Annotated in this window: 50 protein-coding genes and 1 tRNA gene (1 of these 51 cut by a window edge); 31 read left to right on the forward strand and 20 right to left on the reverse strand. The window is 40.3% G+C overall.

Features of this window, described 5'->3' with window-relative positions:
- The 4 genes from ABJN95_RS17035 to mce form a co-directional block, all read right to left on the reverse strand.
- Positions 1-203, reverse strand: partial view of a DNA-binding protein gene (locus ABJN95_RS17035; RefSeq protein WP_348372166.1) — the 5' portion only. 91 nt of this gene lie to the left of the window's left edge; only the first 203 of its 294 coding nucleotides appear in the window; the start codon lies at positions 201-203; the stop codon falls past the left edge of the window.
- A 106-nt stretch (positions 204-309) separates the two neighbouring features.
- The gene (locus ABJN95_RS17040; RefSeq protein WP_348372168.1) at positions 310-1041 is read right to left on the reverse strand and encodes a hypothetical protein; all 732 of its coding nucleotides are present in this window, start codon (positions 1039-1041) and stop codon (positions 310-312) included.
- 126 nt (positions 1042-1167) lie between these two features.
- Positions 1168-1241: transfer RNA gene (locus tag ABJN95_RS17045), tRNA-Ile, on the reverse strand.
- A gap of 104 nt (positions 1242-1345) precedes the next feature.
- A complete protein-coding gene (gene mce, locus ABJN95_RS17050; RefSeq protein ID WP_348372169.1) occupies positions 1346-1750 on the reverse strand; it encodes a methylmalonyl-CoA epimerase in 405 nt (134 codons plus the stop codon).
- An 87-nt stretch (positions 1751-1837) separates the two neighbouring features.
- Here mce and rbfA point away from each other — a divergent pair, with 87 nt between their 5' ends.
- Both rbfA and ABJN95_RS17060 read left to right on the forward strand, forming a co-directional pair.
- Positions 1838-2230, forward strand: coding sequence for a 30S ribosome-binding factor RbfA (gene rbfA / locus ABJN95_RS17055; RefSeq protein WP_348372171.1), 393 nt, complete (start codon positions 1838-1840; stop codon positions 2228-2230).
- Position 2231: 1 nt separating this feature from the next.
- The gene (locus ABJN95_RS17060) at positions 2232-3443 is read left to right on the forward strand and encodes an FtsX-like permease family protein (protein WP_348372173.1); all 1212 of its coding nucleotides are present in this window, start codon (positions 2232-2234) and stop codon (positions 3441-3443) included.
- Here the strand turns inward: ABJN95_RS17060 and dusB are convergent.
- From dusB to ABJN95_RS17075, 3 genes are all read right to left on the reverse strand, one after another.
- On the reverse strand, positions 3440-4435 hold the full coding sequence (gene dusB / locus ABJN95_RS17065; RefSeq protein WP_348372174.1) for a tRNA dihydrouridine synthase DusB: 996 nt from the start codon (positions 4433-4435) through the stop codon (positions 3440-3442). The two genes, ABJN95_RS17060 and dusB, sit on opposite strands and share 4 nt — an antisense overlap.
- Positions 4436-4483: 48 nt before the next feature.
- On the reverse strand, positions 4484-6907 hold the full coding sequence (locus tag ABJN95_RS17070; RefSeq protein ID WP_348372176.1) for a TonB-dependent receptor family protein: 2424 nt from the start codon (positions 6905-6907) through the stop codon (positions 4484-4486).
- A 103-nt stretch (positions 6908-7010) separates the two neighbouring features.
- Entirely contained in the window at positions 7011-8231 is a 1221-nt protein-coding gene (locus tag ABJN95_RS17075) for a M28 family peptidase (RefSeq protein ID WP_348372258.1), read from the reverse strand.
- A gap of 117 nt (positions 8232-8348) precedes the next feature.
- On the opposite strand from ABJN95_RS17075, the gene ABJN95_RS17080 reads away from it, so the two are divergent.
- From ABJN95_RS17080 to ABJN95_RS17100, 5 genes are read left to right on the forward strand one after another with little or no spacing between them, the layout of a single operon-like run.
- On the forward strand, positions 8349-9485 hold the full coding sequence (locus tag ABJN95_RS17080; RefSeq protein ID WP_348372179.1) for a hypothetical protein: 1137 nt from the start codon (positions 8349-8351) through the stop codon (positions 9483-9485).
- 1 nt (position 9486) lies between these two features.
- Positions 9487-10257, forward strand: coding sequence for a prolipoprotein diacylglyceryl transferase family protein (locus ABJN95_RS17085; RefSeq protein WP_348372181.1), 771 nt, complete (start codon positions 9487-9489; stop codon positions 10255-10257).
- Positions 10229-11623: a radical SAM protein gene (locus ABJN95_RS17090; RefSeq protein ID WP_348372183.1), complete on the forward strand. Its 1395-nt coding sequence runs from the start codon at positions 10229-10231 to the stop codon at positions 11621-11623. The genes ABJN95_RS17085 and ABJN95_RS17090 overlap by 29 nt, the downstream gene beginning before the upstream one ends.
- Positions 11620-11823, forward strand: a complete 204-nt coding sequence (locus ABJN95_RS17095) for a hypothetical protein (RefSeq protein ID WP_348372184.1) — start codon at positions 11620-11622, stop codon at positions 11821-11823. The genes ABJN95_RS17090 and ABJN95_RS17095 overlap by 4 nt, the downstream gene beginning before the upstream one ends.
- Before the next feature lie 16 nt (positions 11824-11839).
- Positions 11840-12061, forward strand: coding sequence for a hypothetical protein (locus tag ABJN95_RS17100; RefSeq protein ID WP_348372186.1), 222 nt, complete (start codon positions 11840-11842; stop codon positions 12059-12061).
- A gap of 12 nt (positions 12062-12073) precedes the next feature.
- Here ABJN95_RS17100 and ABJN95_RS17105 read toward each other — a convergent pair whose 3' ends face one another.
- On the reverse strand, positions 12074-14431 hold the full coding sequence (locus ABJN95_RS17105; protein WP_348372188.1) for an outer membrane beta-barrel protein: 2358 nt from the start codon (positions 14429-14431) through the stop codon (positions 12074-12076).
- Between the two features lie 244 nt (positions 14432-14675).
- On the opposite strand from ABJN95_RS17105, the gene lepA reads away from it, so the two are divergent.
- The 4 genes from lepA (at position 14676) to ABJN95_RS17125 (ending at position 21539) form a co-directional block, all read left to right on the forward strand.
- The gene (lepA, locus tag ABJN95_RS17110; RefSeq protein WP_348372189.1) at positions 14676-16472 is read left to right on the forward strand and encodes a translation elongation factor 4; all 1797 of its coding nucleotides are present in this window, start codon (positions 14676-14678) and stop codon (positions 16470-16472) included.
- 124 nt (positions 16473-16596) lie between these two features.
- Positions 16597-20637, forward strand: a complete 4041-nt coding sequence (locus ABJN95_RS17115) for a two-component regulator propeller domain-containing protein (RefSeq protein ID WP_348372191.1) — start codon at positions 16597-16599, stop codon at positions 20635-20637.
- Between the two features lie 123 nt (positions 20638-20760).
- The gene (locus ABJN95_RS17120) at positions 20761-21186 is read left to right on the forward strand and encodes a hypothetical protein (protein ID WP_348372193.1); all 426 of its coding nucleotides are present in this window, start codon (positions 20761-20763) and stop codon (positions 21184-21186) included.
- 119 nt (positions 21187-21305) lie between these two features.
- Complete coding sequence (locus ABJN95_RS17125; protein WP_348372194.1) at positions 21306-21539, forward strand: GTP-binding protein LepA; 234 nt, start codon at positions 21306-21308, stop codon at positions 21537-21539.
- Between the two features lie 82 nt (positions 21540-21621).
- Here ABJN95_RS17125 and ABJN95_RS17130 read toward each other — a convergent pair whose 3' ends face one another.
- The gene (locus ABJN95_RS17130; RefSeq protein ID WP_348372196.1) at positions 21622-21900 is read right to left on the reverse strand and encodes a hypothetical protein; all 279 of its coding nucleotides are present in this window, start codon (positions 21898-21900) and stop codon (positions 21622-21624) included.
- 209 nt (positions 21901-22109) lie between these two features.
- Positions 22110-23975, reverse strand: coding sequence for a sodium:proton antiporter (locus ABJN95_RS17135; RefSeq protein ID WP_348372198.1), 1866 nt, complete (start codon positions 23973-23975; stop codon positions 22110-22112).
- A 102-nt stretch (positions 23976-24077) separates the two neighbouring features.
- Here ABJN95_RS17135 and ABJN95_RS17140 point away from each other — a divergent pair, with 102 nt between their 5' ends.
- From ABJN95_RS17140 to ABJN95_RS17165, 6 genes are all read left to right on the forward strand, one after another.
- Positions 24078-24239 carry a hypothetical protein gene (locus ABJN95_RS17140; protein ID WP_348372199.1) on the forward strand — a complete coding sequence of 54 codons (162 nt, stop codon included), beginning with the start codon at positions 24078-24080 and terminating at the stop codon, positions 24237-24239.
- Between the two features lie 338 nt (positions 24240-24577).
- Positions 24578-26806 (forward strand): SulP family inorganic anion transporter, encoded by a 2229-nt coding sequence (locus tag ABJN95_RS17145; protein ID WP_348372201.1) that lies wholly within the window; start codon positions 24578-24580, stop codon positions 26804-26806.
- A gap of 127 nt (positions 26807-26933) precedes the next feature.
- Positions 26934-27794, forward strand: a complete 861-nt coding sequence (locus ABJN95_RS17150; protein WP_348372202.1) for an MBL fold metallo-hydrolase — start codon at positions 26934-26936, stop codon at positions 27792-27794.
- Entirely contained in the window at positions 27778-28683 is a 906-nt protein-coding gene (locus ABJN95_RS17155; protein WP_348372204.1) for an SMP-30/gluconolactonase/LRE family protein, read from the forward strand. Before ABJN95_RS17150 ends, ABJN95_RS17155 begins: the two co-directional genes overlap by 17 nt.
- Before the next feature lie 16 nt (positions 28684-28699).
- Positions 28700-30331: a S8 family peptidase gene (locus ABJN95_RS17160; RefSeq protein ID WP_348372206.1), complete on the forward strand. Its 1632-nt coding sequence runs from the start codon at positions 28700-28702 to the stop codon at positions 30329-30331.
- Positions 30332-30337: 6 nt separating this feature from the next.
- The gene (locus ABJN95_RS17165) at positions 30338-32221 is read left to right on the forward strand and encodes a M1 family metallopeptidase (RefSeq protein WP_348372208.1); all 1884 of its coding nucleotides are present in this window, start codon (positions 30338-30340) and stop codon (positions 32219-32221) included.
- On the opposite strand, the gene ABJN95_RS17170 is transcribed toward ABJN95_RS17165, so the two are convergent.
- Complete coding sequence (locus ABJN95_RS17170; protein ID WP_348372210.1) at positions 32218-33417, reverse strand: succinylglutamate desuccinylase/aspartoacylase family protein; 1200 nt, start codon at positions 33415-33417, stop codon at positions 32218-32220. The two genes, ABJN95_RS17165 and ABJN95_RS17170, sit on opposite strands and share 4 nt — an antisense overlap.
- A 3-nt stretch (positions 33418-33420) precedes the next feature.
- Positions 33421-35268 (reverse strand): CBS domain-containing protein, encoded by a 1848-nt coding sequence (locus ABJN95_RS17175; RefSeq protein WP_348372211.1) that lies wholly within the window; start codon positions 35266-35268, stop codon positions 33421-33423.
- A gap of 54 nt (positions 35269-35322) precedes the next feature.
- On the opposite strand from ABJN95_RS17175, the gene rnpA reads away from it, so the two are divergent.
- From rnpA to ABJN95_RS17190, 3 genes are read left to right on the forward strand one after another with little or no spacing between them, the layout of a single operon-like run.
- Positions 35323-35775: a ribonuclease P protein component gene (rnpA, locus tag ABJN95_RS17180; RefSeq protein ID WP_348372212.1), complete on the forward strand. Its 453-nt coding sequence runs from the start codon at positions 35323-35325 to the stop codon at positions 35773-35775.
- Positions 35768-37396 carry a S41 family peptidase gene (locus tag ABJN95_RS17185; RefSeq protein WP_348372214.1) on the forward strand — a complete coding sequence of 543 codons (1629 nt, stop codon included), beginning with the start codon at positions 35768-35770 and terminating at the stop codon, positions 37394-37396. Before rnpA ends, ABJN95_RS17185 begins: the two co-directional genes overlap by 8 nt.
- A gap of 30 nt (positions 37397-37426) precedes the next feature.
- Positions 37427-37948, forward strand: a complete 522-nt coding sequence (locus ABJN95_RS17190; RefSeq protein ID WP_348372215.1) for an STM3941 family protein — start codon at positions 37427-37429, stop codon at positions 37946-37948.
- Between the two features lie 30 nt (positions 37949-37978).
- On the opposite strand, the gene ABJN95_RS17195 is transcribed toward ABJN95_RS17190, so the two are convergent.
- Complete coding sequence (locus ABJN95_RS17195) at positions 37979-38515, reverse strand: DinB family protein (protein WP_348372217.1); 537 nt, start codon at positions 38513-38515, stop codon at positions 37979-37981.
- A 35-nt stretch (positions 38516-38550) separates the two neighbouring features.
- Between ABJN95_RS17195 and ABJN95_RS17200 the strand changes: the two genes are divergently transcribed.
- Positions 38551-39441, forward strand: coding sequence for an SMP-30/gluconolactonase/LRE family protein (locus tag ABJN95_RS17200; RefSeq protein ID WP_348372218.1), 891 nt, complete (start codon positions 38551-38553; stop codon positions 39439-39441).
- Positions 39441-40223, forward strand: coding sequence for an SDR family oxidoreductase (locus ABJN95_RS17205; RefSeq protein ID WP_348372219.1), 783 nt, complete (start codon positions 39441-39443; stop codon positions 40221-40223). Before ABJN95_RS17200 ends, ABJN95_RS17205 begins: the two co-directional genes overlap by 1 nt.
- Positions 40224-40225: 2 nt before the next feature.
- Here ABJN95_RS17205 and ABJN95_RS17210 read toward each other — a convergent pair whose 3' ends face one another.
- Entirely contained in the window at positions 40226-41086 is an 861-nt protein-coding gene (locus ABJN95_RS17210) for a DUF1080 domain-containing protein (protein WP_348372220.1), read from the reverse strand.
- A 98-nt stretch (positions 41087-41184) separates the two neighbouring features.
- Complete coding sequence (locus ABJN95_RS17215) at positions 41185-42291, reverse strand: DUF5009 domain-containing protein (RefSeq protein WP_348372222.1); 1107 nt, start codon at positions 42289-42291, stop codon at positions 41185-41187.
- 129 nt (positions 42292-42420) lie between these two features.
- Here ABJN95_RS17215 and ABJN95_RS17220 point away from each other — a divergent pair, with 129 nt between their 5' ends.
- The 7 genes from ABJN95_RS17220 to ABJN95_RS17250 are packed head-to-tail and all read left to right on the forward strand — an operon-like array spanning position 42421 to position 50057.
- A complete protein-coding gene (locus tag ABJN95_RS17220) occupies positions 42421-43146 on the forward strand; it encodes a phytanoyl-CoA dioxygenase family protein (RefSeq protein ID WP_348372223.1) in 726 nt (241 codons plus the stop codon).
- A gap of 10 nt (positions 43147-43156) precedes the next feature.
- Positions 43157-44266, forward strand: a complete 1110-nt coding sequence (locus ABJN95_RS17225) for an SGNH/GDSL hydrolase family protein (protein WP_348372225.1) — start codon at positions 43157-43159, stop codon at positions 44264-44266.
- Positions 44267-44271: 5 nt separating this feature from the next.
- Positions 44272-45294, forward strand: coding sequence for an MBL fold metallo-hydrolase (locus tag ABJN95_RS17230; protein ID WP_348372226.1), 1023 nt, complete (start codon positions 44272-44274; stop codon positions 45292-45294).
- A 5-nt stretch (positions 45295-45299) separates the two neighbouring features.
- The gene (locus tag ABJN95_RS17235; protein WP_348372228.1) at positions 45300-46166 is read left to right on the forward strand and encodes a fructosamine kinase family protein; all 867 of its coding nucleotides are present in this window, start codon (positions 45300-45302) and stop codon (positions 46164-46166) included.
- Between the two features lie 9 nt (positions 46167-46175).
- On the forward strand, positions 46176-46697 hold the full coding sequence (locus ABJN95_RS17240) for a hypothetical protein (protein WP_348372229.1): 522 nt from the start codon (positions 46176-46178) through the stop codon (positions 46695-46697).
- Positions 46698-46723: 26 nt separating this feature from the next.
- Positions 46724-48850 (forward strand): PQQ-binding-like beta-propeller repeat protein, encoded by a 2127-nt coding sequence (locus ABJN95_RS17245; RefSeq protein WP_348372231.1) that lies wholly within the window; start codon positions 46724-46726, stop codon positions 48848-48850.
- Between the two features lie 4 nt (positions 48851-48854).
- Positions 48855-50057 (forward strand): hypothetical protein, encoded by a 1203-nt coding sequence (locus tag ABJN95_RS17250; RefSeq protein ID WP_348372232.1) that lies wholly within the window; start codon positions 48855-48857, stop codon positions 50055-50057.
- 98 nt (positions 50058-50155) lie between these two features.
- Here the strand turns inward: ABJN95_RS17250 and ABJN95_RS17255 are convergent, their stop codons facing one another.
- A complete protein-coding gene (locus ABJN95_RS17255) occupies positions 50156-51679 on the reverse strand; it encodes a sulfatase (RefSeq protein WP_348372235.1) in 1524 nt (507 codons plus the stop codon).
- A gap of 54 nt (positions 51680-51733) precedes the next feature.
- Here ABJN95_RS17255 and ABJN95_RS17260 point away from each other — a divergent pair, with 54 nt between their 5' ends.
- Positions 51734-52795, forward strand: a complete 1062-nt coding sequence (locus tag ABJN95_RS17260) for a Gfo/Idh/MocA family oxidoreductase (protein WP_348372236.1) — start codon at positions 51734-51736, stop codon at positions 52793-52795.
- Between the two features lie 111 nt (positions 52796-52906).
- Here the strand turns inward: ABJN95_RS17260 and ABJN95_RS17265 are convergent, their stop codons facing one another.
- Positions 52907-54091 (reverse strand): NlpC/P60 family protein, encoded by a 1185-nt coding sequence (locus tag ABJN95_RS17265; RefSeq protein WP_348372238.1) that lies wholly within the window; start codon positions 54089-54091, stop codon positions 52907-52909.
- Positions 54092-54760: 669 nt separating this feature from the next.
- Here ABJN95_RS17265 and ABJN95_RS17270 point away from each other — a divergent pair.
- Positions 54761-55372, forward strand: a complete 612-nt coding sequence (locus ABJN95_RS17270; RefSeq protein ID WP_348372240.1) for a short chain dehydrogenase — start codon at positions 54761-54763, stop codon at positions 55370-55372.
- A gap of 104 nt (positions 55373-55476) precedes the next feature.
- Here ABJN95_RS17270 and ABJN95_RS17275 read toward each other — a convergent pair whose 3' ends face one another.
- The 3 genes from ABJN95_RS17275 to rpiB form a co-directional block, all read right to left on the reverse strand.
- On the reverse strand, positions 55477-55920 hold the full coding sequence (locus tag ABJN95_RS17275; protein WP_348372242.1) for a GNAT family N-acetyltransferase: 444 nt from the start codon (positions 55918-55920) through the stop codon (positions 55477-55479).
- A gap of 101 nt (positions 55921-56021) precedes the next feature.
- Positions 56022-56942, reverse strand: a complete 921-nt coding sequence (locus tag ABJN95_RS17280) for a cation diffusion facilitator family transporter (protein ID WP_348372243.1) — start codon at positions 56940-56942, stop codon at positions 56022-56024.
- Between the two features lie 129 nt (positions 56943-57071).
- A complete protein-coding gene (gene rpiB / locus ABJN95_RS17285; RefSeq protein ID WP_348372245.1) occupies positions 57072-57503 on the reverse strand; it encodes a ribose 5-phosphate isomerase B in 432 nt (143 codons plus the stop codon).
- Between the last annotated feature and the right edge of the window lie 168 nt (positions 57504-57671).

Below are 57671 nucleotides of genomic sequence, written 5' to 3' on the forward strand. Positions count from 1 at the left end.
ATTTTTAGCCTATCAAAGAAAAGTGATCCTCGTGTAGGCTTAGTGAATGGAATAAGGTTTAAGGAGGTCAAGCGATAAATATTTTTATCACTCCATCCTGTATAGGTCATAAGATCCTTCAGATTGAAAACTCTTTTCTGAGCTAACAAAGAATCTTTAAAAATTAACTTCAGCTCTTCAGCTGTAATAGATAGTTTACTCATTCTAAAATATTTAGATTATTAACTAGAGTAAACGACGTCGTTTATGTTTTGAATTCGTTTCTAATTTATTCTAATTGTTTTCAGCATTTTTAAAAAATGATTATTTCTAAACGTTTTTATCGATTAAACGTCTAATATAATCGTCGAACTGCAGAAGATTCTCGTGAAAAAAGTACTCTTCATTTTTCTTGTTGCGACTATTTTTCGCGGTATTAAATGAATCAATTTTCATATACGATCCTTTTTTTGTTTTAAATAGCTTTTTTCTAACTGCTAATGCAGGAGAAAAAGAACTAGAATATCTACTCATAATTTCAAAAATCAAACCCGTTTGGCTTAATGTAATATTCCATTGGACATAATCTTCATGTCCAAAATCCGACATAAAGACTTTTTGGAATGATTCAAAAGATGTTTTTGATTTGAGAAACTCAAATTCTTTCATTTTCTCAAATATTCCTTTTAATTGCCCTACAGTAAAATTAAAGCCCAAATTAGTACATAGTTGTTCTCTCACTTTTCGAACAGGTATTCTAATTAAAAACTCATCGGATAAATCAATTTTAGGGTCTTTAGTAATTTTGAAAAGTGCAAAGGAGCAAAAGAATGTGCTAGCAAGAAATAAAATGAAAAGGAAAAATGAAGCGAAAATATTTTCAAATCTATTTATAAAGGCCAAACAAATAAAACCTATTACTAAACTAGTGCCGTTATAGTAAAATTTTAAACCGATACTATCTCTGGTATATGGCTTAGAATTAAACAATAATATTTCCAACTTTATAGCCCTTCGAATAATTTCTGTAAAAAGATTATCTAATCGTCTATGATCTATCATTATTCCCAATTTTTCTATAAATTAGTAATAATTAGAACTAAATAAAAATCAATTGTTCGACCTATGTTCGACCCATTTAAAAAAACAAAACCCTTCAATTTCTTGAAGGGCCTGTTGGCATTAATGTGGTCCCACATGGGCTCGAACCATGGACCCCCTGATTATGAGTCAGGTGCTCTAACCAGCTGAGCTATAGGACCGAAAATCGGACTGCAATATTACTATTTATTTTCTAGGGCTGCAAGCATTTCACAACCCAAAAAACACTCCTTTTTGAGAATTACGGCTGCCTTTTTATGGCGGGTTACGCAGGGGCCTCTTGGCACAGCTCTACCAAAACCCCATTGGCGGTCTTTGGGTGCACAAAGGCAACCAGCTTATTGTCTGCCCCTTTTTTGGGCGTTTCGTTCAATACCTGAAACCCTTCTTTTTTTAAGCGTTTGATTTCGGCCACGATATCATCAACAGCGAAGGCGATATGGTGTACGCCTTCTCCCCTTTTTTCGATATACTTGGCTATGGGGCTAGCGGCACTGGTGGCGGCTAGCAATTCAATCTTATTTGGGCCTGATTTGAAAAAAGAGGTGTTGACCCCCTCTGAAAGTACCTCTTCCATTTTGTAATTCGGTACCCCCAACAGCTTCTCAAACAGCTCGTTCGAAACTTCCAAATCTTTGACCGCAATACCAATATGTTCTATTTTGTTCACCTGTACCCAATTTTATATCCGCAGCTATTAGCGTAGATGCTTGCTTAATATTACAAAAATACGGAGATTACTACGTATTTTTGCCTCATGGAAACACAGCGGCAGAAAAAAATTGCAGGGGTCATTCAAAAAGATATCGTTGATATTCTACAACGAGCGGCTATAGACGGCGGATTGAAAGGCACCCTTATTTCTGCATCGAAAGTAGCCGTCACCACAGATCTTTCAATCGCCAAGGTATACCTCAGTATCTTTCCCACTAAAAATGCCCAAGAACTCTTGGAGGGCATTCAATCGAATCAACCCTTAATCAAACACGAGTTGTCACAACGCACGCGAAATCAATTGCGCCGTGTACCCGAACTCTTGTTTTTCCTTGACGATTCTTTAGACTATATCGAGAATATCGAAAAGTCACTTAAGGGCGAAGAAAATCCTGTGAAAAACCCCGATCTTTTGGAGAAAAGAAAGAAGTCTTAATTTGAACTTTCCCTTTTACATAGCGAAGCGGTATGTGCGTTCAAAGAGCACTCAAAATGCCGTGAACGTTATTAATTTTATCACCTTTCTGGTGATCGTCATAGGCTCAGCGGCCTTGTTTATTGTACTTTCTGCCTTCGCAGGCCTAAAAACATATAGCCTTTCGTTTACGAATGCTTTTGACCCCGATCTTAAAGCGGTTCCGACCAGCGGAAAGTTTTTTTCCGTTTCGCCCGAACAAGAACAACAACTTTCTGAAATCGAAGGCCTAGCCATTTTTTCTAAGGAAATCGAAGAACGCGTGTATCTACGACATCGCGAAAGAGACGATATTGCCAGTATAAAAGGCGTAGATGCCAACTACAACCAAACTACGGGAATTGACAGCACGCTTTATTACGGAGAATGGAGTATTGGTCCGCAACAAGGGGTTGCCGGTATCGGTATCGTCAACAAATTGGGAGTGACCATAAACCAGGTTAGAAACCCCTTGCGTATTCTAGCTCCAAAACCAGGCAAGGGATCTATTTCAATGCAATCACCTGCAACCGCCAACCAACTATATAACGAGCTGCCTTTAGTGATTAGCGGGGTCTTTCAAGTAGAAGAAAATCTAGACAACAAATACATATTTATCGACCTTGAACTAGCACAAGCTCTCCTTGAGAAAAGCGATACACAGGTATCGGGTATCAACTTCAAATTCACGGCTGAAGCGAATGCACTACGCCTACGTGACCAAATCACAGCCGTTCTTGGAAATACGGTTACGCTAAAAAATAGGCAACAACTGCACGGTACGCTGTATCGTATGTTAAACACCGAACAAGTGGCCACTTACCTTATTTTTACCTTGGTCTTGATCATAGCCCTCTTCAATGTGGTAGGTGCTATCATTATGATGATTTTAGACAAGCAGCAGAATTCAAGAACCTTATATAATTTAGGGGTTACCGTCAAAGAACTGCGTCGCATTTACTTTGTGCAAGGTGTTTTGGTAACAACTGCTGGCGGTATAATCGGTATCCTTTTAGGAGTGTGTTTGGTGGGCCTTCAACTTCTTTTTGGATTTGTGCCTATTGGATCTATTGAATACCCCGTGGAACTCAACTTTTTAAATGTCTTGATTGTGCTGGCCACTATCGTGGTACTAGGCATCATCGCTTCTAAGATTGCCAGTAGCCGTATAAATACCAAGTTGGTATCTGCCTAGTTGGCGAATTCGTAATCTCCAAACTTTTCCAAAACCTCATCAAAGGCAGCAAATACATCAGCCGATTCATCGCTGGTTACCATCTTCATACGATAGGGTTTAAAGTCGGGAATTCCCTTAAAATAATTGGTGTAGTGCCTGCGCGTTTCAAAAACACCCAATTTTTCACCTTTCCAGTCGATAGCCATTTGCAAATGACGCCTTGCGGCCGTTACCCGTTCCTGCATCGTAGGTGGTGCTAGGTGTGTGCCTGTAGCAAAAAAGTGTTTCACCTCTTTAAAAAACCAAGGATACCCTATACTAGCACGGCCAATCATCGCGCCATCAAGACCATAGTCATCGCGCATTCGCATGGCCGCTTCAGGACTATCAATATCGCCATTTCCAAAAACAGGTATATGCATTCTGGGGTTGTTCTTTACCGCTGCAATAGGTTTCCAATCTGCCGACCCTTTGTACATCTGGGCTCTTGTACGACCATGAATTGCAATGGCCTTACAGCCTACATCTTGCAAACGTTCGGCAACTTCAACAATCATGATTGAATTTTCATCCCATCCCAGGCGGGTCTTCACCGTGACCGGAAGTTTGGTATGTTCCACCATGGCCTTGGTCAAATAAACCATCAAATCAATGTCTTTTAAGATGCCCGCCCCGGCTCCCTTACTCACCACTTTCTTCACTGGGCACCCAAAATTAATATCGATAATATCAGGATTCGATTTTTCAACAATCTCAACAGACTGCAACATAGAGTCTAAATTCGCCCCAAAAATCTGAATGCCAACCGGACGCTCCTTTTCATAAATATCAAGCTTCATTACGCTTTTTGCGGCATCGCGAATCAAGCCTTCAGAAGAGATAAATTCAGTGTAAACCACATCTGCCCCCTGCTCTTTGCATAAGGCACGAAATGGGGGGTCACTTACATCCTCCATGGGTGCAAGTAACAAGGGAAAATCAGGCAATTGTATGTCTCCTATTTTGGGCAAAACTTCTGATTTTAGAGTGCAAAAATAACCAAAAGCTTCTAAATTGAATTATTCGTCTTTTTGAAGACGATCACGTTCCTGTTTGTCAATTGCTTTTTCAGTATCGCCCAGCCTGAAGTTTCCAAAATTATACGTGAAGCCCAATCGAACAAATTGGGTTTCTAAAACAGGTCGAAAGGAGTTGTTTTGATTTAAATATCTCGAAGTATATCTAGGATTGGCTTTGCCCAATAGATCTTCCACCCTCAAGCTTATTATCGCTTTTTTGTTCCACAAAGACTTTGTGAGCCCCATATTTAATACCGTTGTTGGATCTGATTGTACATAAGAGCCAAAGACAAAAGTAGATAGGTAATCAAGACTCAACTCGCCACTAAAAGTGCCGTCTTTAGACAGGCTAAGATAATTGTTCAAGGAAGCATAGAACCCTTCTACCTTGTTCGTGACCAACTGATTATTGCTTTCCAAGGCCAAAAATGTTTCCGATTCTGAAAACAAGGAGGTGTATGCATAGAGGTACCAAGTCTTAGAAATAGAGGTGCTGATTGTAAAATCAAGCCCATAAGAAATACTTGCATTCACGTTTTGATTGATTTGTCTTAAATTTTGCGCTTCATTATCTTGAAAGCTCAATGAACTGATGTATTCGCCATTGTCTCGGTAATAAAAATCAAAGAAGTAGGTGTCCTTCAGTGAATAATTCAGATTGAAATTATGGCTGAAGTTAGGTGTAAGGTTGGGGTTGCCCTCGTTAAAATCGTTTTCATTTAAAAAAAGTCGGAAGGGATTTAGATCTTGGTAATCGGGCCGCTGTAATTTTCTAGCATAATCAAAGGAAAGGCTACTTTCTTCCGTAAGATTATGCAAGAGATTGAAAGACGGAAATAGTTCAAAATAGTTTTGATTGGTGTTGTTGCTAAGCGCTAAGGAGAGCCCGCGAACATCGGTCTGCTCTCCTCGAAGTCCGGCTTTTAAGGTCCACTTTTTCCAGTTTCGCGCAAGACTCACATAGCCTGCATATACCAGTTCGGTATACTCAAAATTATCAGATAAAGTTGTATTCTGAGTGGCTACACCTGCTTCGATATCGAAAAAATTATAGGTGTTCGCCGAGTTGATTCGAGAAATCTTAGCGCCCGTTTCAAAGGATGCTTTTCCGATTGGGGAAACAAAATCAAGCTGGCCCGTATAAATAGCGATGTCTTGGTCAGATACGGTTGAAAAATCCAATCCGTTTAAGAAGCCACCGGTAGGGTCTGAATATCTACTAGCGACCCCTTGTTCTCCATTGTCGGAGTATTTTGTAAAGTGAATATTAGCGGTCAATTTGCGCCCTTCCTTTTTAAATTGATGCGCATAGGTGGCATCTATACCCAAGTTACTGTTATCGTTACCTATACTACTGGTAGTAGCCAGAGTAGAATCTAACTGTTGCGATGCATTTAACATTGTTGTAGCCACCCTATTGGCGGTTCTTTTGTTGGGTGAAAGCCCCAAATTTGCGGTAACATTTACCGAATTGTTTTCATTAATCGTATAGTCTAAAATAAGATTTGCATTCTGCCCTAAGGATTTGGTCGTTTTTTCCAAATCAGAATCCCAGGTCGCAAAAACCAAGTTGGAAGGATCAAAAAACGCAATATCACTGTTTACCCTCTTAAAGTCTTTTCTCGGATTTATGGTATAGTTGGCAAAAAGGCTGAAATTGTCTGTTTTATAATAATGGCTCGTACCAAGACTATATTTGGCAAAAACCGATTGCGCGTAATTTGCTTGTACGCTTCCTTTATAACCCGGTACAAGATTTTTGGCTGTTACAATATTCAGTATTGGGCCACCCTCCGCATCGTAATTGGCCGGCGGACTTGGAATTACCTCAATAGATTTGATATTCACCCCCGATAAGCTTTCCAAAAAAGACTTGGTCTCCTCTGTTGACAGCCGTAATTTTCTATCGTTAAGATATATGGTGGCGCCTTGCCCCTTTATTTGCAATCCATTTTGAGCATTGATAACTCCCGGCGTGTTTCTAATAATATCCCAAGAATTGCTTTGTGATATTGATGTGTTTTCTACATTGAATACGATTCGATCTGCTTGCCGTTCTAAGGTGGGTCGCGCTGCGGTAACCGTCACCTCATCTAAAGCTTCGGCACTTTTTTCCATTACCAAAGCTCCGATATTGATGTCCTTTTTTATATCAAGTGAAACGAGGTTCGACTCAGCGCCAAAATAGCTGGCTTTGAGCAAATACAGCCCTTCATTTATGGCTGTCAAAACAAAATACCCGTTTTCATCGGCAGAAGCTCCTTTCACTAACGTAAAATCATCGGGGCTTAACAAAAAAACATTGGCAAAGGGCAAAACCTTAGCATCTTGGGTTTTCACATATCCTGATAATCGATATTGTTGTGAAAATAATACCAAAGGGGCTAGAAGGAAAAGTATTCCTATGAGGTTGGTTAGCTTCATTGATCTAGGGTCAATATCCAAATCTATGAAAATAATTACGTAAAAAGCAGCTTATTTTCTCTCAAAACAGTCGCTAACTTTCTTTCCTATATTCCTAAAAATATCAGAATGTTATTTCAAAAGACACTTTCGCACCCTTCCGATCGACCACAACATTGGTGGTATTGCCTTCTTCAAAAGTAGAAAGTGCCCGCATATAACTCATCATATCAGTTACGGTGCTATCTCCTAATTGAATAACAACATCGCCTTTTTGAAGTCCTGCTCGTTGGGCTGGTTTGTCTTCACTTACACCGTCGATTCGCATGCCTTTGCCATCGAAAAGATAATCAGGTACCACCCCTAAAGCGACTTTAAAACGCGGTACTTCCTCGCTTTCGTTTTTTGTCTTCTTAAATTTGAGTTTGGCTTTATCATCCAACTCCTTTATAACAGCATAAATATAGGCTGAAATCATTTCCATGCCGGTATAATTCAATTTTTCGGAGTCATCGGAAGGTTTGTGGTAATCTTCGTGTTGGCCGGTGAAAAAGTGTAAAACCGGTATATCGTGCAGGTAAAATGAGGTGTGGTCAGATGGGCCTACCCCCGATTCTTGCAATACCAGTTTGAACCCAGGGTTGGTACTATTCAAAACCTGAGGCCAAATAGGCGTGGTTCCGGTGCCACTAATAGACAAGGTTTTATCTTCACGCAGCCTGCCCACCATGTCCATATTGATCATATAGTTCGCCGTAGATAGTGCTACGGTTGGGTTTTTGGTAAAGTAATTGCTTCCTAACAATCCCATTTCCTCGCCAGAAAAAGCCATAAAAAGATAGTTGCTTCCGTGAAGCGTGTCTTTTAGTTTCTGAGCGAGCTGCAGCATCACACTTACACCACTTGCATTGTCATCTGCTCCGTTGTGAACGGCTTCCCCTTCACGGTACAAAGAACCTTGGCCGCCCATTCCCAGATGGTCATAGTGGGCGCCAATAATTATGGTTTTCTCCGCCTTATTGTCGATATAACCCAGCACGTTAGTACCCGTTATGGTACTATCACCCCCACCGAATTGTACCTCTGAATGCGGATCGGTTTTTGGTTTGAAGGTAAAGGTTTGATAATAGGTTCCGGCATTTCCTTTGGGCAGAAGCCCCAAACCCTGCATGCGCTCTTGAATGTATGCTGCCGCAATACGCTCTTCAGCCGTTCCGGTTTCGCGGCCGCCTAAACTATCGCTAGCCAAAAAACTTACGTCTTCTTCTAAAGAAACTATTTTTTGTTTTTCTGTTTTACAGCCTACCAGGGCCAAGAAAAAAAAGAAAAGGATACTATTCTTCATCATTTTTAGGGTTTGAACCGCTTTAAAAACCTCCTAACGAGCAAAAAATTAGCTAATTTTCGCTACACTCCAAAAAGTTTAAACTTGTTTGTAGTTTTACGTAAAATTAAGCATCCTATGAAGAAACTGTTAACGATACTGGTACTAATCGCCTTTGTTAATTGCAAGAGCGAGCCAAAAAAAATGGAGCCGGTTACAAAAAAAGAAACCTCCTTAATGGCTGCAAGCGATACCCTTATCTATGCTGAGGAAAAATATTTTAAGAGTATTCGACAAATTACTTTCGGGGGCGACAACGCGGAGGCCTACTGGAGTTGGGATGATAAACAAATGATTTTTCAGTCGAACAACACCGCTTGGGGAATGCACTGTGACCAGATGTTTTTGATGCAGAATGAAGAGCAGTTCGAAGATCAAAAACCGCCTATGATCAGCACCGGAATGGGACGTACCACTTGTGCCTACTTCTTGCCTGACAACAAACATTTTGTCTATGGGTCGACCCATTTGGCAGACAAAGAATGCCCTGAAGTGCCGTTGCGTAAAAACGGCAACTACGTTTGGCCGGTATATGACTCTTTTGACATTTTCGTTGCTGATTTAGACGGAAATATCACAGCCCAATTGACTGATGAAAAAGGGTATGACGCCGAGGCAACGGTTTCGCCCAAAGGCGACAAAATCGTTTTTACTTCTGATCGAAGTGGCGACCTTGAGCTCTATACCATGAACTTAGATGGTTCTGATGTCAAACAAATCACCGATGAATTGGGTTATGACGGCGGGGCATTTTTCTCTCCCGACGGCACCAAATTGATTTTTAGGGCATCGCGCCCAAAGACCGCAGCTGAAATCAAAAAGTACAAAGATCTCTTAGCCGATGGCTTGGTTGAACCTACCGAAATGGAGCTGTTTATTTGCAATGCCGATGGTTCTGACTTGAAACAGCTCACCTTTTTAGGCAATGCCAACTGGAGTCCGTTTTTTCATCCTTCTGGGAAGAAAATATTGTTCTCTAGTAATTTTGAAGCGGAAAAAGGATTTCCATTTAACCTCTATTTCATCGATATCGATGGGAAAAACCTAGAGCGTGTAACGCATGGAAAAACCTTTGATGCTTTTCCGGTTTTTTCAAACGATGGCAAGTATTTGGCCTTTTCAAGCAACCGCAATAACGGAGGTACACGCGATACGAACTTATTTATTGCCGAATGGCAGGAGGCCACCCCTAAGCCTGGCAAAGGAGGAGAATGATATGCTATTATGCTCCATTCCTTTTGAACCAATACTGTTTGGCATAAAATTAAACATACACCTGATACTTGAATATCTGGCGTTCTTTATCGCTTTTAGGTATTATGTCTTAATTCGGAGAAAAAGTACCGATACCATCTCTTCCAACAACCGCCTTTCCATTATTATTGGTGCCGTTTTTGGTGCGCTTTTTTTTTCGCGCCTGATCGCTTTTTTTGAAAATCCGGTACTTCATTATGCCCAAGGGTGGCTGGCCATTTTAAACAACAAAACCATAATGGGAGGTTTGTTTGGTGGGCTTCTTGGTGTTGAACTCGCCAAAAAGATCATCGGTGAAAAACAATCTTCTGGAGATTTATTCACGCTTCCTATTATACTCGGAATTATCATTGGTCGTCTGGGCTGCTTTTTAGCCGGAATCAAGGAGTTTACCTATGGTATTGAAACCACTTCTTTTTTGGGTTTGAATTTGGGCGATGGTCTTCAAAGGCACCCAATTGCTTTGTACGAAATGCTGTTTTTGGGCTTGCTTTTCTTTTTCGTAAAACGGCTTCAAAAAGAACCAAACCGCTTGGAAAACGGAATGCACTTCAAAATTTTCATGCTTTCGTATTTCAGTTTTCGGTTCTTCATTGAGTTTCTAAAACCCAATACCTTTTTTGTACTCGGGCTAAGTAGCATCCAATATTTATGCCTAATTTGTTTGCTGTATTATATCAAAACCCTCCGAAAAGGAATCGTTTATGCCCGAAAGAAACTACACCTATTATGATTTTACCCTAAGTCTATGCCCTGATTGTTTGCGTCGTGTAGATGCCAAAATCATTTTCGAAAACGACAAGGTGTATATGTTGAAAAACTGCAAGGAACATGGGCGTTCGAAAGTTTTGATCGCCGATGATATCGAATACTATAAGAACATACGCAACTACAATAAAGCATCAGAATACCCGAAGACCTTCAATACCAAAACTGACTATGGCTGCCCATACGATTGCGGGCTTTGCCCCGACCACGAGCAGCACTCTTGCTTAACCGTAGTTGAAGTCACTGATCGCTGTAATCTCACCTGCCCTACCTGCTACGCAGGTTCTTCTCCAACCTACGGCCGGCACAGAACCTTGGCCGAAATCAAAAAGATGTTAGATGCTATAGTCAAAAATGAAGGAGAGCCCGACGTGGTGCAAATTAGCGGTGGTGAACCTACCATTCATCCACAATTTTTTGAAATTCTAAATTATGCCAAGTCCTTGCCGATTCGGCATTTGATGGTCAATACCAATGGAATCAAAATCGCCAAAGATTTCGCTTTTGCAGAAAAGCTCGCAACCTATGCTCCAGACTTTGAAATCTACCTGCAATTCGATTCTTTAGATAATTCAGTTTTGCAAACCCTTAGGGGAGCTGATTTGGCAGATACGCGTTTAAAAGCCATTGAAAACCTGAATAAGCTGAATCTTTCAACCACTCTGGTGGTCACTCTTCAAAAAGGATTGAATGACCATGAAATGGGTAAAACCATTGATTTTGCCTTACAACAGCAATGTATTCGTGGGGTGACTTTTCAACCTACTCAAATTGCGGGGCGTTTGGAAAATTTCGAAGTAGACGAAAATCGAATTACACTTACAGAAGTACGTAGAAATATTTTAGAGCAATCGCCTATATTTGAGGCTGACGATCTTATTCCGGTACCCTGTAACCCTGATGCTTTGGTGATGGCCTATGCCTTGAAGTTAGGAGATGAAGTGAGTCCGTTAACACGCTATATCAACCCTGATGATTTACTGAATGAAGGGAAAAATACGATTATTTACGAGCAAGACGAACAGTTGCATGGCAAGATGATCGAACTATTCAGCACGGGGAATTCTGTTGAAAAGGCCTCTGAAAATTTAAAGAGCATTATGTGCTGCCTGCCAGAAATCGATGCGCCTGAATTGGGCTATGACAATCTGTTTCGAATTATTATTATGCAATTTATCGATGCGCATAATTTTGACGTTCGCGCTATTAAAAAATCATGCGTGCACATTGTGAACAAAGACTATAAAATCATCCCTTTTGAGACCATGAATTTGTTTTATAGAGATGATAAGGTCGAACGATTGAAAGAACTACAAAACGAACTGATATGAGCATTATTTCTTTAGAAGTTGGTGATTTAAGCGGACTCGTATTTTTAATTGTACTGATCATGTTTGGCCCAGCGCTATTGTTTTTAGTAATAGGTCTAATAGCGAGAAAAAAGAATCAGAAAGCAGCTAAGATTTTCTATATTTTGGCTGGCGTTTATCTTCTTATAAGTCTAGGCATTTGTGGCAGTCTAATGGCCTAATCGTAAGCTAGCAATTATGGCAAACATACTTTTATTCAATCAGGGAAATGCAAATGGGTATTTGATTCTTGCCATTGTCGTTATTTTACTACTGCTTTCACCGGCTATTGTACTTTGCATCATAGGGTTGGTGCTGAGAAAAAAGAAACCTAAAACCAGTAAAACTTTGTTTATTATCGCGGGGGTCTATCTTTTGATTGGTCTCGGTATTTGCGGGGGCGCCACCTTATTCGGCTAATAAAAAACTTTCTTAAATTCTCCTGCGTTCTTCTACACGTTTTGATTTTTTATTTCCTTTTATACGCACGTTTCCAAATTTGTATCTGAACCCAACTGTTAGTAGGCGATTTTCAGGTCGGTGTAAGGTTGAATTGTTTTGGTTGAGATACCTGCGCGAAGTGAACCTGGTTCCTTGGTTAAAGATGTCTTCAACACCCAAAGAAATACTAGCCTTCTTATTCAAAATGGTCTTTCTAAATCGTAAATTCAATCGGTTATAAGAAGCGCTCCTAGCATTGCCAAAAGTTCTTGGGGCATAGTAGGCAAAATTTAAATCCGCTACCAGGCTTCTATCACTGAGCAGCGTAAAACTATTGTTAAAACGAACAAAGCCGCTCCATAAGTTATTGCTCAAAACTTGACCCGAATCCAAATCGGTAAAGCGTTCTTCATTGCCATAAAAAGATAGGAACAAATAGAACCCATATGCTTTCGAAATGTTTTTGTTTATTGTAAAATCAATGCCATAGCCTACGTTCGAGGATAGGTTTGTGCTAATAAAGCGCAGCAAATTATTTTCATTGTCTTGAAAGGTTTGCTGCCGATACGGATTTTTCCATTTTAAATAAAAGAATGCAATCGTATAATCGCGGTCATAGGTATATTCAGCAGAAACCCAGTTACGAGTTCCGGGCAATAAATCGGGATTGCCCTCTACTACCGTATTATTGCTTTGAAAGTATTGAAAGGGGTTGATTCTATTGTAGCGGGGTCTTTCTATGCGTCGAAAATAAGAGATTTGATATTGATGTTTTTTGCTAGGCGTAAATTGTAAGGCGAAAGAGGGAAAGAATTCCAAATACGAGGTTTCCTTTGGGCCAATGCCTGTATTTAAAGCTCCCATAGTTTCGGTATACTCGGCCCGAAGCCCTGTTTTTAAATTCCACAAATCCCATTTTCCATCATAACTTGCATAGGCCGCGTAAATTGATTCATCATAAGTGAACACCCCAGCTTCTGTAGGGTTAATTCCAGGTTGGTTGCGATCAAACCCTTCTTGAGAAATGGTGCTTTCAGAGTTGATACCAGCATATCGGAGTCCGGCTTCCAAACGAGTAGCTTCTCCTAAAGGAGCCATAAAATCAGCTTCCAAACTATACAAATTGATTTTTTGATCTGACTGTGTAGTGAAATCGTTATCTCCGACCGGGTTTTGATTCATGTCAAAAAAATCAGTGTCTAGATCTTGCCCCCGCTTGGAGTCATAAAACGTATAATGACTGCCGATAGTAATTTCAGCCCCCTTTTGGTTTAGTTTGTGCACCCAATCTGCATAGAAAGATGTGTTTATCTGTTCTTGACCAGAGTCGTTAACCGTATTAAAACTTGAAAGGAGACCACCCTCCATATCTGTCTGCACTGTTTCACTAAAAGAAAACCGATTCACCCGCGGATTAAAAACATTTATGGTTGATATACTCAAAGCGTTTTTGTCATCAATATCATAATCAAAAAAAGCACTTAAATTGTGCCTTTTTCGCTTTGTAGTCAAGTCTTGATCTGCCTTCCAAATAGTTGTTGGAACTCCATTTTCAGAAAAGTTAGTAATATCAGTATATCTAGAAATTCTTTTGACATTTCCAAAACTATAATTGACTGAAAAGCTTGTTTTCTTTCCTTTAAAAAAGTGATCAGTGCCCGTGGTGTTTTTGGCGAAAACTCCTTGTGTAAAATTGTTGTATACCGCGCCATTATAGCCTGCAACCAAGTTCTTTTTCATTTTTATATCGATCAACATTCCGCCTTCAGCGCTATACTTTAGTGGCGGGTTGGTAATCACCTCAACGGCCTCGACATTGCTTGCCGAAGAGCCAGAAAGCAAATTGATGATATCCGATTCTGGTATATTCACTTTACGCCCGTTGATCAGTATTCCAATGTTCCTATTGCCCTTGATGGTCAGCACTCCCTGCACTACATTTACTGTTGGGGTTTGTTGAAGCAATTCCCAGATATTGCCATCGGCAAGCGCAGTGTTCTCAACGTTGAAAACCAAGCGGTCTACCTTCCGCTCGAGCTTTGGTTTTTCATAGGTGACCACTACCTCATCTAGCTGCTGCGATTCTCTAATAGTCAATACCCCTACATCAACATCAGTAGCCACATTGATAAACTTGATTTCGGAAAGATTTTCAATGTAACTGGCTTTTAACAAATAGCTGCCTGCAGCAATGTTGTTGAATACAAACACACCTTTATCATCTGTCGAAGTACCGTTTACGATTGTAGAGTCGGTCGTTTTTAACAAAAGCACATTAGCGAATACTATGGGGCTTTCATTCGCATCGGTAACGCTTCCAGTAACCCTATAATCTTGTGAAAATGACATGGTTGAAATACAACCAAATGAGAAAAGAAATAGGAAGCATTTTTTCATCAAAGGGACTATAATCCTCAAATGTAACATTTTAATGTCGAAATATCCTACGAAAATTGTGCAGTTTATCTATTTTTTTGTACTGGCAAACCTCTTGCCGACTTGTATTTACTTCATATCAAATTCCTTTTGAAATTACATTATCTTTGCAGCGCTAAATACCTATGGTTTTTAGGATTTCCGAGGAAGAGAATTTATGAAGCACATTAGAAATTTCTGTATCATCGCCCATATTGACCATGGTAAAAGTACCTTGGCAGACCGTCTATTAGATTTTACTGGAGCCGTTACAGACCGTGAGAAGAAAGAGCAGTTACTTGATAGTATGGATTTGGAGCGTGAACGTGGTATCACCATAAAGAGTCACGCCATTCAAATGGAATACACTTACCAAGGTCAAGAATATGTTTTAAACCTAATCGATACCCCAGGTCATGTTGATTTCTCTTATGAGGTGTCGCGTTCCATCGCCGCTTGTGAGGGCGCCCTTTTGGTAGTTGATGCAGCTCAAAGCATTCAAGCCCAGACGATTTCTAATTTGTATCTGGCCCTTGAGAACGATTTGGAAATCATTCCGGTTTTGAACAAAGTCGATTTGCCAAGTGCCAATCCGGAGGAAGTTACCGATGATATTGTTGACCTTTTGGGCTGTGATGCGGAGGAAGTAATACCGGCAAGTGCAAAGACGGGTATTGGCATTGAAGACATACTAAATGCGATTATCGAGCGTATTCCTGCACCAGTAGGTAATATTGATGAGTCTTTGCAGGCACTTGTTTTTGATTCAGTATACAACCCTTTTCGAGGGGTGGAAACCTATTTTCGAGTAATCAATGGAGAAATCAAAAAGGGACAAAAAATTAAGTTCGTTGCTACCGACAATGACTATTTTGCCGATGAGGTCGGAACGCTAAAGTTGACACAACAGCCCAAACAAAGTATCAAAGCAGGTGATGTGGGCTATTTGATTACTGGAATTAAAGATGCAAGGGAGGTCAAAGTAGGCGATACCATTACCGACGCTGCACACCCGACTGAAAATGCAATTGAAGGTTTTGAAGATGTAAAACCAATGGTTTTCGCGGGAATATATCCGGTTGATACCGAAGATTTCGAAGAATTACGCTCCTCTATGGAGAAACTTCAACTAAACGATGCCTCTTTGGTGTTCACTCCAGAAAGCAGTGCCGCCCTTGGCTTCGGCTTTCGATGTGGTTTTTTAGGTATGCTCCATATGGAAATCATTCAAGAACGTTTAGAGCGTGAATTCAATATGACGGTAATCACCACGGTGCCTAATGTGAGTTACCACGCCTTTACACGAAAAAATCCGGATACGGCATTAATCGTAAATAACCCAACAGACCTTCCTGATCCTTCTAGTATTGATCGGGTTGAAGAACCATACATTAAAGCTACCATAATTACCAAAGCCGACTTTGTGGGTAATGTAATGTCGTTGTGTATTGAAAAGAGAGGGCAGATTACCAATCAAACCTACTTGACTACCGAGCGTGTCGAATTGAATTTCGATATGCCTTTGGCAGAAATCGTTTTTGATTTTTACGACCGTTTGAAAACAGTTTCGAAAGGTTACGCCTCTTTTGACTATGCACCTATAGGAATGCGAAAATCGAAATTGGTACGGGTTGATATCTTACTAAATGCGCAGCCGGTTGATGCCTTGTCGGCCCTAATTCATGCTGACAATGCCGTTACAATCGGCAAAAAAATGTGTGAAAAATTGAAAGAGCTTATCCCAAGACAGCAATTCGATATTCCGATTCAGGCAGCCATTGGTGCGAAAATCATTTCTCGTGAAACTACAAAAGCTCTTCGAAAAGATGTTACCGCCAAATGTTATGGGGGCGATATTTCTCGTAAGAGAAAACTGCTTGAAAAGCAAAAGAAAGGTAAAAAACGTATGCGCCAAGTAGGTAACGTTGAAGTACCACAAGAAGCTTTTATGGCAGTGCTGAAGTTGAATGACTAAGGCGTATCTCAGGGTCATATATCAACTGTTGAAATCATTCGCTATAGGGTAATTATTAGCCGCATTTCCAATAGGCTAACGCTTCTTTTGCTATATTAGATAACTAATTCGTCTACAATGCCTTATGGGAATACGCGGGTCGATACTAACCATAATACAAATTGCGTTTTGTGCCTTTGGGCTATTGTGCTTCGAAACTTCGAAGGCTCAAAATCAGGTTAGTTTCAGACAACTTTCAGTAAAAGAAGGCCTTTCACAAAACAGCGCTATTTCAATTGTTCAAGACAGTACCGGGTATCTTTGGATCGCAACCCAAGATGGTCTAAACAAATACGATGGGAAGGAATTCACTGTTTTTCCATACTCCTTTAAAGATATTACCAGACCAGATTACAGTCATCTTGGGAGTGTATACTCCGACAACGACGGGGGTTTGTGGATGCTACCTTTAGACGGTATTCCGTACAGGTTTGATGTAGGTACTCAGACTTTTGAACCCGTATCTGATATTGACCAGGTAAGTGTTGTCTTTCAAGACAGTAAATTCAATACTTGGTTTGGAACCTATGACAACGGCTTGTTTCTCTTAGATAAAAAGACCCAAAAACCCGAGTTGATCGTTCCGTATTCGCAGATAAATGGAACAGTATACAAAATGGTTGAATCTCCTTCAGGAGAGCTCATGTTAACAACCGATAAACAAATCGTACTGATTCATCCTGAAAAATTTGAAACCAGTTTCTTATTTCCTAAAACCATTGACGGCGTGACAATTGCGGAAAATTTCAGTGATATCGTTTTTGACAAAGCGGGCGGGCAATGGGTTGCAACTTTTGGAAACGGACTTTATTTTCGGGAACAGCACGAGGATGTATTTAGCAGAATTTCAGATCTGCCCTTTTTAGATTACTTGCCCACAAATCTCAATATTCTAGATTTACATATCGACACCCACAATCGATTGTGGGTTGCTACCTATGGTAGTGGTCTATATATGATCGATCTTGAGGGAAATAAGATCTCTCATTTCAATGTCGAAAAGCACAATCCGAGAGCGCTTCACTACAAAGATGTATTGTGCATTTATGAGGATCATTCTGGTACCATGTGGTTTGGAACAGATGGTGCCGGCATTAGCTATTATGACGAGTATCTCGAAAAATTTAACTCCTTAACCATTTTTCAAACTCCAGAAAACATAAGTGTTGACGTAATTAGAGCTATCGTTGAGGCAGATGACGAATCAATATGGCTTGGAACTTCAGGAAAGGGGCTTACACAATACGACCCAAAAAATAATAGCTGGCGTACGTTTACTACGGGCGAAAGAAGTCAGGGTATTTCCTCAGACCGCGTGATGAGTCTGCTCATCGATGAGCAAGATAATCTGTTCATTGGCACCCAAGGAAATGGGCTAGACATTCTTTCGAAAAACGGTAAATTTCAAAACTATTCAAATACTACAAAATTACCTTTATCAGCCAATACGATATGGAATATTTTTAAAGATTCTAAAAACCGAATTTGGTTGGGAACCAGAGAGGAAGGCCTGATTCAGTTCGATAAATCACTTGGGGAAATACAAAAATTCACTCATGATCCAAAAGTATCAGCAAGCCTACCCAGTAACAACATCAGAATAATTACAGAGGATAGCAAGGGGAACCTCTGGATCGGCACCGAAGCCGACGGAATAGCTCATTTTAATGTTGAAAGTAAAACCTTCACTACCTATACCAGTAGTGCTGAATCCAATGCTATTTCAAGTAACAATATTAAATCGCTCTATGACGATGGCAAAGGTGTGCTTTGGATTGGAACCAATGGAGGGGGTCTTAATGCCTTTGACCTTGAAAAACAGCATTTTTATACCTATACCGATGCTGACGGCTTGGCCAACAACGTCATCTATGCCATACTGCCAGATGATCGGGGAAACCTGTGGTTGAGTTCTAACCGGGGATTAACAAAATTCACCATTCCCCAAAATCAACTTGATGTAGTACCCAAAGTGGTTAACTATGATAATTACGATGGCCTGACTACAGAATTCAATACAGGGGCTTATTATAGAAATGATACGGGCACGCTTTATTTTGGAGGGCTTGAAGGTTTTTATTGGTTCTCACCAGATGAAATACAGGAAAATAAAGTGCTTCCTAAAACTGTGATTACTGGTTTACAGGTTTTCGATGAGGGCAAGCCCTTGTCACCAAATACCATTTTTGCCCATGATGAAAACACGCTCTCATTTACCTTTTCAAGTCTTCAATATTCGCTTCCCGAAAAAAATCAATATCAATACAAACTTGCTAATTACGATACCGATTGGGTTCATTCTGGCAACACCAATTTCGCTAGATACTCACATCTCGCCCCAGGCGACTACGAATTCATGGTAAAATCAAGCAATTATGATGGGGTGTGGAACCCAGAAACCGTCTCCTTTAAGTTTTCAATTGCCTCACCATGGTATTTAACAGCATTTGCAAAAACCATGTATGTTCTCCTATTTATTGCTGCCGCTTTCGGTGTTTACAGCTATCTGAAATGGCGCTGGAGAATGCGACTAGACCTGAAATTAAAGGAAGAAGAAGCCATTAGACTTCAGAAGCTGAACGACTTTAAATCTAAATTATATGCCAACATATCGCATGAGTTTAGAACCCCTTTGACCTTGATCTCGGGTCCTGTTGATGCAAAATTAGGTGAGGGGGGGCTATCTGATACTGATTTCACCAATTTTTCAATGATTAAGCGCAATACCAATCGTTTGATCGCCCTAGTAGATCAGTTACTGCACTTAGCCAAACTTGAAAAAGGCAAACAAAAACTAAAGATAGCTAAGGGTGATTTAGATCTATTTCTAGAAATGATTGCCAGTTCATTTCAATATAAGGCTGGGTTAAAAAAAATAGACTTCAAGATTGCTATTGCACCCTTGAAAAATGAATGGTTTGACGCAGATGCATTAGAAAAAATAGTGTCCAATTTGCTTTCCAATGCCATGAAATATGGCAAAGATGGTGGTATTTGCGAACTTGAAGCTACAAAAATTGATGGCGCGCTGCAGCTAATTGTTAGTAATACTATACCAGGATCTTCTGAGATCGAAGTAGACAAGTTATTCACCAGATTTTATCAACATGATCAGTATGCCGAAGGAGCGGGTGTTGGTCTTGCACTTGTCAAAGAATTGGTACAGCTATATCAAGGTCAGGTAGATGTAAAGATTGACTCCAATGACATGATACACTTTAAAATTTCGATACCCCTTGAACGAAGTTCCCTAAAAAATGTAGCAATTGAAGAAGACAATGGTGAAGCTAACAAATCGATTGTAGCGGGTATTTCTGATGCGGTTCAGTTAGCGGAAGAAACTACTGACAGCGATGCTGTAGAAGACCTGCCTTTGGTTCTTTTGGTTGAGGATCAAAAGCAAGTGCGCGATTTCCTAGTTTCAGTTTGGAAATACCGATACAATGTATTCGAGGCTAAAAATGGCCAAGAGGGCATAGAAAAAGCGCTGGAAGTTGTTCCCGACCTTATACTAACAGATGTACGAATGCCGGTATGCGACGGTATTGAACTATGTAATACCTTAAAAACAGATGAACGTACCAGTCATATTCCTATAATTTTACTTACTGCAGGCATTGGAGAGGAACAGGAATTAAAGGGCCTGCAATCGGGCGCGGATGATTTTATTACCAAGCCATTCAAGTTGCCCATATTAGAAAAAAGGGTAGAGAACCTCATAGAAACCCGAAAAGCTTTACGTAGTCGTTACAGCCAAGAAATGGTGCTGAAAGCCAAAGACATAGCAATAACTCCAACAGATGCCATTTTTTTGAATAAATTACAAGATGTACTCGATGAACATTTGGCTAATCCTGAATTCAGTCCTAGGTACTTCTGCAAGGAATTGGGTATGAGCAGAATGCAGTTGCACAGAAAATTGTTGGCCTTTACTGGCCTGTCGACAACGGCATTTATTCGTTCTCAACGTTTAAAACAAGCGCTACATATTTTGCAAACTTCAGATGCTACCGTAAACGAAGTTGCCTATACTGTTGGTTTCAACACCCCCTCCTATTTTATTAAATGCTTTAAGGAAAAATACAAAAAAACACCTTCTCAGTATCTTCAAAATGAAGCTAAATAAGCATTTTGAAATACTGTTACATTTCTTGTATACTTTGTTACATACCTCCTATTTGTAGGAAAATATCTCAAGTATTTTTGGTCTCAAACAACTGGAGCGTAGATAACGCTTTGTATCAAAACCATGAAAACAAACGTATTCTTTATCACCATTTTTTTTAGTGGGCTGCTGCTATTCGCCGCTCAAGAACGCAGTACAACCGGAATGAAAATTATCGTAGTGGTCGATGCGAAAGCTAATGTGATTTCCAACATAACCCCCTTAGATACCTTCCAAAAAATGATGGTTTCTGAAGTCCACGAGCAATTCCCCGGATGTCATTTTTATATCGGGAGTTTAAAAGGCAACTACGATTTAACCGATACAGAGGTCATTCCGGCAGAGAATGCAACGGTTGTCATGTATACCGAACGGGAGTTTTTTAGGTCTGGAGATTTTCTTGATGCCAAAACCTTAGGTAAGGGTGATAATTTTAGATTAGGTAAAGTAATGTCAATAGTTACCTCTAATAAAAAGGGTGAGCTTTGCCTTAAAATAGAACAATCTTGAGGCTTTGCTACGGTAGCACGAAACCACCCAAATGTAAATTTTAACACCATATTTTTAAAAAATGTGATATTTGGATTACTTTTATAGTAGTATAATCAACCACAAAAGTCTCAAACCAAATGACCACTTACATCGCCCAATTTACGGCGAAGCACCGTGTTATTCAGATTGAACAGAACTCTATTTTTACTTGGCGGCAAGAAAGTGGGGAAATTGACAATGCTTTGCTAGAAGATAAAATCAAAAGAGAGTCCGCTGTTCATTTTTATCAATTGGTAACCGGCAAAGATTACCCTGTTGTTCAAGAAGATATACAAGTGACTGTATGGAAGACATTGCCATTTAATGGCTAACTATACCTAAATGTTGTACTTGACAGCAGTTAACGCTAGTGCAGGCCCGTCTCAACATGCGCCAACAGTTCGAAACGAAACCTTATTTTCTATTACAGCGAATGCCGTCTAGATCGGGATCGTCGTTTGGGTTTAATTCAATGGCTCGAATGAAATCTTGCAGAGAAACATCGTTAGGGTTATCAATTGTTTCACCATCCACAACAAACTTTCCGCCTTCTTCGCAAACATCGATTGATTCGGTTGCAGTACTGCATTCATAGCAATTGGAATCGCTGTCTCCGTTTACATCACTTTTACTACAGGATTCGATGAGGGTCATAGTCAGCATAAGGGTTAAAAAGCATATTCCTTTTTTCATAATTCTAGATTTTTTAGGTTAAAATTCCTAGAATCGGATAACAGCCCAAAATTCTAGTAAATCATTGAAATAAAGGTATATAGCGAATGAATATTAGGAAATACCCAGAAGATTGTATTTTTAACTACTGGTTTTCCTTTAGGTAGTTTCTAATCGTTTTTCGTTATAGAGAAATGAAGGGTTAGGTATACCAGGGGTTTTGAAAACTATTATTTTTCTTTTTCAATAGCTGCGGTTTCGACAGTCAATGCTTCGACATCAAAAGCTTTGCCCAAATACACCAATTTGAAACCCTCTTGAATATCATTGAATCCTGTACTATAGGAACTGATTATCTTTAAATCGCCTTTTCCATCCTTTAGGAAGAGTGGAATAATTTCCTCATCGGTGTTGGTGATTTCAATAAGATCTTGGTAGTGTTTGACGCCATTCAATTCAATTTCATGAATTGCAGGATACTTTCTGGTGGTCTCCATCAATTTCATATAATCATCAGTATGGGAAAATAAACCCTCCTTGGGGTTATTTTCAGGGTCATTCATTTCATCTGAACTGACCAAACGAAACGAACCGTGCTCACCAAATTGTTTTTTAAACTTATTGATTGCATAATTGTTGATGTCTGCATTTCCGGTAAGTGACATCAAATACCCAATATCGCTTAGCTCAATATTATCTTCTAAGGCGTCAGAATAAATATTTGCTGAAAAGGCCTCCAACCCCAAATTCTTGGCCATAGCAACGTTATTTTGATTGCTGTCTACCAGCACAACATGCCGATTGTTCTTCTGCAGATAATCGCCCATTAAACGTGAAAATTTAGAGGCTCCAATGATCAGAATACCCTCAGATTTATTTAAAAATACCCCCACCATCTTGGCAAAAAATCGTGCTGTTGTTGCATTTAATAAGACGGTTCCCAATACAATCATAAAAACCAAAGGGGTAATATATTCCGCACCGACTTCGCCTTGTTTCAGTAACTTCGATCCGAATAGCGAGGCAATTCCCGCCGCTACAATACCTCTTGGGCCTACCCATCCTATAAAAAGTTTTTCATTGAATTTTAAATTCGATTTTGTCGAACATAGAAATACGCCCAACGGACGTATGATAAAAACAATTACCCCAAATAATAAGGCGGTGTTCCAGTTAAAAATCAACTCAAGATCACTCATGTTAATATTCGCGGCCAACAAAATAAAAAGGATGGAAATAAGTAAAATGCTCAGCGATTCCTTAAAATAGAGCAGCTCTTTTATATTTGGAAGTTCTGTATTACCCATGACCATTCCCATAACAACAACGGCCAAAAGACCAGATTCATGGGCAAAAGCGTCTGACATCACAAACACTAAAAGAACAGTTGAAAGCGAGGCCACATTGAGTAAATAATGCGGTATGAAGTTCTTCTTGATTAAAAATGCAAGTGCGTGAGCGAAAGTGAATCCGAAAGTGAATCCGAAAAGCAAGATTTTTCCGAATTCCACCAATGCGGTTATGGTATAGGCTTTTCCTTCTCCTACGCTTATAAACTCAAAGACCAAAACCGCAGCCAATGCGCCAATAGGGTCGATTAAGATTCCTTCCCATTTTAATACCGCTGAAACATCTTTTTTAAGCGGAATATTTCGCAATATTGGTGTAATTACCGTCGGACCAGTAACAATAATCAAAGCAGAAAATAAAAAAGAAATCTGCCAGCTCAGTCCGAAAATATAGTGTGCAGCAATACCGGCGCCAAAGAAAGTAACCAACGAACCTAGCGTTATTAGTTTCGTAATCACCGGCCCTACATTGCGAATCTCAGACCGTTTCAAAGTGAGGCCACCTTCAAAAAGTATAATACTAATAGCCAGAGAAACGAAGTAATACAGTGCATCGCCAGGAAAAAGCCCCTTTTCGCCATTCCAAACCGGCTCAATCAACTTGTGACCATCTTCAGTATACATCGATGCAACGGGGCCAACCAGCAACCCAATTAGAATCAATGGAAGAATCGCAGGCAATTTCAAACGCCATGCAAACCACTGTGCTACGATTCCTAAAATTATTATTCCGGCTAACTCGACCATATATCGCTCTTTTAACGAAAAATAATCATTTTTAAACTAAAATTTATAATCGTAAACGCTAAGTTTTCTTAATTAATATTATACTATCTTTCCGTCCTCTTTATGGCTAGCATCATCCAAGCTTTTAAAACCATATCGTTTGGCTTTGCATTTTCTCTTTCGCTTCAGGTCAATGTATTTGAAGCTACCCCAGTTGCTGCTTTTTTTGAGGCAAAACTGCTGTTTCTAGATGTTGAAGAAAAAAATGCCGCCAAAGAGAAATAGATTCAAAACATCTGAAGTGAAACCGAAAAATCAAGATTTAGAAATTGAATGACTAATACGCTTTGGCTTGCGAAAATCTTTTAAGATTTTCAGTTTGCCGGGTATATGCAAAGTAAGTTACTAAAATCCACAGCGCAACAATGCACAAAAACCCAAGGCGTCAAGAACAAAATAAATGCGTATAGTTTTAATATGAGTATATGTTACAAATCATTGGTCTACATTCAATTTTCTCAGGAGTTAAACAAGCTCACATAACACATGAATTAAGCAGTATGAAACAATTGACCTGTTTTATCTTCAAAATCTTATGTGATTAAACCCAAATAGTTAAATAAATGGAAAGTACACCAAAAAAAGGGTTCAAGGGTTTAATTGAAAATTGGCAAAGTGATTTAATAGCAGCGGTGAGTGTCTCACTCATTGCTTTACCGCTTTCATTAGGTATCGCTTTAGCAGCGGGTGCACCGGCAATGTCAGGTATCATTTCCGCTATTGTGGGTGGTGTGGTAACAACCCTTTATAGGGGCGGACATATCTCAGTCAACGGACCAGCCAAAGGAGTCATTGGGGTCATACTTTTGGGTATCACATTGATGGATGACGGTTCAGGGCAAGCCTTTAATTACGTATTAGCCGCAGTGGTTGTCTCAGGCGCAATTCAAGTGCTATTGGGGTTGCTGAAATTGGGTCGCCTAGCAGATATCTTTCATTCTTCGGTGATTCACGGCATTCTGGCTGCAATTGGAATTATCATTTTTGCCAAACAAATACACGTGGCTATGGGAACGCATTCCGATAGTCCGAGTATCATACAAAACCTTGTCGATGCCGTTACACTCTTACCGCAAGCGAATCCTTTTGTGGTGATTATTGCCCTAGCGGGCTTGCTTTTATTATTGTTTCATTCTAAAATCAGTAATCGGTTTTTCCATATTCTACCAGCGCCCATGTGGGTGATTGCACTATCCATTCCCTTTGTATATTTTTTCAATTTCTTTGACCAACACACGCTTTCATTCTTTGGAAAAGCGTATGAAGTAGGGCCTAGTCTATTACTAGATATTCCCGATAATATTATGGATTCTATTATGCATCCAAATTTTAGCAAAATAAATACAATTGAATTCTGGACAACCGTATTATCGATTTTAATCATAACCAGTATTGAATCATTGGCCATTGCCAAAGCAGTTGACAAAATTGATCCTTACAAACGAAAGACCGATCTAAATAAGGATTTGACAGGAATTGGATTGAGTACGATGGCGGCTGGTTTGATTGGAGGTTTACCCATAATTGCCGTGATTATTCGCAGTACTGTAAACATTCATAATGGCGCGAAGACCAAATGGTCTAATCTGTATCAAGGACTACTGTTGTTGCTTTTTATTGTGGTATTAAGCCCAATAATGCGTCAAGTGCCGCTATGTGCCTTTGCTATTTTACTCGTTTATACCGGGTTTAAATTGGCTTCCCCTGCTGTCTTTAAACAAGTTTATGGCCAAGGAACCGAGCAGCTCATATTCTTTGTTGGTACGATGATTCTAACCCTTTACACGAATTTGTTAATTGGATTGCTTGGTGGTTTATTGTTGGCCTTAGTGAGTCACATGCTATTGGCCAGAGTATCGATACCTCGATTTTTCAAAATGGTGTATAAGTCCGGTTCGAATTTGATTGCGAAACCAGATGGCAGCTACGACCTAAAAATAAAAGGAATTGCGAATTTTTTAGGCATCTTAAAAGTAGACAAATTGGTGGCTCAAATTCCTTCAGGAGCCGATGTGAATATTGATTTGTCGGAAACAAGATTGGTCGGCATGACCTATATGGATTACTTGGTAGACTACTTAAAAATACAAAAGAACACAGGGGGTCAAGTCATCATCAATGGATTAGATTCGCATGTTTCATCTTCTGGTCATAATCGAGCTCTAAAAATTTCTTTAAACAGTTCTGCTGCCAAATTATCGCCCAGACAAACTCGATTGCAAAATTTAGCAAATGAAAAAGATTATCAATACACGAATCAAGTAGATTGGGATACGAAGTACCTGAAGAATTTTCACTTTTTTGAAATTAGACCTATTGAGCGCAAATCAAACTGTCTCAAAGGAACTTTTAAAGGTTTGGACATGTCTTGGGAAATTGCCGATGTGACTTTCAGTGAGGGCGCAGCTTTTACGGCAGAGACCTTTAATACAACGCTCATGGTCTTAAAATTGAATAAAGAAATACCTGTTTTCACTATGGAAAAAGAAGGCGTATTGGAAAGACTTTTTGACCGCGTGATGGCCTATACCGGTTATAAAGATATTGATTTTGAGATGTATCCAGATTTTTCCAAAAAATTTCTAATTATGGGAAATAAGGAGTCGGAAATTCAATCATTTTTTACAGATGAAGTCATTCGGTTTTTCGAGAATCATCAGATTTATCATTTAGAAAGTAATGGCGAAGCCCTGGTCATTTTTGATAAGATCAAATTGGCAAGGACCGATGAAACCATGGCGTTTCTAGATTATGGTAAAGAACTAGCCACCCTTATAGATGAAATGAAGTAGGAGATCAACATTGAAAAATAAACCATAACACGCCATACATAAAGCAATACCCTACATCACAATAGACTGCTAAAAAGATTTCATCTCTCATTGCTTATGCTTAATTTGCCCCGAAGAAATAGCGTCTATGAAACTCTATCCCATAGAAACCGGAAATTTTAAACTTGACGGTGGAGCCATGTTCGGTGTTGTGCCAAAGACACTCTGGCAAAGAACGAATGCAGCAGATGCCAACAATATGATTGACATGGCCGCCCGAAGCCTCTTGATCGAAGATGGCAAGCGTCTAATTTTGATTGATACGGGTTTGGGCAACAAACAATCTGAGAAATTTTTTGGCTATTACTATCAATGGGGCGACCATACCTTGGATAGGTCTCTTGAAAAAAACGGTTTTCATCGTGACGATATTACCGATGTTTTTATGACCCATTTGCATTTCGACCATTGTGGGGGTAGCATTGAATGGAACAAAGATCGAACGGGTTACCAGACTGCTTTTAAGAACGCTACGTTCTGGACAAACGAAAATCATTGGCAATGGGCCACCCAGCCCAATGTACGCGAGAAGGCATCGTTCTTAATGGAAAACCTACTGCCTATGCAGGAAAGTGGTCAATTGAAATTTGTTGCCCAAAGAAATTCTTCGTGGATTGCGAATTCTGAATTGGGTTTCGATATTTTGTTTGTAGACGGCCATACCGAAAAAATGATGCTTCCACACATTACCTATAAAGGTAAAACTTTGGTTTTTGCAGCCGACTTGGTGCCTACAGCCGGGCATATTCCTGTGCCCTACATAATGGGTTACGATACCCGGCCCCTATTGACTATGGATGAAAAAGCTGTATTTCTCGATACTGCGGTTGCCAATGATTATTTGCTATTTTTTGAACACGATGCCCACAATGAAATTTGTACCTTGCAGCGAACTGAAAAAGGGGTACGGCTTGATAAAATCTTTACTTTCAATGAAATTTTCTCCTAACATCATACACAAAATACTATTTGGTATATTTTGTTTGTCTACCCTATTCTCCTGCAATTCCCAACAGCTGCGAAGCGTTGATTTTACTCCTGAAAACGGCTTTACAAATGGCATCGAAGGTCCGGCTGTAGACTTCGCCGGAAACCTCTATGCTGTTAATTTTGCGGAGCAAGGAACCATTGGGAAGGTCGATTCTAATGGAAAAGGGGAAATCTATGTAAGGCTTCCAGATGCAAGTATAGGTAATGGTATTCGTTTTGATCAAAAAGGAGATATGTATATCGCCGATTACGTCGGTCACAATGTATACCAAATAAAGAAGGGCACAAAGCAACCTATAGTTTGGGCCCACAATCCTAAAATGAGCCAGCCCAATGATTTGGCTATAGCTCCGAACGGCACGATATATCTCAGCGATCCAAATTGGGCGGAGAGTTCGGGTCGCATTTGGATGGTTAATCGCAAAAGGGAAATCATCCTTCTTGAAGAAAACATGGGAACTACCAATGGCATTGAAGTAAGTCCTGATGGAAAGAAGTTATATGTCAACGAATCAGTTCAGCGCACTATTTGGCAATATGATATTCAGGCTGACGGAGGCGTAAGCAACAAATCGAAATTTGCTAATTTTGACGATTTTGGAATGGATGGTATGCGCTGCGATGCGGAAGGCAACTTGTATGTAACACGTTACGAAAAAGGTACGGTTGTTGTACTATCGCCAGCAGGGCAACCTCTAAATGAAATTCAACTCAAAGGAAAAAAACCCTCGAATATAACCTTCGGTGGCACTGATGGAAAAACTTGTTTTGTCACCCTCGCAGATCGGGGTTGTGTCGAAACTTTTCGAGCTAAAAATCCTGGAGCTTTTTATAAAAGAATACACTAACGCTAATATGAACTATATGACACCTATTTTCAACCGATTGTTTTTCGGATTTTCAACAGCCCTGTTATGCCTGGGTTGTGGCGCCACCACCCTGATATCTACACCTATTGAAAACATTGATGCAATGCCTTCTAAAATTGCAGACCTCACTGATGCACAGAAAAAGAACTGGGGCCATTTAGATTTGGTTACCGATACGATTCCCGGCATGAGCGTTGATAAGGCCTATGCTGAAATCATTGGAACTAAAAAAGGTCAAAAGGTAATTGTAGCTGTCTTAGATTCTGGTATTGATCTCAAACACGAGGATCTTGACGGAGTGCTCTGGACCAACAAGGGTGAACGGCCAGGAGATGGCAAAGACAATGATAAGAACGGATATGTCGATGACATTCATGGCTATAACTTTTTAGGTGAATCGTACAATGAGCAGCTAGAAGCGGCACGAATCGTGAAGCTAAAATTAGGTGATGCAACGATGCAAGCCAAGGCGAAGGCAAAAGTAGACGAAGAATATGCTAAAGCGGTTCAGAACAAACAACAATATGAACAAATTCTACAAGCTGTTAAAAATGCAGATGCAGCCGTCAAAAAGGAATTGGGCAAACAAGCCTATACCAAAAAGGAGGTTGCAGGAATCAAACCCAAAGATCAGGCCATGCAACAGCACATAAACGTATTGATGCAGATGTACACTTTCGCTGATGATATTCCCACTGTTTTTGATGAACTTGAAGGAGGTATCAAGCATTTTTCCGATCAAGCCAATTACAATTACAATGTCAATTTTGATGGAAGAAAGATCGTTGGTGACAACCCATACGACTTTAATGACAATAACTACGGCAACGGCAATCCACAAAACCGGGTAGATGACGAAAGCCATGGCACCCATGTTGCGGGCATCATTGCAGCAGAGCGCAACAATGGCAAAGGTGCAAACGGGGTAGCTAATAACGTTGCAATTATGAGTATTCGTGCCGTACCCAACGGAGACGAGTATGACAAAGATATCGCATTGGGTATTCGATATGCTGTTGATAATGGGGCTAAAATTATTAATGGGAGCTTCGGGAAATCATTTTCGCCAAATGCAGCATGGGTGTATGATGCCATAAAATATGCAGCGGCAAAAGATGTGTTGATTGTTCACGCAGCCGGTAATGATGGTGCAAATTTAGATGATCCCAATGAACCTAACTTTCCCAACGATGCTATTAACAACGGTCCGGAAATAGCAGACAACCTAATCACCGTAGGTGCTTTAAACCCAGATTACGGCGGTGAACTGCTTGCGGAATATTCCAATTACGGTAAAATCAATGTAGATATTTTTGCCCCAGGTACAGCGATCTATTCAACCTACCCAAATAACGAATACGAGTATTCTCCAGGTACGTCAATGGCTGCTCCAGGCGTCGCGGGAATAGCGGCTCTGATTCGATCGCAATACCCTAAGTTGACGGCGTCGCAGGTCAAAAAGATTATTATGGAATCTGGATTAGCCGTAAAGACAAAAGTAGCTTTGGGTGGTGATGCCAGCAAGGCAGCAAACTTGAATGAAATATCGACTTCTGGAAAAATGGCCAATGCCTACAACGCCTTAATTATGGCCGAAAGTGTTAACAAAGGTAAAATTCAATTATAATATACTATGCAGTATAAAAATTTCAATGCTTTAGTTCTTTTATTTCTTTTGTTCGGATGTACCGGCTTGACAACAGCACAAAACTCCACCAATTATTGGCAACAACATGTTGATTATACAATGGAGGTAGACATGAATGTGGAGAATTTTCAGTACACCGGAACCCAAAAATTGATCTATACCAATAATTCTCCCGATGCGTTAAGCCGGGTTTACTATCATCTTTATTTTAACGCTTTCCAGCCCGGAAGCGAAATGGACATGCGCCTGCAACACATTGCAGACCCCGATGGAAGAATGACAACCCCTGAAAAGAAAAGTAGAATTGCTTCTTTAACGGAAACCGAAATTGGCTATTTACATGCGATTTCCTTAACGCAAGATGGTGCTGCCGTTAATTTCAGCGAGGAAGGTACTGTTTTGGTTGTTGATTTAGCAAAGCCCATTCCGACCGGTGGCCAAACTACTTTCGAAATGGAATTTAAGGGCCAGGTGCCGGTTCAAATTCGACGTTCTGGAAGAAACAACAAAGATGGTGTAGCGCTCTCGATGAGCCAATGGTATCCAAAATTAGCCGAATATGACTTTGAAGGTTGGCATGCCGACCCTTACATCGCACGTGAATTTCATGGCGTTTGGGGTGATTTCGATTTAAAATTAACCATCGACAAGACCTATGTTGTTGGTGGCACTGGATACTTACAAAACCCTCAAGAAATAGGTCACGGCTATGAAGCGCCGGGTACCAAGGTCAAAAAACCAAGAGGTAAAACCTTAACCTGGCATTTTAAGGCGCCGATGGTACATGATTTTATGTGGGCAGCAGATCCTGAGTATGTGCATGATACATTGCAAATGGAAGATGGGCCTACGCTCCATTTTCTTTACAAAAACGACTCGATTTATAGGGATACCTGGACCAAAGTGCAGCCCTTGACCGAAAAAGCAATGCGATTTTTCAATAAAAATATTGGAGCGTACCCCTATAAACAATACTCGGTCATTCAAGGCGGAGATGGTGGTATGGAATATGCCATGGCAACCTTAATTACTGGCGGAGACAAGCCAGGAAGTGTCATCGGCACAATGATTCACGAATTGGCTCACTCCTGGTTTCAACACGTATTGGCTACCAATGAAGCCAAGCACGAATGGATGGATGAAGGGTTTACCTCATTCGTTTCGGCGCTTTGCAGCAACGAGATTCGAGAACAGAACAAACAAAATCCATTCGAGAATTCCTATAAGGGGTATTACTACTTGGTGAATTCTGGCAAAGAACAACCGCAAGGAACCCATGCTGATCGTTACGATTCAAATACTCCCTATGGAATTTCGGCCTATAGCAAAGGGGCTATCTTCTTATCACAACTGGGCTATGTAATTGGGCAAGATAAATTGATGGAATCGCTTCGGAAATATTATGCCGACTTTAAATTTAAGCATCCTGTACCTAACGATATCAAACGTACCGCAGAGAAGGTTTCGGGTATCGAATTGGATTGGTATCTGACCGATTGGACGCAAACTACAAACACCATCGATTATGGAATCAAGGAAGTAGCGGCTGATGGTGAAAAGACGAAAATCAAGCTCGAGCGTATCGGATTGATGCCCATGCCTATAGATATTTTGGTGGTTTACAATGATGGTACTCAAGAAACCTTCTATGCGCCACTACAAATGATGCGGGGCGAAAAAGAGAATCCATATCCACAATTAAAAAGAACGGTTTTGGCAGATTGGACCTGGGCAAACCCTTCCTTTGGTTTTAGCGTAGACCGCCCTTTGGAAGATATCAAAGCGGTTATGATTGATCCGTCTCAATTGATGGCCGATATGAATCAAGAAAACAATACTTGGCAACCTCAGCCTATGCCTAAAAACTAGTACCAAGGCGTATTCCGATACATTTCGTTTTTTGCTGCACGCTCTCTATTGTGCATAATGATTTGCGTTTTATCAACTTGGCGATTTCGATATCCGAGGAGATGAAAGAAAGATTTTGTAAAATAACGCGCTACAGAAAGATTCACCAACAGACTTTCTTTGGTTGTGCTGCTCCAAGAAATTCCCGGCAGAAGGCACAATAGACGATCGAATTTCGATTTGCGGAATAAGGTCGATATTTTCAAAGCCCATTTCGGTGTTTTCTTAATAAGGAAAAAGCCTTCTGCGCCCTGTTTTTGATATAGGGGCATAAACAAAATCGAATTTTCTTTGGCTAAAATCTTTTTTCTATTCTGTATGGCCATAAACGTACCCTTTGTTACTTTTTGAAAACTGGTGTACCCATTGAGCATGCTGAAATCATCTCTTTTACGCAGTTCATGTCTGTAGGTCACCTCGTAAAAATTCGAGTCTTCGTTGGCAGAAGACCGAAGCTCTTCATAGTAGCTGTCAAAATGCAAAACGTCTTGTTTAGGTAGCGCACCAGCAAAAACCAAAGTCAACCACAAGAAGGCAATACTATTTTTCACAGCTGATTCTGCTACATGCTGACCAGACTCAAACCCCAAAGACACATACCCTAACTTATTCATTCGGCTCAACAACGGGCCCTCTAGAAATTCTTCAATACCTAGAATAATAGGCAAAGGAAACTGTTGCGAAAATTTTCGATTGATCAATGCATCATTAATAGTTATAAACGGGAGCGTCTTACTTGATGTAGTGTGAAAATCAATAAAGTAAAACGGGGGCTCATATGCAATTAGTATTTCGCCAATCAACTGTTCGAGCTCTAGAAGCTCCATTTCTTCTCGTTCGCGCTCGGCGCTGGGTTTGGCCTTTATTTCTGCCATCTTTTCTTCAGTCCAAAGACGATTTAGATCTTGGTCTAAAAATCGCTTTCCCTGTAACAATGCAGGTAGGTTCGCTCGAATTCCGACTAAGGTTCCGCGAATCTTAAAAACGTTTTTTTCAAGCGTATTGAAAAGATGCTCTAGCGCCTTAACTCCCGCTGGTTCATTGCCGTGAATTCCTCCAAAAAAAATAAGGCTTGGTCCTTTTTCTTCGCCAACCACCTGCCCTATAAAGCGACTGATATGTTGTACGCGCCGTAGGGGGTCAAAAGATTCCAACATTCCTTAAAAGTCGTTGGTTGTAATGATGCCCACGAGCTTTTTTCCTTTGATTACGGGTAGACAATTGATCTGGTGAAGCTGCATCGTTTCTTTTGCTTCCAGCATCGCTATATCTGCAGTAGCCGTTATCAACTTTGTCTTCATTATGCTCTTTACCGACTTCTTCAGCGCCTCTGGCTTATGCTGGTAGTTTTTGACATCTTCCCAGGTCAACAAGCCGACCAAATTAAAGTGAATATCCATTATAGGAACATGATGTATGTTCCGCCATTGCATCATTTTGAGCACTAAATCTGCACTATCGTTTTCTTGAGCAGTTACAATTTTTGTGTTCATATAATGGCGCAATTGTTTTTGATCTTCCTCGGGTACATATTCATTTCCGCGTGCCAATCTCCAAGCATCTACCGTATATCCTTTTTGTTCGTGTTCATAGATGCTGGCGGTCAAAATGCGCAAGGCATCTGCGGTTTTATGTTCCTTCTTGAGCTCTCTAAAGCTCTGTATTGTCCAGCGAGCTCCGTTCTTATTTTTTATACGATTTTCTATCACGGCCAAATACTTTTCAGCATCTCTAGGTAAAACATTCATGCTGTACAAACCTCTATACGCCATAGGTAAAAAATGGTCAAGTAATAGTTCCTTACAAGGAATTAATTTTCCTTCCCAATAAAATTGAGCGGCGGTTCCATAACGGGCGGCATTATAAAAATTTCCCTTGGCATCTTTAAAATCCATTTTTTCATGGATATTATCTAAATGTCTGGGCCTACCACACATGATTCCTGCCCAAAACATAAAATTGGCGATTTCGTCTGTTGTTGTAGGACCCGAAGGCATATATCGATTCTCGATGCGTACGTGGGGTTTTCCTTTGGTAACACCATAACAAAGGCGATTCCATTTATATACCGTTCCATTGTGAAGTTGTAGGGCTTGTAGTTTGGGAATTTTCCCTTGCTTCAATTCAAGTAAGCTATCTGTTGAGAAATTAGCGCTTAGTAAGCTTCTAAAGTTCACAATGCTATCTTTATAAAAATCAACGATCGAACCCCTTGCCCAATCGTTTCCAAACCCCACTCTAGCATCACGCTCATTCAGCAAAAAATTACTGGCTCTTGTGTCAACGCTTTGCGTAAAAAGAGCAATTCGGGTTTCTTGCCATAATTCTCTTCCCATTAAAATGGGTGAATTGGCACAAATCGACAATACGGGGCCAGCAATGGCTTGCGCCCAATTGTAACCTGCTGCAAAATCAGTGGCGTCTAGCTGCAAATGTGCTTGAAAACTAGTATTGCATCCTTCAAAAAGAATAGAGTCGTGATGTAAATTCAATTCGTCAACACCCTTGATGTGTAGTTCAAGATCATCACCACGTAAGTCACGAATGGTTTCGTCAAGAACCTGATATCTCTCAACAGGAGTCATAAAGGACGTATGCAAATGTCGAGAATCAATCGTTGGCAAGATTCCGGTAAGAATTACTTTTAGGTTTTGTTTTGCGGCCACTGTCTTTGCCTTTGCTAGTAAGTCGTTAAGCTGCTCGTGTAATTTTGCGAAACAATCTTCGGTAAGCAACAAGGGGTCAAGATTTGCCTCAAGATTATAAAGCGCTATTTCATTTGTAAAATGCGGGTCATTCAGCGCTTTTAGCACCTCCATTGCCTTATTTGAAGGTTCCCATTGTTCGTTAACCAAACAAAATTCTTGCTCCGCACCTATATGAATGTCGGTATCAAACATTCGCTGGTCAAGCATCTGTTCTATGGCTTCCAAATCACCTAATAATTGTGAAATGTACTTCTCCTTTAGGGTACTTCCTACTAAGCGCTCAACGTCTAACTCGCCCATGGGTCTTGTATTTTGGGTTAACCTGATTATAGTATATGAACCTCAACGAATTTAATGTCTTCGGTTAATGACAACTATGACAATTATCATAAATCAAAACCAGCCTATATTGTTTACTTTTATGCCCATATGAAGTTTACGTTTCCCAGAAAAGAAAAACTGAAAAGTAAAAAGTTAATTGAGCGGCTTTTTACAGAAGGGAAGAGCGTTTCAAATTATCCGATAAAACTTATATATCTTAAAACAGCGCTGCCTTTTGATGTGCCCATTCAAACGGGAGTTACAGTTCCAAAAAAAAACTTCAAAAGCGCAGTAAAACGCAACCGTATTAAACGTTTAATGCGTGAAAGTTATCGGCTCAATAAAGCCCTAGTTTTTAACAATAGTAAAGGCACTTTTGCGTTTCTATTTTTATATCTTGGTAAAGAGATGCCCGACTATTCACTTGTAGAACAGAATTTGAAAGCGGCGCTTCATAAATTCAAAAAGAAAATCGACGATGAATAAATTGCTTAAAAAAAAGATTTTAATCCCTGTTTTTGCAGTCGTAATATTGATAACAGGCAGTAGTTTTAAAGGTGATTTTTTCGAAATCGCCAAGCAAATTGAAATTTTCACCACCCTTTTCAAAGAGTTAAACATGAACTACGTGGATGAGACCAACCCTGCTGAACTAATGGATACTGCCATTAAAAATATGTTAGATGAGTTAGACCCGTATACCAAGTTCTTAAATGAGCAAGATGTAGAGGCCTACAAAATCAACAATGCCGGGGAATACTCTGGTATTGGAGCCACGGTTCGATCTTACCAAGATAAATTAGTGATAATTGAACCTTACAAGGGCTATCCTGCAGACAAAGCCGGGCTAAAAGCAGGTGACCAAATCATTAATATAGGAGATATCAACATTGGCGACTTCGACGATAACGGAAGTGAGCTTCTAAAAGGTGCCAACAACACTTCGGTAACTGTTACCTACAAGAGGCAGGGTGAAACCAAAACCGCTACCATTACCAGAGCTGGCGTTGAGGTAGATGCCGTACCTTTTTACAAAATGGTAGACGATAAAACAGGTTATATTGTTTTGGCGAAGTTTAATGCAAAAGCCTCAAGCCAAACCAAAGCTGCACTCATAGACCTGCAAGGAAAAGGCGCCAAGAAAATCATCTTAGATCTTCGCGGAAATCCGGGTGGATTACTCTCGGAAGCTATAAACGTAACCAATCTTTTTATAGATAAAGGGGAGCTTATTGTAACGACGAAATCAAAAGTCAAAAAGTTTAACCGTGAGTACAAGACCAAAAACAAAGCCGTAGATACAGAAATTCCATTGGTAGTTTTGGTAAATGGAAGTAGTGCTTCGGCAAGCGAAATAGTCTCAGGAAGCCTGCAAGATTTAGATCGTGCTGTGGTTATGGGAGCGAGAAGTTTTGGCAAAGGTTTGGTGCAACGCCCACTAAGACTTACCTATGGAACACAGTTGAAAGTTACCATTTCAAGATATTTCACGCCATCTGGAAGATGTATTCAGTCGCTAGATTATTGGAACAGAGATGAAAACAATAATGCTATTCGCAATACAACCTTTAATGAATTCAAAACCAGAAATGGAAGAAAGGTTGAAGACGGTGGGGGCGTATTGCCTGATATAGAGATTGAAGCAGTAAAAGCGAATCCTTTGACGACTGCATTGTTGAACAACAACGTGATATTCGACTTCGCGACGGATTATTACTATAAAAACCAACTAGCCGAAGTAAGTAATTTCAAATTTTCAGATGGTGATTTTCAGAATTTCAAAGCCTTCGTTTCGCAAAGTGATTTTTCGTTTGAAACCAAAACAGAAAAGGCGATCAAAGAGGCCATGAGCAATAAAGATGACGTTATCTTCAACGCTGCAGTAGCAGAGGATTTTAAAACCTTGTTACTGGATATTGAGAAGAGCAAAACGGCGGCTTTGGAAACACACCAAAAGGAAATTCAAAGCAAGTTGGAAGATGAAATCGTCAAGCGTTATTTCTATCGTGAAGGACTTTATGAGTACTATCTGCAAAATGACGATGCGATCTTGGCCGCCACAGAGCTTTTGGGGAATACTGAAAAGTATGAGGGAATTTTGAAGTAAATGTCAATTTGAAATACCTGATATAAAAAATTGGACGAAATCAAAATTCCATTAAGTAAGTCTAAGATCGGTCTCCTGTTGATAGCGGCTTTGCTTTTTGTAGTTTTCGGATTTTGGACGGTTATAACACCGCAAAGATTTGTTTCTCCTCGGTTCTCCGAAAGTATGGTCTTGGTAGCCGGAATTGTGGCAATATTATTTTTCGGCTTATGCGCTATTTTCATTGCTAAAAAAGTCTTTAGTAAGAAATTTGGGCTGGTCATAAATGATATGGGAATAATTGACAACTCTGGAGCAACAAGTGTTGGGCTCATCGAATGGGCTGACATCACTGGAATGTCAAAATTGGAAATCGCATCTTCTAAAATTTTGATGATCTATACTTCTGATGCTGAAAAATATATCAACCGTGCCCGAAATAAAATTGCTAAAAAAGCAATGGCCGCAAATCACAAAATGTACGGTTCTCCGCTATCGATAACATCAAATTCTCTAAAAATAAAATTTTCGGAATTGGAACTCTTGCTTGCCGAACAAATCGAAAAGCGTTAGCATAGAAGCCTTCAGGTTTACTTAAAAAAGCTACCAGGTATACTCAGGCGGCTCAACACCATTCATCCGCAAATACAAATTCGACTTCGCACGATGGTTGGCCATATGGTCTTGCGTAAAAAATAGTGCAAATGCCCTACTTACTACATTTCCGCTATGGTACATCTTACAGGTTTCATCTAACTGCTGCTGTTCGATCGTTTGTATTATTTGAGTGGTGAAATCAAAACTCTCTTGCATCATGGCCAAGATCTCCGCCTTTGTAAATTTAGAAGCATCAGGCGTATTTGGCTCCACCTTCATCCCCAAAACATAGCGTCTGGTGATCAACTTATTTGCTGCAGCGATATGCACCATTTGTTCCGCAAAGGTTTTACTCACTACTGTTGGTTTGTAACCGTACTTCTCCTCTGGCATTGCCTTAGCAACTTCTAAGCAATGTTCGGTAGCTTCTATCCATACTGGCAGATACATTTTAGTAAAGGCCGTTTTCGGAATTGTGTCATTTTGCGCATTTGCTATTTGAATACAACAAACTGCTATTAATATGGTAAAAACCTTTTGCATAATCTTATCTTTAAATATCATTTTTAGACACCATAATGTCCAAAATTATTTCGAATAAAGCTAATTTGTTGTTAGACGTCAAAGCAACTTTGGGAGAAGGTCCGGTATGGGATTGGAAAAAAAAGCTCCTCTTTTGGGTTGATATCGAAGGCTGTATTTTGTATTGCTACCATATGGTAAACGGAGAAAATCAACGCTGGACTTTTGACAACATGATAGGGGCCGCAGTTCCTACAAAATCTGGGAAAATACTCCTCGCTTTTGAATCAGGATTGGCGAGCTTTGACTTGAAAGAAGAAAGGTTGAACTGGCACTATGTATTGGAAAACAATGACCGCAGTATGCGCTTTAACGATGGCAAGGTTAGCCCTGCTGGTAATTTTTGGATTGGGAGCATGCACAAACAGTTTCATCTTAAAACGGGAAATTTATATAGGGTAACCCCAAATTTTCGAACGACCATTAAAATACCAAAAACTACCATCTCCAATGGAATGGCTTGGACATCCGACCACAAGAAATTTTTTTTTGTAGACTCTCCTACTTATCAGGTCTGTTCTTACGATTATGATATCAAAACAGGGCAAATCTCCAATAAAAAGACGGCTGTAGTCATTCCCGAGGATTATGGCACTCCCGATGGAATGTGCATCGATGCTGAAGACATGCTGTGGATTGCTCATTGGGGTGGAGGTTGTGTTCGGAGATGGAACCCTCTAACAGCTCAGGTTTTAGAGGAAATTCATGTTGCTGCGCCGCATGTGACCTCTTGTTGTTTTGGTGGAGAAGATTTAAAGACTTTGTATATTACCACCGCAAGAAGCGGTTTAAACAAAATGCAACTCAAAAATTTTCCGCTAAGCGGCGGACTTTTTGAACACCGCCTCGAAGTGTCGGGAAAACAAATAACCTATTTCAAAGATTGATGTCGTACTCAGGTATAAAAGACAAAGTGGCCATTGTTACAGGTGCGGGAGAAGGCATCGGCTTTGCGGTAGCGCAGCTATTGGCTGCCCATGGCGCCAAAGTTATTCTTAATGATATTGACACCACAAAGGCAAATGAGGCGGCTGAAGAAATCAATAGCGCGTACGCTGATATGTGTTTGCCTTTCTCAGGAGATGCTGGTGCCATTTCGGTAATCAATGAAATGGTTGATTTTACAATTTCCAACTTTGGTAAAGTAAATTTCATTATTCCCAATGCGGGCATTACCCTTTTCGGTGATTTTTTAGAATTCACCCCTGATTCCTTTCAAAAGGTCATGAACCTCAACTTGCACGGTGCCTTTTTTTTAGCGCAAAGAGCGGCCAAGCAAATGATAAAACAAGGTGACCGCGGCAGCATGGTTTTCATGTCATCTCAGGTGGGTATTCAAGCCTATCAACATCTTACCGCTTATGGCATGACCAAAGCAGCGCTCCGCATGATGGCCAAGAACTTGGCCTATGTACTCGGCAAACACAAAATCACCGCGAACGCCGTTGCCCCTGGAGCCACCCTAACGGAACGTACGCAGCAAGAACAACCCGACTACGAAGGAATATGGGGTAAATTGAACCCCAATGCACGTGTTGGCAAACCAGAAGATATAGCCAAAACGGTTCTTTTTCTACTTTCAGAAGAAGCTACGCACATTAATGGGCAAACTATTCCGGTAGACGGTGGTTGGACGGTTGGCGGAAAATATCCTGAGGATTTGATGTAGTTTTAGTTGTACACACAAGAATCAACATCAGAATTGATATAATGCTTGCTATAGTTGGTGGCCTTTGGATTCATACAACCCTTTAGGTTTTTTATTTTGATATTTCGAAAATCAATAGGCTGCCCTTCACTTTGTAAGGCAATGAAGCCCTCTTCTAATAATTGACCGTCAGGTTTCATTTTGGGGTCGTGCCCAGAAACCACTTCACCACCAACCCGTGGTTTGGTATATTCCAAAACGGTCTTCCCGTTGATCATATGGGTAACCAAGGAATCACCTCGAACAATCAAGTCAGCTTGTACCCATTGGTCTCCAAAGTACGTTTTTGACGACGAGCTGATACAATGTCTCGGGTCAATTTTACCCTCATATTCTACATCAGTTCCCGGCGAACACATATTCCCGGTAGGACGTTCTTTTCCTTTTTCCAAACCTCCCAAAAATTGCATTTCTACCGATATCGGCCAGTTTTGTTCCTTCAACATCGTTCTTGGATCTTGCGAATGGAACATAACCCCGCTGTTCTGAACTATAAACACCGGTGCACCCGGGTGCGGTTCACCCACAAAGCGATACTCTAGCGACAAATGAAAATAGGAGTACGGCTCGTCAAAATACAAATGTGAAAAGCGATCGTTAAAATCTCCCTCATATTCATCATACCGTACCTTAATAATGCTGTCCTCCACACGAAACGTATTGCCGTAGTTATCTCCCACTTCATAATGGTGAATTTTGGTTGTCCATCCGCTTAAATCCTTTCCGTTGAAAAGATCTTTCCATTCATCTTCACTTTGTGCAAGACAATGCAAAGATGTGCCTGAGAGTACTAGCAAAGCAATAAAGCATCTCATTGGTTTCATAATGTATTGTGTTAAAATCAAGTTGTCAAGAAAATATACGCTATTTTGTTTTTGGTTCTCCCCAAGGCACGAGGCGCTCAAATAAACAGGAAGGGTTGTTAAACCTTAAAATAGACCTTGTGCTTGTCTAAAAAGTAGGTAATATACCAAAAAATGAAAAGCACAAACAGCGCATTAATTACCATAATCAATTTTTCAGAAAGTCCAAGAGGCGATAGAAGACCCTCGGTCCAAATTTTTCCAAAATCACGAAACCATTGTACACCTACCGTTTCGGCAAAAAGATAAATGAAAATAGAATTTGTACCGACCACAGAAAAAATCCTTAGCCATTTACCATGGTTATTCTTGACATCGATTGCCCAGTAAAATAGCGTTAAAGTTAAAATGGCTATACCTCCGGAAGCTAGTGTAAAAGATGAAGTGGCTATTCTCTTTACTATTGGTGTGATGTTAAGCCAGTCCATAGCAAAACCGAAAATCAAAATAACCGTTCCCCAAATCAAAAAAGCTTTAAGCTTTTCTTTTTGCGATTTATGGCTTAATAAGATCTGTCCGCAAACAACTCCCCAAATCGTGTGTGCTGCGGTTGGTATAAAGTTGACAAAAACCCAATACCCGCCATTTGTTTTTCCCATGGTCAGCATATCTCCCCATGAACCAAAACTTTCATGTCCTTGTGCATAAGGCGCTTCGGGATTATAAAGCCGGTATAGCGCTTCTATAAGCACAAGTAAACCAACTGAGATGCCAATCTGTACTTTATGTGGAAGATGCATTATCGCGTAGGCGATCAAAATGGTAAATGCCAATTGTACGAGTACATTCCATAGTTCCCATACCAAGGCATGGCTATAAACACAATGCAAAAGAACGCCAAACGCAAAGAGCAAAAAGCATCGTCGTAATATGTGTTTGGTCACTTGACCCTTGGTTTGAGTTGTTAAACGTTTCCGAAGTGAAAATGGCATGGCCACCCCAACTATAAACATGAAAAACGGCTGAATCAGATCCCAAAATCTTAGGCCGTTCCAAGGGTGGTGATGTAATTGTTGTGCAAGTGCTGAAAAAGCCGTTCCGTCGGTTAACTCGGTAAAGTTATGATGAAAGCCCGCTGCTTCGGCTACCAGTAAGAACATCGTCAGTCCGCGAAAGACATCCAAAGAAAAGAGGCGTTTTGAAACATTGGCTGCAAGTTGTGACATGCTGAAGGTTTTGATTGGCTATGCTCACTCAATTTAAGCATTAATCTGGCAATTACGACAATCACCCTAAATTCATAAGCGTCAAAATGAAATTTTCTTTACCTTTCATTCCTATTAGAAGGCAAGCCTATGATATCAGCAAAACAAAAATCTTTCTTTGAACAAGAAGGATATTTAGTGGTTGAGAACCTGATTTCCAAGTCTGAGGTAGACTACTATTGCAGTCTATACAATTCGTTTCTCGACAATAGCATAGATGCTTCCCAGTATCGTTCCGATCTTTCAGGTGGCGACGAGGAGAAAGAAAATATAACTCAAATCATGGTGCCAAGTAAACTGGTTCCAGAGTTGTTGCAAAAACCCATTCATCAAGAGTCATTGAGAATAGCTAAGATTTTAATGGGCAACGATATCGAGCTAGATTTTGACATGCTCATCAACAAAGCGCCAAACACAAATACTATTACACCATGGCATCAAGATGCTGCGTATTGGATCAATATGCCAGACAAAAGAGCCGCGAGTTGCTGGGTAGCGATCGACCATGCGTATAAAGAAAATGGATGTATGTGGTACACGCCAAAATCACATCTTTCGCCAATTCTTCCTCATGCGCAAACCGGTAACAAAGGAGCGCTACAATGCGACGGTAGTGAAGATAATTCGGTGTTTATAGAACTTCAGCCTGGCTCGTGTGTCTTTCATCAAGGCGGTACATTGCACTATAGCCGTGGCAATTCTACAACTAGCAACAGAAGAGCCCTGATCACCAATTTTAGGCCAAAGGCCATGATCGTTTTGGAACGCGCTCAAGGTGTAGATCATACCGGGGAAAGAGAAGTTAAAAACAATTAATACGTTATACATGAAATGCCTCAAGTACATTGGTTTGTTATTTACTTTATGGACTTGTTTGCTATCGGCTCAAGAAATCACTTCCTACACTTGGCATGATCCTTTGGAGACTTTGAACAAAATTGAAGGTCAAGGCTGGTCCGATATCGGTTATGCCCGATTGCCTGGTCAAGCGGAAAACCTAGTTAGAAATCCTGTATGGTCGCTCTCAAGACATGCTGCTGGACTCTCTATTCGTTTTAAAACAGATGCAGATAGTCTTCAAATCGAATATGAAGTTGATGGAAATCACGCCATGAACCATATGCCAGCAACAGGAGTTAGTGGCGTAGATTTATATGGGAAAAATGAAGTGAATGATTGGTTATGGTACCGGGGAAGGAGCACCTTCGGTGACATCGTTCAATACCATTTCAAATCAGAAAACAGTCCCAAAGGAGGTCGTGAGTACCAGTTATACCTTCCGCTGTACAACAATTGCAAAAACCTGAAAATTGGCATTCCGAAAGGAAGTGCCATCAAATTTCTGCCACAGCGAAAAGAAAAACCAGTTGTAGTTTACGGAACATCAATTGCTCAGGGCGCCTGTGCTTCAAGGCCAGGTATGGCATGGACAAATATCGTAAGCCGAAAGTTAGATTATCCAGTGGTCAACTTGGGTTTTTCGGGAAACGGTCGCTTAGAACAAGAAGTGCTTGATTTGATTACGGAGATTGACGCCCAAGTGTATGTTTTAGACTGTCTACCCAATTTGAGTCCAAACGAAGAACGTACAGAAGAAGAAATCAAAAAGCGTATTCAAAATAGTGTTCACCATATACGAAACAAAAGACCAAGAGCAAGAATTTTACTCACACATCATGCGGGCTATAGCGATGGTGAAGTAGATCGTTCTCGTAACGAGGTCTATAAGACCCTAAATCGCTGGACAAGTGAGGTTTTTATTGATTTTCAACGCGATAGAATTCGATATCTTTACCTACTGCCAAGAAACAAAATCAATCTTTCGAACGATGCCTTTGTTGATGGCACCCACCCAACAGACTTGGGTATGGAGCAGTATGCAAACGCTTATGGAGAAGTATTAGCTCCTCTTCTCGGAAGGTACAAACAGCACTAAAACCCATGTCTAAAAATTTTGTTTTAATAATTCCTTTGGTGGTAAAAACCGCTTTGAAAGTTCTTGTGCTTCTTTTCGTTTTCGTCAGTTGCACTGAGCGAGTTAACAAAAAGGTTGTGAAAGGGAAAGCCAACGCTATTCAACCCATGCTATCGATTAAGAATGGGGTGTCTTTGGTAGTTTTAGGTACCCTTCAAGACGCCGGATCACCACATATTGCCTGTAAGAAGGAATGTTGTGCAGTTTTGTTTGAAAATCCAAACCCCAGCAGAAAAGTTGTTTCTTTAGGGGTTCTTGACCATCAGAACCGACAAACCTATCTTTTTGAGGCTACGCCCGATATTTCCGAACAGGCTAAACTTTTAAAAAATTTTTGCTCTTGGGAAGCCGATGATTTACCCAGCGGTATTTTCTTGACCCATGCGCATATTGGGCATTATTCAGGACTAATGTTTTTGGGGAAAGAAGCAACCAATGCCAATGCCGTTCCAACCTACGTGATGCCTAAAATGAAGGGGTTTTTAGAAGAGAACGGACCATGGAGTCAGTTGGTTTCTGAAAACAACATTGAACTGCATTCCATTGAAAACAAAAAGGAGGTTTCGCTTACATCAAATCTAAAAGTGGTACCAATGCAAGTACCTCATCGCGATGAATTCTCTGAAACCGTAGGTTATAGAATTCAAGGCCCTAATAAGAGCGCTTTATTCATACCAGATATTGATAAGTGGGAAAAATGGAATAGTGATATTTCAGAAGTCATCAAAACCGTTGATTATGCATTTCTCGACGCCAGCTTTTTTGACGGAAACGAACTGAACACTCGTGATATCTCAAGTATCCCCCATCCTTTCGTGATTGAAAGTATGGCTTTGTTCAAAAACCTTTCCAGTACGGAAAAGGCAAAAATCTACTTTATTCATTTTAATCACACAAACGCCTTGTTAGATTTGGAAAGTGAGCAAGCCAAAACTGTACTTGCAAAAGGATTTAACATAGCGAACTTCAGAGACCAATTTGATCTTTAACCAGTATGGACAAAGACCTAATAGCTCAAATCGAATACCTGCTTTGTATTCGTATTACACGGGTTGAGTCGCTTTCCGGTGGTGATATATCAAAGGCTTTCTTACTAGAATCTGATTCCGAACGCTTTTTCTGCAAATGCAATTCCGATAGTGGTGCTTTTCAATTGTTTCAAGCTGAAAAAGCCGGGCTTGAAGCTATTGCTGAAACTAAAACGATTGCAACACCCAAAGTACTGCTTTGCGAAAAACTAAATGAAGGGGCCTTTCTCTTGCTAGAATATATCGAGCCAAAACAGGCTTCTGCAAACGATATGCAACGTTTGGGACAGCAATTGGCCACCATGCATCAACTGTCTTCCTCAAATGCTTTCGGTTGGAAAACCAACAACTACATCGGGAGTCTTCCACAAGCTAACGAAAAACACACTGATTGGATCGCTTTCTATACCCAAAAACGTTTGCTGCCGCAATTGCAAATGGCTAAAAATAAAGGAGGCCTTTCGCGCGATGAGATTCCATCTGAATTGCAAATTATAAAAACCTGTGAAACCTTATTCCCAAAGGTGAAGCCTTCTTTGCTTCACGGAGATCTATGGAGTGGCAACTATCTGATTGCTAAAGATGGAACACCATATCTTATCGACCCAGCTGTGTATTTTGGGCACCATGAGGTCGATGTTGCCATGACCAAACTTTTTGGAGGGTTTGACCATAGTTTCTACAAAGCCTATGAAGAGCAATTTCCGAAAACAGCGGGTGAACATGAGCGTAATGACCTCTATCAACTCTACTATTTGCTCGTACACCTCAATTTGTTTGGTGCGTCATATAAAACTTCAGTGACTCGTATCTTAAAACGCTATTTCATTTAACTTTAGACTATGAACGACTTTGAAGAACTTTTAAGCGGTGGACATCCGAATTCTTTAGGAAATACCCTTGAGGTTGTTGAAAGCGTACTGCAAAACCCTAGCCGATTTGAAGAACTATTTAATTGTTATTTTAGCTACGATGAGGTGGTTCGCTTAAGAGTTTCTAATGCCATGAAACGTATTTGCAAGGAACGCAAAGACTTGCTTGTTCCCTATCTTGACAAATTTCTAAGCGATATTTCAAACATTGACCAGGCGTCAGCACAATGGACCCTAGCTCAACTATTCCTAAGCTTGGAAAAAGATATGACACCACAACAAATCCAAGCCGCTAAGAACCTGCTCACGCACAATCTTGCCAATTATAATGATTGGATCGTTCTCCATACTACGATGCAAACCCTATCGCATTGGTCTACAAACGATCAAAAATTGAGGTCTTGGCTAATTCCACATTTGGAACGTTTAAGTGCCGATACACGAAAATCGGTTTCTGCAAGAGCGAACAAGCTATTGGCAAAATTTATGTAGTTTTAAAGGAACCATCTATTGTTTAAATGTATTTACGAAAATTTGCTCCTATATTGGTTTCTCTGGCCCTGGTTGGAATACTCCCTTATAATTGCGCTCCAAAGGAAGAAAAGAGCTCGTTCAAAACTGCCTATTCCACATGGTCGTCTTATTTGGGTGATTCTGGTCGTAGCCACTTTTCAACCCTTTCCCAGATCACTCCTGAAAACGTACAGCATCTGAAAGTTGCCTGGTCGTATGAAGCTTCAGACTGGGGGCAAATGCAAATGAACCCCATTGTGGTCGATTCTATTTTATACGGAGTTACCGCGGCTTTGCGTGTAGTCGCTTTACATGCCGAAACCGGAAAAGAAATCTGGCAGTTTGGTGATTCGGTTAAAGTTTGGCATTCTACTTCCCGAGGGGTTTCCTATTGGGAGAAAGGTAATGACAAACGTATTCTTTGCACACGTGGTTCTGACCTTTTTGCCCTAGACGCCTTAACAGGAAAGCCTATTCCTTCTTTTGGAAATAATGGAAAAATAGATATGCGATCGGGCATGCCTGAATCTGCGAAAAACAAATTTGTCATATCGAACACACCGGGTACTGTTTATAAAGACCTTATTGTAATGCCCTTGCGTGTATCAGAAGGTCAGGGTGCTCCTCCCGGAGATATTATGGCCTTCAACCTAATTACCGGAGTGGTGGAATGGGTTTTTCACACCTTGCCTGAAAAGGGGGAAGCGGGTTACGAAACCTGGAGCGAGGATCCTAGGGAAAGTTCGATTGTTGGGGCAGCAAACAACTGGGCCGGAATGGCAGTTGACGAAGAAACCGGAATAATTTATGTGCCAACAGGTTCGGCCGCTCCTGATTTTTACGGTGGTAACCGCTTGGGAAGCAATCTGTACGCCAACAGCCTTTTGGCATTGGATGCCAATACCGGAAAGCGCCTTTGGCACTTTCAATTTACCCATCACGACATTTGGGACCGTGACCCTCCTGCCCCACCGAATCTATTGATGGTCGAACGCCATGGGAAAAAGATTCCTGCCGTAGCACAAGTGACCAAACAGGGTTATGTATATGTATTTCATCGAAAGACAGGTGAACCTTTGTTTGATATTGAAGAGGTGCCCGTTCCTCCTACGACCATTCTCGGAGAAGAAGCATGGCCTACCCAACCGATTCCTGTAAAGCCAAAACCTTTTGCAAGACAAGCCCAAGATTTGACGCAGACCGATATTAGTGCCTTTGCAGAAAACAAAGAGGAGCTGCTGGAAATTTTTAAAACTTCAGATAAACGGCTCTATGCGCCTCCGGCTTTAACACCGAATTTTTTATTTCCCGGTTATGATGGAGCCGCCGAATGGGGAGGTACCGCTGCAGACCCTGATGAAGGGATTATATATGTGAATTCAAACGAAATGGCATGGAATCTACAACTAGGTCTAGCCGATCCTATTGCCAAAGAGATGCCACAGGGAAAAGCCGCTTATCAACAATACTGTGCCAGCTGCCATCAAAATAATCGTGAAGGAATAATAGCAAGTGGGTTTCCTTCCTTATTAGATCTTCAGTTGCGAAAAGAAAAGTCTGAGGTCGCAACTATAATCACCAATGGGAAAGGAATGATGACTGGCTTTCCACAACTTGAAAAAGAGGAGATAGATGCCTTACTTCGATTCCTATTCGAGGAGGAAGTGCAACACAATGTGGTTGAAACATCTATTGAAAGAACCAATGACCCAAGCTACAAACACACGGGATACAATAAATTTTTGGACAATAAGGGCCTTCCGGGAATTTCTCCGCCTTGGGGAACAATGCATGCCATCGATTTAAATACCGGCGAGTATATTTGGTCGATACCCTTCGGAGATACCCCGCAATTAGGTGAAGCAGGTAAAGGAACGGGTTGTGAAAACTACGGGGGCGCTGTGGTAACTGAAAACGGACTCCTATTTATTGCGGCAACCAAGGACGGCTATTTTAGGGTTTTTAATAAACATACGGGTCATATACTTTGGCAATACAAACTTCCTGCTGCTGCTTTTGCTACCCCTGCAATGTATGAGGTGAATGGCAAACAATATATAGCGATTGCCTGTGGAGGTGAAAAACTAGGCACGAAAAAAGGAAATCAGATTATCGCTTTTGCCTTAGAATAGTAGGATGAATTTAAGAGCTTTAATAATTTTTTACCTTTTTAGCACTGTCTTAAGTGCTCAACAATTTGAACCGGGAGTGATAATTGATTCTATACCTGTTGCAAATAGTACCAATGAGTCTTTTGCGCTATATCTTCCGATAGCCTACAACACTGATATACCTTCGCCTGTTCTTATTGTTTTTTCTCCTTCTGGTAACGGTAAAGAGGGCGTTGAGACATTTGTTAAAGCAGCAGAAACCTACAACCATATTATCGTCTGTTCCAACAATTCTAGAAACGGATCTTTAGATCGGAACATTGCGATCGCACAACGTCTTTTTAATCATGTTTTTTCAAATTTCAAAATCAGTGAAAACCGAATTTATCTGGCAGGGTTTTCTGGAGGGTCACGCTTGGCAACAGCTATAGCAACGCAAAGCGATCAAATTACAGGAGTTATAGCCTGCGGAGCAGGGTTTATAGCAAATCCCACTTATATGCCTTCAAAACAGAATTTCGCTTACGCTGGTCTTTGTGGAGACCGAGATATGAATTTTAAAGAAATGGTTGGTGTTCGAAAATATCTAAATCGTTTAAATCTTCGTAACACCCTTTTTACGTTCGACGGCGGTCATAAGTGGCCCCCAATTGAGCAAATTTTAATGGCTTTCGCCTGGCTTGAAATAGAATCTCTAAAAAATGGTCATCTTAAAAAACCCGAAAGCGAAGTCATGAAAGGCTATACAAAGAATCTTGAGGGAGCTGAAATCGCCATCAAAAACAATCAACCTCTTCTTGCTGCAGCATATTATGAACGTGCTGTTAACACTTACGGCTCATTCTTTAACCTAGATTCCGTAAGCCAAAAGCTTCAAAATATTAAAAAAGACAAAGTTTATATTAAAACTCTTAAGTCTCGTGAAAAGGCCTTTAATAAGGAAGATGTTTGGACCCCTATTCTTCTCAAACGTTTTGATAGCGATTATGAAAATCCAAAAAATGCAAACCTCGATTGGTGGGATAGTGTGTTTAAAAAACTAAGCAAGCGAGGTGCTAAGGCAGATTCTGAGATGCTCAACATGATTGAAAGGTTGCGATTTAAAGTATTTGTAGCGGCCTATATGAAAAATAATTCTGATAGCGCTAAGCCAAGGGGAGATCAGCTTGTGTTTTGTAAAGCTTTGGTTTTGCAATTATATCCTAAACCGAACAAAGATGAATTATAACATCGCTGACTGAACAATCGAAACCCATCCTCTACGCGGCACCGAAAAATTAGGAGCTGAAAAGGAAATCATTAGATATGCATCGAAGTCATTCCAAGTTATTGTTCGCAGGGAATCACCCTGAACTTATTTCCTTTTTGAATAGCCATTTGATATTCCTCTATTTTTTTATCCAAATCAAAATTCTGAAAATCGTACTCAGGAGTATATAAGAGTGTGTCCCAATAAATGGTAAGGGGTTCGGTCGCTCTCAAGTCATTGGTTTGCTTCATCCAATTTTTCAATTCCTTTCTTAGGCTTATAACATCAGCCCGATAGGCCTTATTTTCTATTTCATTTTTTAGGTTAAAAGGGTCATTGCTTAAGCGGTATAATTCTTCCGATGGTCGTTTCCCAAAGGCCAATTTAAAATAGTTTTTGTCTGAAAGTTTTCCTTCCATTTTCATGATTAGAAACTTTGAAATGGAATTATCGACATCGCCATATTGCCCAACCGAAATATGGGCATTCGGATCACCAGCTGGCCAACGATCTGGTTCAAAATTCTTGATATACAGAAATTCTTTAGTGCGAATAGCCCTTATTGGATAACTCAAATCGCCCTTGCGCACGTTGGCGTGGCGTTCACGTTCTAAAAAGACTTTAGTCCGGTCAGATTTATTTCCCTGTGAAGTAAAGATTTCGAGCAAACTGCTTCCACTAAAAACTAAGGGAATCTCTAGTTGGGCTGCTTCCAAAAACGTTGGGGCGAAATCAACAAAATTCATAAAGTCTGTAACGATCTTTCCTCCTTCAATATGGTCTTTCCAGTACATCGCTAGCGGCATACGTGTGCCATAATCGTATAATGTTGCCTTTGCCCTCGGAAATGGCATGCCGTTATCACTTGTCATTATTATTAATGTGTTTTCAAGCATTTGGTTTTCCTTCAACTGGGCGATAATGTTACCACACTCCCTATCAAAACGCTCCACTTCATAATAGTAATCGAGGATGTCATTTCTGACGCAAGGTAAGTCAGGAAGAAAACCCGGTACCTCGACCAGACTCAGGTCCATGCCTGTTTTGACGCCGCTATTGGTCTCATAAATCCGATGTGGGTCACTACTGCCGAACCAATAGACAAATGGCTGTTCGTCTTTCTTATTCTTTAAAAACGTTCTAAAGTCGGGGTAATCCCTACCGGCAGGATTATGCTCATAGCCACCTGCCTTAAAATCTCCTGGAGCCCAACCTTTTCGGCTTTTTCCAGAATGATAACCCGCTTCCTTCAATAAGGAAACCCAATTCGGAAATTTATTAGGAATGACCGACCACAAATTTCCAGCACTTTCATTTTGGTGCGGATACCTTCCCAGTAAAATGCTCGCACGTGAAGGTGAACATGACGGGGCGCTACAATAGGCATTTTCAAAAACCGCCCCATTTTCAGCTAGCCAGTCAAAGGTTGGGGTGTGTACTACTTTATCACCATACGCACCTGCATGAGGATACGACCAATCATCGGCGATTAAAAATAGAATGTTAGGCGTTTGGGGTGGATTTTCATTCCATTTCTTCTCAATTGGGCGGGTTACTGAGCAAATCAGGCCCAAAAATATCAAAAGGATAGTGTTTTCCATTTGTTACTTATATTTTCTAACTTGACATAACAAGATAATTAGAATAACCAAACTATGCAGAAAATCAGCGTTTTAGTTGTAGGTTGTGGTAATATGGGCACTTCTCATGCAAGGGCCTATCATCAAATGAAAGATTTCGAAATCGTCGGTCTTGTAAGCCGAAAACCTGCAAGTCGTATGAAATTGTCAAAAGAATTAGGGGGCTATCGCACCTTTGAAAATTTTGAGACAGCTTTGATAGAAACGACTCCGGAGGCAGTTTCAATAAATACCTATCCTGATACGCATTATGAATATGTCAAAGCCGCTTTGAATAGCAATGCGCACGTTTTTATAGAAAAGCCTTTGGCATTAACGGTTAAAGATGCACAAACCTTGGTCGATTTAGCGCATCAAAAAGGCAAAAAAATAGTTGTGGGTTATATTCTTCGAGTACACCCGGCATGGGCAAAATTTGTCGAAGTAGCTCGAACCCTCGGCAAACCCTTGGTCATGCGCATGAACCTCAACCAACAAAGTTCAGGTGCCAATTGGTACACCCACAAACAGCTCATGAATTCTATGTCTCCTATTGTGGATTGCGGCGTGCATTATGTAGATGTAATGTGTTTAATGACACAATCGGAGCCGATAAGTGTCAGTGCAATCGGCGCTAGACTATCAGATGAAATCGATTTGGAAATGTATAACTACGGACAATTACAAGTACGGTTTAAAGATGGTTCTGTAGGTTGGTACGAAGCGGGTTGGGGACCTATGATGAGCGAAACCGCCTTTTTCGTAAAAGACGTCATCGGTCCCAAAGGTTGCGTGTCAATCGTTGATCAGGCTAAGGGTGATTCCGACAGTGTGGATGATCACTCGAAAACTGGAGCCTTAAAACTACATCATAGCGCCACTGATGCATCTGGAAATTTTACAAAACCAGACGAAATCATCGACACTTCAGACGAACCCGACCACGACGCGCTTTGCCGTTTGGAGCAAGAATATTTTCTGAAAGCTATTCAGAATGATTTAAATTTAAGTGATCACTTGCGCGATGCCGTCAATAGTCTGCGCATCGTTTTGGCCGCCGACGAATCTTTCAGAACCGGAAAAACAGTTGTATTATAAACTCTTTACGAAGAAGTATCTTATGGAAAATTAAGCTGTCGGGCTTTGCGAGAAACAGTTTGTTTCACGCTCTCTATTAAACACGCTCAGAATGACCGTTCGCAACAACGATTACTTAAAGAGCGGGGTGCGTTTTAAATCAATCAAATCTTTGTCTTTCTCCCTTAGAATACGTTTTGATCGTAAATATCGATTCAAGTTATACTCGTCAAAATTCTCTGCCTTGCTATCCATGCTGCTCACACGCACTTGGTTCGATGCATGAATGAATTCGTTATTGCCGATCCACATACCCACATGTACTACCTTTTCTTTAGTGGAATCAGTTGCTTTTCTTCCGAAAAATAACAAATCTCCTTTTTCCAAATGCGCAAAGTTTTTATGCTCGTCAATTTGTTTTCCAGTATGTACTTGTTGTGAAGCGTCTCTTGGAATCACCATTCCATTTAAGAAATAAATGGTTTTAGTAAAACCACTACAATCCATGCCTTTGGTAGAAGTGCCACCCCACAAATAGGGCACCCCTACCAAGGTTTTTGAGGTCGCTATCAAAGATTCTCCGGTCGCATTCATTGCAGCTATCCATTGTTCATAAGGTTGTGATTCGTTTTTACTGACATACCCAATTCTACCATCTGGATACTTTACGGCATAATAGTCATTTTGCTCATTCAAAAATTCCAATACGCCGCCAGCGACCAAATCGGTGACCACTTGAGATCTAGCATCGGGTTCCGTATAAGAGTGTCCATAGGTTTTGGTATAAATAATTTTTTCGGCAGATTTCCAACTGTTATGCTCTTCATCCGATAGGGAAATTATTCCTCCATTGTCAACCCAAGACAGGTATTTGTCAGGTGTTTGTACGTAATACCAGTCGCCTTCCCTTTTGTAAATTTGTACCGGTGTACCTAAAGTAGCCTGGGTTGCCAATTCTGCTGAATGCTTGGGATTACTACGAAGGTTGGAAACCGAGTTGTTTATCAATCCATTTGTTTTTCCCTGTACTTCTTGGGAAGGCAAAAGTTGAATACTATCAATAAAAGCTAGGTTTTCGCCATTCAACTTTTCCTTGAGGGCGGTAACAGCATCTGGAAGATTGCTTTCGCCTTTTAAAACCACCAAATCACCTTTCAGTTTGGCTGTCACCTCAAAAAGCGCTACCCTTTTATCAGGGGCGAATTTCGCCTTTACTTCCTGTAAGTGTTCGGCCAATAGATTTTCTTCTTTAGGGGTTTCAACGCAGGCAGTCAATAGCAATAGGGCGACTGCACAGCGTAGACTTATCTTTTTCATCAATCTCAATAATTGGGTTATGTATGGAAATTTAGTTCTTTTTTTTGGCATTCTGTTTCCATCTGAATTCAATTTCCAGCGTCGAGCTCGTTTCAAGTGAGGGTACATAAGATTGGTATACCATAGACACCTCAAATTGATAGGCAAAAGCATCTATAATTTATAAACATGCCCTCATACCTAGCTCTGAGCAGCAAAACGCAATGCAAGATGTTGCGGTCAATAACCATCCATTTTTGGTATTACGCTCTTTACGATATACTTCTTAGTTGCTAAAATCTCAGAGTTCATTCCTATATATCGAGAATTATCGATATATTAGTTGTATGGATCTCAAACGGCTACCGAAACTGGCAAATGTTTGTCTAACATTCCAAGAATTGCATTTTGGAATGGCCGAAAGTGCCAGAAAGAACCTATAGGACTGTCATGATGGAGTTTTTATGACCTACATTTAAGAAAAATCGGGTCCTTCTAAATCTATGATTTCTACTTACTGGTCACATATTGAAAAATGTGGCTTGCTGATTACGACCCGACATGGAAAATGGTCTTAGTTCAAACACAATGAAGAGCTGCTACTGCAATATACCGCGTTTCTGCTCCAAAAAATCTAAAATGAAACATCGAAACATTTAATTATAGCAATTCAACTTAAACGTATAAAAAATGAAAATAGCTGTTATTGGCGGTTCAGGAACTATTGGAAAACACCTCGTATCATTTTTCTCAAAAGACCATCAGGTTCTTGTGGCGGGTCGAAGTTCAAAAGATTATCCGGTTGATATCGCCGATACTACATCTATAAAGCAACTTTTTAGCAAAATAAAAAAAACAGGTGGGGTAGATGCCATTATTTGTGCTGCTGGAGAAGCAAAATGGGCTCCTTTAAAAGATATGTCTGAAGCAGATTTTTATGTTGGTTTGCGCAGTAAATTGATGGGTCAGGTAAATATAGTACGTTATGCACACAACTGCCTAAAACCTGAGGGTTCGATAACACTCACAACAGGAATACTAGCTGATGACCCGGTGTATATGACCACGAGTGCAGCCATGGTAAATGGTGGCATCCATAGTTTTGTAAAAGCAGCGGCTATTGAGATGCCAAAAAAGATTCGGGTTAATGTAGTTTCTTCGGGTGTGGTGATGGATGCTTACGACAAATACGAGGCTTATTTTCCAGGCCACCCTCCTATTCCAATGGATAAAATGTTAATGGGCTACCGCAGAAGTGTACTTGGAAGGGTTTCTGGCGAGGTCATTAGAATATATTCTTAAGCAATTGGCATTTAGGAAATGTAAAATAATTATGATTTGAGCAGAGGCACTTTTACAATTTGAAAATTTTATGATCTACAAATTGGTGATGCGATTTCTACAAATTACCCTTTGAGCATCAGTACGTGTGGAATACCATCTTCTAAGTATTCACCACCTTTTTCAATAAAACCAAGGGAGTTGTAGAAGCGTTTTAAATAGGTTTGTGCTGAAAGTGCTATTGAAGTTTCTTTGAATCTTTCCTCCACTACCTTGATAGAAGCTTTCATAATTTCCAAGCCGTAACCGTGTTGACGTTCTCCAGCGGCAACCGCCACGCGACCAATACTGGCTTGTGCTAAATAGTCACCTCCCTTAAAGATTCTGGTGTAGGCCACAATTTTGTGATCTTTGGTACCAATCACATGCACCGCTTTTTGGTCTTTTCCATCTACATCTTGATAGACACATTCTTGTTCAACCACAAAAATTTCGGAACGCAGTTGTAATAGGCCGTACAACTCGCTAGTGGTTAATTCATCAAAGGTTTTTGTCGAAATCCTGAGCATAACATTATTTTAAAACTTTTACCTCAAACTTGAATACGTTATAATGCTTAAACAAGTGCCTATTAAAATTTTTTTTGTCTAAGAGCACAGCGGTCTTACATCTAATCTTGTACAATTACCTGCTTGCTATCACACTTCCCAAACTCCGGTTGAATATTCACGTGGTTGATACCGTGATTATGATAGACCTCTTCCTCTATTCTTTCTAAAATCGCATCAAATTCAGATAAGCGAATATCCTCATTAAAATCGATATGGGCTTCAAGATGTACTTCGTCTTCATTCAACTGCCAAACATGTACATGATGTACATTTTTTATGGGTTTTATTTTGCCAATGGCTTCAACAATTTCCTGCACCTGTATTGAATTGGGTGTAAACAACATCAATACCCGGGTCGATTGTTTTAACAAATCAAATCCCATAAATATCAAATACACAGCAATAGCCAAAGTCAAAGCAGGGTCGACCCAATACCACTGATAGTATTTCATTAGAATTCCCCCGATCAAGACCGCTACCGACGCCATCATATCAGTTAGTAAGTGCAAATAAGCCGACTTCATATTCATATTGCTATCGGCATCTTTTTTTAGGAGGAGCACACTGAATCCGTTTGCGGCGATTCCTAATATAGACAACCAAATCACTAAATTAGATTCCACCTCTTGCGGATTTTGAAAACGTTCAATTGCTTCAATAATTAAAATCACAGCCACGATCATCAATGTTGCTGCATTGACAAAAGCAGCAATGATTTCAGCGCGTTTGTACCCAAATGTTTTATTAGTAGAAGAAGGTTTCTTTGAAAGGAGATTCGCTATATAGCTCACAATCAAAGAGAGCACATCGCTAAAATTATGTAGTGCATCAGAGAGTAACGAAAGACTTCCTGATATCAACCCCCCCATTACTTGAGATATGGTAATCAAGATGTTCAGGACAATGGAAATAATTAGATTCCGTCCTTTTAAATCTGGGTGATGATGATGATTATGACTATCTGAGTGATTATGGCCCATGTACTTTTTTAGCTTGTATCTATGCAATGAACCGGTTTACAAAAGAGGCCAAACCGCTGCGCTTTGAGAATTAAAAGACTAAATACAATTTTAGTCTTGTTGTTTGACGCTCCAAATCTAGACTAATTTTCACGGACAAGGTATCTTCTCAATACGACGTTCGTGTCTTCCACCTTCGAATTTCGTATCTAAAAACATGTTTACCATTTCCAAAGCCTGAGGTAAAGAAATAAAACGTGCCGGAAGACTTAGAATATTTGCTCCGTTATGTTCTCTTGCTAGTTGCACGATTTCTTTGTTCCAGCATAAAGCGCATCGTACTTTTTGATGTTTGTTCGCAGTCATCGATGCGCCATTACCGCTTCCGCAGATAATGATGCCCCTGTCTACGGCTCCGTCAGCTACATCTTTTGCTACGGGATGCACAAAATCTGGGTAATCGACACTATCTGTTCCATCGGTACCATGATTCGATACCTCAATGTTCTTAGATTTCAATAAACCAATAATGGCTAGTTTGTACTCTGTACCTGCGTGGTCATTTCCGATAGCTATTTTCATCTAGATATTTTATTTTTTAAAGTCAGATGTAATTCGCCAATCATCATAGTAACAAAGGTTAATACGCGTTCATGACTCATTTCATTGGTCTGTCTTTAATAGGTTAGTTAACTGGTGTGGGGAATCGCTATCACAAATGTACAAATAGATGAGTTTCACCACAACTAA

Origin of the sequence: Maribacter sp. (genome assembly GCF_039974175.1) — a bacterium.
Lineage (GTDB): Bacteria > Bacteroidota > Bacteroidia > Flavobacteriales > Flavobacteriaceae > Maribacter_C.

Excerpts from the sequence above, each read along its gene's own strand:
- ABJN95_RS17245 (WP_348372231.1), top strand. The coding sequence starts at position 46,724 with ATGTATTTACGAAAATTTGCTCCTATATTGGTTTCTCTGGCCCTGGTT.
- ABJN95_RS17215 (WP_348372222.1), bottom strand. The coding sequence starts at position 42,291 with ATGTCACAACTTGCAGCCAATGTTTCAAAACGCCTCTTTTCTTTGGAT.
- ABJN95_RS17140 (WP_348372199.1), top strand. The coding sequence starts at position 24,078 with ATGGCTAGCATCATCCAAGCTTTTAAAACCATATCGTTTGGCTTTGCA.
- ABJN95_RS17150 (WP_348372202.1), top strand. The coding sequence starts at position 26,934 with ATGAAACTCTATCCCATAGAAACCGGAAATTTTAAACTTGACGGTGGA.
- ABJN95_RS17275 (WP_348372242.1), bottom strand. The coding sequence starts at position 55,920 with ATGCTCAGGATTTCGACAAAAACCTTTGATGAATTAACCACTAGCGAG.
- ABJN95_RS17070 (WP_348372176.1), bottom strand. The coding sequence starts at position 6,907 with ATGAAGCTAACCAACCTCATAGGAATACTTTTCCTTCTAGCCCCTTTG.
- rpiB (WP_348372245.1), bottom strand. The coding sequence starts at position 57,503 with ATGAAAATAGCTATCGGAAATGACCACGCAGGTACAGAGTACAAACTA.
- ABJN95_RS17185 (WP_348372214.1), top strand. The coding sequence starts at position 35,768 with ATGAATAAATTGCTTAAAAAAAAGATTTTAATCCCTGTTTTTGCAGTC.
- ABJN95_RS17210 (WP_348372220.1), bottom strand. The coding sequence starts at position 41,086 with ATGAAACCAATGAGATGCTTTATTGCTTTGCTAGTACTCTCAGGCACA.
- ABJN95_RS17145 (WP_348372201.1), top strand. The coding sequence starts at position 24,578 with ATGGAAAGTACACCAAAAAAAGGGTTCAAGGGTTTAATTGAAAATTGG.
- ABJN95_RS17175 (WP_348372211.1), bottom strand. The coding sequence starts at position 35,268 with ATGGGCGAGTTAGACGTTGAGCGCTTAGTAGGAAGTACCCTAAAGGAG.
- ABJN95_RS17085 (WP_348372181.1), top strand. The coding sequence starts at position 9,487 with ATGCTATTATGCTCCATTCCTTTTGAACCAATACTGTTTGGCATAAAA.
- ABJN95_RS17230 (WP_348372226.1), top strand. The coding sequence starts at position 44,272 with ATGTCTAAAAATTTTGTTTTAATAATTCCTTTGGTGGTAAAAACCGCT.
- ABJN95_RS17125 (WP_348372194.1), top strand. The coding sequence starts at position 21,306 with ATGACCACTTACATCGCCCAATTTACGGCGAAGCACCGTGTTATTCAG.
- ABJN95_RS17280 (WP_348372243.1), bottom strand. The coding sequence starts at position 56,942 with ATGGGCCATAATCACTCAGATAGTCATAATCATCATCATCACCCAGAT.
- ABJN95_RS17220 (WP_348372223.1), top strand. The coding sequence starts at position 42,421 with ATGATATCAGCAAAACAAAAATCTTTCTTTGAACAAGAAGGATATTTA.
- ABJN95_RS17080 (WP_348372179.1), top strand. The coding sequence starts at position 8,349 with ATGAAGAAACTGTTAACGATACTGGTACTAATCGCCTTTGTTAATTGC.
- ABJN95_RS17160 (WP_348372206.1), top strand. The coding sequence starts at position 28,700 with ATGACACCTATTTTCAACCGATTGTTTTTCGGATTTTCAACAGCCCTG.
- ABJN95_RS17250 (WP_348372232.1), top strand. The coding sequence starts at position 48,855 with ATGAATTTAAGAGCTTTAATAATTTTTTACCTTTTTAGCACTGTCTTA.
- ABJN95_RS17090 (WP_348372183.1), top strand. The coding sequence starts at position 10,229 with ATGCCCGAAAGAAACTACACCTATTATGATTTTACCCTAAGTCTATGC.
- ABJN95_RS17225 (WP_348372225.1), top strand. The coding sequence starts at position 43,157 with ATGAAATGCCTCAAGTACATTGGTTTGTTATTTACTTTATGGACTTGT.
- lepA (WP_348372189.1), top strand. The coding sequence starts at position 14,676 with ATGAAGCACATTAGAAATTTCTGTATCATCGCCCATATTGACCATGGT.
- rnpA (WP_348372212.1), top strand. The coding sequence starts at position 35,323 with ATGTCTTCGGTTAATGACAACTATGACAATTATCATAAATCAAAACCA.
- ABJN95_RS17105 (WP_348372188.1), bottom strand. The coding sequence starts at position 14,431 with ATGTCATTTTCACAAGATTATAGGGTTACTGGAAGCGTTACCGATGCG.
- ABJN95_RS17155 (WP_348372204.1), top strand. The coding sequence starts at position 27,778 with ATGAAATTTTCTCCTAACATCATACACAAAATACTATTTGGTATATTT.
- ABJN95_RS17100 (WP_348372186.1), top strand. The coding sequence starts at position 11,840 with ATGGCAAACATACTTTTATTCAATCAGGGAAATGCAAATGGGTATTTG.
- ABJN95_RS17270 (WP_348372240.1), top strand. The coding sequence starts at position 54,761 with ATGAAAATAGCTGTTATTGGCGGTTCAGGAACTATTGGAAAACACCTC.
- ABJN95_RS17170 (WP_348372210.1), bottom strand. The coding sequence starts at position 33,417 with ATGTTGGAATCTTTTGACCCCCTACGGCGCGTACAACATATCAGTCGC.
- ABJN95_RS17130 (WP_348372196.1), bottom strand. The coding sequence starts at position 21,900 with ATGAAAAAAGGAATATGCTTTTTAACCCTTATGCTGACTATGACCCTC.
- ABJN95_RS17115 (WP_348372191.1), top strand. The coding sequence starts at position 16,597 with ATGGGAATACGCGGGTCGATACTAACCATAATACAAATTGCGTTTTGT.
- ABJN95_RS17120 (WP_348372193.1), top strand. The coding sequence starts at position 20,761 with ATGAAAACAAACGTATTCTTTATCACCATTTTTTTTAGTGGGCTGCTG.
- ABJN95_RS17240 (WP_348372229.1), top strand. The coding sequence starts at position 46,176 with ATGAACGACTTTGAAGAACTTTTAAGCGGTGGACATCCGAATTCTTTA.
- ABJN95_RS17200 (WP_348372218.1), top strand. The coding sequence starts at position 38,551 with ATGTCCAAAATTATTTCGAATAAAGCTAATTTGTTGTTAGACGTCAAA.
- rbfA (WP_348372171.1), top strand. The coding sequence starts at position 1,838 with ATGGAAACACAGCGGCAGAAAAAAATTGCAGGGGTCATTCAAAAAGAT.
- ABJN95_RS17260 (WP_348372236.1), top strand. The coding sequence starts at position 51,734 with ATGCAGAAAATCAGCGTTTTAGTTGTAGGTTGTGGTAATATGGGCACT.
- ABJN95_RS17255 (WP_348372235.1), bottom strand. The coding sequence starts at position 51,679 with ATGGAAAACACTATCCTTTTGATATTTTTGGGCCTGATTTGCTCAGTA.
- ABJN95_RS17205 (WP_348372219.1), top strand. The coding sequence starts at position 39,441 with ATGTCGTACTCAGGTATAAAAGACAAAGTGGCCATTGTTACAGGTGCG.
- ABJN95_RS17165 (WP_348372208.1), top strand. The coding sequence starts at position 30,338 with ATGCAGTATAAAAATTTCAATGCTTTAGTTCTTTTATTTCTTTTGTTC.
- ABJN95_RS17195 (WP_348372217.1), bottom strand. The coding sequence starts at position 38,515 with ATGCAAAAGGTTTTTACCATATTAATAGCAGTTTGTTGTATTCAAATA.
- ABJN95_RS17075 (WP_348372258.1), bottom strand. The coding sequence starts at position 8,231 with ATGAAGAATAGTATCCTTTTCTTTTTTTTCTTGGCCCTGGTAGGCTGT.
- ABJN95_RS17040 (WP_348372168.1), bottom strand. The coding sequence starts at position 1,041 with ATGATAGATCATAGACGATTAGATAATCTTTTTACAGAAATTATTCGA.
- ABJN95_RS17235 (WP_348372228.1), top strand. The coding sequence starts at position 45,300 with ATGGACAAAGACCTAATAGCTCAAATCGAATACCTGCTTTGTATTCGT.
- ABJN95_RS17135 (WP_348372198.1), bottom strand. The coding sequence starts at position 23,975 with ATGGTCGAGTTAGCCGGAATAATAATTTTAGGAATCGTAGCACAGTGG.
- ABJN95_RS17265 (WP_348372238.1), bottom strand. The coding sequence starts at position 54,091 with ATGAAAAAGATAAGTCTACGCTGTGCAGTCGCCCTATTGCTATTGACT.
- ABJN95_RS17095 (WP_348372184.1), top strand. The coding sequence starts at position 11,620 with ATGAGCATTATTTCTTTAGAAGTTGGTGATTTAAGCGGACTCGTATTT.